Origin of the sequence: Thalassotalea psychrophila, assembly GCF_031583595.1 — a bacterium.
GTDB classification, from domain to species: Bacteria; Pseudomonadota; Gammaproteobacteria; order Enterobacterales; family Alteromonadaceae; genus Thalassotalea_A; species Thalassotalea_A psychrophila.
Map to the genome: position 1 here is coordinate 576,714 of NZ_CP134145.1, position 57,671 is coordinate 634,384.

General features: G+C 37.7%; 62 protein-coding genes (2 of these 62 cut by a window edge). 38 read left to right on the forward strand and 24 right to left on the reverse strand.

Features of this window, described 5'->3' with window-relative positions:
- Together RGQ13_RS02425 and RGQ13_RS02430 are read left to right on the forward strand one after the other, a co-directional pair.
- A protein-coding gene (locus RGQ13_RS02425; RefSeq protein ID WP_348391966.1) for a TonB-dependent receptor crosses the window boundary here: on the forward strand, positions 1 to 1,694 show its 3' portion. It extends 1,279 nt beyond the left edge of the window; 1,694 of the gene's 2,973 nt are visible here — the last part of the coding sequence; its start codon lies off the left edge, out of view; its stop codon occupies positions 1,692 to 1,694.
- A 103-nt stretch (positions 1,695 to 1,797) separates the two neighbouring features.
- Entirely contained in the window at positions 1,798 to 3,000 is a 1,203-nt protein-coding gene (locus RGQ13_RS02430; RefSeq protein WP_348391967.1) for a glycoside hydrolase family 117 protein, read from the forward strand.
- A 6-nt stretch (positions 3,001 to 3,006) separates the two neighbouring features.
- On the opposite strand, the gene RGQ13_RS02435 is transcribed toward RGQ13_RS02430, so the two are convergent.
- Entirely contained in the window at positions 3,007 to 3,945 is a 939-nt protein-coding gene (locus RGQ13_RS02435) for a sugar kinase (RefSeq protein WP_348391968.1), read from the reverse strand.
- Between the two features lie 481 nt (positions 3,946 to 4,426).
- Here RGQ13_RS02435 and RGQ13_RS02440 point away from each other — a divergent pair, with 481 nt between their 5' ends.
- The 5 genes from RGQ13_RS02440 (at position 4,427) to RGQ13_RS02460 (ending at position 9,539) form a co-directional block, all read left to right on the forward strand.
- Positions 4,427 to 5,533: a mandelate racemase/muconate lactonizing enzyme family protein gene (locus RGQ13_RS02440; protein WP_348391969.1), complete on the forward strand. Its 1,107-nt coding sequence runs from the start codon at positions 4,427 to 4,429 to the stop codon at positions 5,531 to 5,533.
- Between the two features lie 40 nt (positions 5,534 to 5,573).
- Positions 5,574 to 6,605, forward strand: a complete 1,032-nt coding sequence (locus RGQ13_RS02445) for a zinc-dependent alcohol dehydrogenase (RefSeq protein ID WP_348393369.1) — start codon at positions 5,574 to 5,576, stop codon at positions 6,603 to 6,605.
- A gap of 21 nt (positions 6,606 to 6,626) precedes the next feature.
- On the forward strand, positions 6,627 to 7,388 hold the full coding sequence (locus tag RGQ13_RS02450; protein WP_348393370.1) for an SDR family oxidoreductase: 762 nt from the start codon (positions 6,627 to 6,629) through the stop codon (positions 7,386 to 7,388).
- 2 nt (positions 7,389 to 7,390) lie between these two features.
- On the forward strand, positions 7,391 to 8,842 hold the full coding sequence (aldA, locus tag RGQ13_RS02455; RefSeq protein ID WP_348391970.1) for an aldehyde dehydrogenase: 1,452 nt from the start codon (positions 7,391 to 7,393) through the stop codon (positions 8,840 to 8,842).
- A gap of 88 nt (positions 8,843 to 8,930) precedes the next feature.
- Entirely contained in the window at positions 8,931 to 9,539 is a 609-nt protein-coding gene (locus tag RGQ13_RS02460) for a GntR family transcriptional regulator (RefSeq protein ID WP_348391971.1), read from the forward strand.
- A gap of 307 nt (positions 9,540 to 9,846) precedes the next feature.
- On the opposite strand, the gene RGQ13_RS02465 is transcribed toward RGQ13_RS02460, so the two are convergent.
- From RGQ13_RS02465 to RGQ13_RS02540, 16 genes are all read right to left on the reverse strand, one after another.
- On the reverse strand, positions 9,847 to 10,053 hold the full coding sequence (locus tag RGQ13_RS02465) for a DUF3565 domain-containing protein (protein ID WP_348391972.1): 207 nt from the start codon (positions 10,051 to 10,053) through the stop codon (positions 9,847 to 9,849).
- Between the two features lie 24 nt (positions 10,054 to 10,077).
- A complete protein-coding gene (locus tag RGQ13_RS02470) occupies positions 10,078 to 10,443 on the reverse strand; it encodes a cupin domain-containing protein (RefSeq protein ID WP_348391973.1) in 366 nt (121 codons plus the stop codon).
- Positions 10,444 to 10,503: 60 nt separating this feature from the next.
- Positions 10,504 to 10,989: a GNAT family N-acetyltransferase gene (locus RGQ13_RS02475; RefSeq protein ID WP_348391974.1), complete on the reverse strand. Its 486-nt coding sequence runs from the start codon at positions 10,987 to 10,989 to the stop codon at positions 10,504 to 10,506.
- A 71-nt stretch (positions 10,990 to 11,060) separates the two neighbouring features.
- On the reverse strand, positions 11,061 to 11,618 hold the full coding sequence (locus RGQ13_RS02480; RefSeq protein ID WP_348391975.1) for a hypothetical protein: 558 nt from the start codon (positions 11,616 to 11,618) through the stop codon (positions 11,061 to 11,063).
- Positions 11,605 to 12,156, reverse strand: coding sequence for a dienelactone hydrolase family protein (locus RGQ13_RS02485; protein WP_348391976.1), 552 nt, complete (start codon positions 12,154 to 12,156; stop codon positions 11,605 to 11,607). The genes RGQ13_RS02480 and RGQ13_RS02485 overlap by 14 nt, the downstream gene beginning before the upstream one ends.
- A gap of 36 nt (positions 12,157 to 12,192) precedes the next feature.
- Entirely contained in the window at positions 12,193 to 12,678 is a 486-nt protein-coding gene (locus RGQ13_RS02490) for a hypothetical protein (protein WP_348391977.1), read from the reverse strand.
- 77 nt (positions 12,679 to 12,755) lie between these two features.
- A complete protein-coding gene (locus tag RGQ13_RS02495; RefSeq protein WP_348391978.1) occupies positions 12,756 to 13,247 on the reverse strand; it encodes a gamma-glutamylcyclotransferase family protein in 492 nt (163 codons plus the stop codon).
- Positions 13,248 to 13,509: 262 nt separating this feature from the next.
- On the reverse strand, positions 13,510 to 14,124 hold the full coding sequence (locus RGQ13_RS02500; protein WP_348391979.1) for an FMN-binding negative transcriptional regulator: 615 nt from the start codon (positions 14,122 to 14,124) through the stop codon (positions 13,510 to 13,512).
- Between the two features lie 125 nt (positions 14,125 to 14,249).
- On the reverse strand, positions 14,250 to 14,708 hold the full coding sequence (locus RGQ13_RS02505; protein ID WP_348391980.1) for a DUF3291 domain-containing protein: 459 nt from the start codon (positions 14,706 to 14,708) through the stop codon (positions 14,250 to 14,252).
- A gap of 128 nt (positions 14,709 to 14,836) precedes the next feature.
- On the reverse strand, positions 14,837 to 15,124 hold the full coding sequence (locus RGQ13_RS02510) for a hypothetical protein (protein WP_348391981.1): 288 nt from the start codon (positions 15,122 to 15,124) through the stop codon (positions 14,837 to 14,839).
- Between the two features lie 30 nt (positions 15,125 to 15,154).
- The gene (locus tag RGQ13_RS02515; RefSeq protein ID WP_348391982.1) at positions 15,155 to 15,571 is read right to left on the reverse strand and encodes a nuclear transport factor 2 family protein; all 417 of its coding nucleotides are present in this window, start codon (positions 15,569 to 15,571) and stop codon (positions 15,155 to 15,157) included.
- Positions 15,572 to 15,642: 71 nt separating this feature from the next.
- Positions 15,643 to 15,828, reverse strand: a complete 186-nt coding sequence (locus RGQ13_RS02520; protein WP_348391983.1) for a hypothetical protein — start codon at positions 15,826 to 15,828, stop codon at positions 15,643 to 15,645.
- 251 nt (positions 15,829 to 16,079) lie between these two features.
- Entirely contained in the window at positions 16,080 to 17,360 is a 1,281-nt protein-coding gene (gene hemL, locus RGQ13_RS02525; protein WP_348391984.1) for a glutamate-1-semialdehyde 2,1-aminomutase, read from the reverse strand.
- A gap of 32 nt (positions 17,361 to 17,392) precedes the next feature.
- Positions 17,393 to 18,397 (reverse strand): aspartate carbamoyltransferase, encoded by a 1,005-nt coding sequence (locus RGQ13_RS02530; RefSeq protein WP_348391985.1) that lies wholly within the window; start codon positions 18,395 to 18,397, stop codon positions 17,393 to 17,395.
- Positions 18,398 to 18,524: 127 nt separating this feature from the next.
- Entirely contained in the window at positions 18,525 to 18,962 is a 438-nt protein-coding gene (gene hemJ / locus RGQ13_RS02535; protein ID WP_348391986.1) for a protoporphyrinogen oxidase HemJ, read from the reverse strand.
- Position 18,963: 1 nt separating this feature from the next.
- A complete protein-coding gene (locus tag RGQ13_RS02540; RefSeq protein WP_348391987.1) occupies positions 18,964 to 20,649 on the reverse strand; it encodes a chloride channel protein in 1,686 nt (561 codons plus the stop codon).
- Between the two features lie 85 nt (positions 20,650 to 20,734).
- On the opposite strand from RGQ13_RS02540, the gene RGQ13_RS02545 reads away from it, so the two are divergent.
- From RGQ13_RS02545 to RGQ13_RS02570, 6 genes are all read left to right on the forward strand, one after another.
- The gene (locus tag RGQ13_RS02545; protein ID WP_348391988.1) at positions 20,735 to 21,460 is read left to right on the forward strand and encodes a DUF6776 family protein; all 726 of its coding nucleotides are present in this window, start codon (positions 20,735 to 20,737) and stop codon (positions 21,458 to 21,460) included.
- Positions 21,461 to 21,566: 106 nt separating this feature from the next.
- Positions 21,567 to 21,908: an iron-sulfur cluster insertion protein ErpA gene (gene erpA / locus RGQ13_RS02550; protein WP_348391989.1), complete on the forward strand. Its 342-nt coding sequence runs from the start codon at positions 21,567 to 21,569 to the stop codon at positions 21,906 to 21,908.
- Between the two features lie 117 nt (positions 21,909 to 22,025).
- Complete coding sequence (locus RGQ13_RS02555) at positions 22,026 to 23,102, forward strand: efflux RND transporter periplasmic adaptor subunit (protein WP_348391990.1); 1,077 nt, start codon at positions 22,026 to 22,028, stop codon at positions 23,100 to 23,102.
- A 6-nt stretch (positions 23,103 to 23,108) separates the two neighbouring features.
- Positions 23,109 to 26,237, forward strand: coding sequence for an efflux RND transporter permease subunit (locus RGQ13_RS02560; RefSeq protein WP_348391991.1), 3,129 nt, complete (start codon positions 23,109 to 23,111; stop codon positions 26,235 to 26,237).
- Between the two features lie 110 nt (positions 26,238 to 26,347).
- Positions 26,348 to 27,745 (forward strand): M20/M25/M40 family metallo-hydrolase, encoded by a 1,398-nt coding sequence (locus tag RGQ13_RS02565; protein ID WP_348391992.1) that lies wholly within the window; start codon positions 26,348 to 26,350, stop codon positions 27,743 to 27,745.
- 377 nt (positions 27,746 to 28,122) lie between these two features.
- Positions 28,123 to 28,989 carry a TraB/GumN family protein gene (locus tag RGQ13_RS02570; RefSeq protein WP_348391993.1) on the forward strand — a complete coding sequence of 289 codons (867 nt, stop codon included), beginning with the start codon at positions 28,123 to 28,125 and terminating at the stop codon, positions 28,987 to 28,989.
- Positions 28,990 to 29,039: 50 nt separating this feature from the next.
- Here the strand turns inward: RGQ13_RS02570 and RGQ13_RS02575 are convergent, their stop codons facing one another.
- Positions 29,040 to 29,708 carry a cytochrome b/b6 domain-containing protein gene (locus tag RGQ13_RS02575; protein WP_348391994.1) on the reverse strand — a complete coding sequence of 223 codons (669 nt, stop codon included), beginning with the start codon at positions 29,706 to 29,708 and terminating at the stop codon, positions 29,040 to 29,042.
- Positions 29,709 to 29,713: 5 nt separating this feature from the next.
- Complete coding sequence (locus RGQ13_RS02580; RefSeq protein WP_348391995.1) at positions 29,714 to 30,142, reverse strand: cytochrome b562; 429 nt, start codon at positions 30,140 to 30,142, stop codon at positions 29,714 to 29,716.
- Between the two features lie 176 nt (positions 30,143 to 30,318).
- On the opposite strand from RGQ13_RS02580, the gene rnr reads away from it, so the two are divergent.
- Positions 30,319 to 32,703 carry a ribonuclease R gene (gene rnr, locus RGQ13_RS02585; RefSeq protein WP_348393371.1) on the forward strand — a complete coding sequence of 795 codons (2,385 nt, stop codon included), beginning with the start codon at positions 30,319 to 30,321 and terminating at the stop codon, positions 32,701 to 32,703.
- 182 nt (positions 32,704 to 32,885) lie between these two features.
- Positions 32,886 to 33,644, forward strand: coding sequence for a 23S rRNA (guanosine(2251)-2'-O)-methyltransferase RlmB (gene rlmB, locus RGQ13_RS02590; RefSeq protein WP_348391996.1), 759 nt, complete (start codon positions 32,886 to 32,888; stop codon positions 33,642 to 33,644).
- A 16-nt stretch (positions 33,645 to 33,660) separates the two neighbouring features.
- Here the strand turns inward: rlmB and RGQ13_RS02595 are convergent, their stop codons facing one another.
- Both RGQ13_RS02595 and gspD read right to left on the reverse strand, forming a co-directional pair.
- A complete protein-coding gene (locus RGQ13_RS02595) occupies positions 33,661 to 34,251 on the reverse strand; it encodes a hypothetical protein (RefSeq protein WP_348391997.1) in 591 nt (196 codons plus the stop codon).
- A 69-nt stretch (positions 34,252 to 34,320) separates the two neighbouring features.
- The gene (gene gspD / locus RGQ13_RS02600) at positions 34,321 to 36,177 is read right to left on the reverse strand and encodes a type II secretion system secretin GspD (protein WP_348391998.1); all 1,857 of its coding nucleotides are present in this window, start codon (positions 36,175 to 36,177) and stop codon (positions 34,321 to 34,323) included.
- A 324-nt stretch (positions 36,178 to 36,501) separates the two neighbouring features.
- Between gspD and rpsF the strand changes: the two genes are divergently transcribed.
- The 4 genes from rpsF to rplI all read left to right on the forward strand — a co-directional run bounded on the left by rpsF (position 36,502) and on the right by rplI (position 37,997).
- Entirely contained in the window at positions 36,502 to 36,918 is a 417-nt protein-coding gene (gene rpsF / locus RGQ13_RS02605) for a 30S ribosomal protein S6 (protein ID WP_348391999.1), read from the forward strand.
- A gap of 8 nt (positions 36,919 to 36,926) precedes the next feature.
- The gene (priB, locus tag RGQ13_RS02610; RefSeq protein WP_348392000.1) at positions 36,927 to 37,235 is read left to right on the forward strand and encodes a primosomal replication protein N; all 309 of its coding nucleotides are present in this window, start codon (positions 36,927 to 36,929) and stop codon (positions 37,233 to 37,235) included.
- A 63-nt stretch (positions 37,236 to 37,298) separates the two neighbouring features.
- Entirely contained in the window at positions 37,299 to 37,526 is a 228-nt protein-coding gene (rpsR, locus tag RGQ13_RS02615) for a 30S ribosomal protein S18 (protein WP_348392001.1), read from the forward strand.
- An 18-nt stretch (positions 37,527 to 37,544) separates the two neighbouring features.
- On the forward strand, positions 37,545 to 37,997 hold the full coding sequence (gene rplI, locus RGQ13_RS02620) for a 50S ribosomal protein L9 (RefSeq protein ID WP_348392002.1): 453 nt from the start codon (positions 37,545 to 37,547) through the stop codon (positions 37,995 to 37,997).
- A gap of 186 nt (positions 37,998 to 38,183) precedes the next feature.
- Here rplI and dapA read toward each other — a convergent pair whose 3' ends face one another.
- Positions 38,184 to 39,092 (reverse strand): 4-hydroxy-tetrahydrodipicolinate synthase, encoded by a 909-nt coding sequence (gene dapA / locus RGQ13_RS02625; protein ID WP_348392003.1) that lies wholly within the window; start codon positions 39,090 to 39,092, stop codon positions 38,184 to 38,186.
- A gap of 211 nt (positions 39,093 to 39,303) precedes the next feature.
- On the opposite strand from dapA, the gene RGQ13_RS02630 reads away from it, so the two are divergent.
- Both RGQ13_RS02630 and RGQ13_RS02635 read left to right on the forward strand, forming a co-directional pair.
- Positions 39,304 to 40,035 carry a complement resistance protein TraT gene (locus RGQ13_RS02630; protein ID WP_348392004.1) on the forward strand — a complete coding sequence of 244 codons (732 nt, stop codon included), beginning with the start codon at positions 39,304 to 39,306 and terminating at the stop codon, positions 40,033 to 40,035.
- A 34-nt stretch (positions 40,036 to 40,069) separates the two neighbouring features.
- Positions 40,070 to 40,798 (forward strand): complement resistance protein TraT, encoded by a 729-nt coding sequence (locus RGQ13_RS02635; protein ID WP_348392005.1) that lies wholly within the window; start codon positions 40,070 to 40,072, stop codon positions 40,796 to 40,798.
- Between the two features lie 183 nt (positions 40,799 to 40,981).
- On the opposite strand, the gene RGQ13_RS02640 is transcribed toward RGQ13_RS02635, so the two are convergent.
- Complete coding sequence (locus tag RGQ13_RS02640; RefSeq protein ID WP_348392006.1) at positions 40,982 to 41,929, reverse strand: 1-aminocyclopropane-1-carboxylate deaminase/D-cysteine desulfhydrase; 948 nt, start codon at positions 41,927 to 41,929, stop codon at positions 40,982 to 40,984.
- 162 nt (positions 41,930 to 42,091) lie between these two features.
- Here RGQ13_RS02640 and RGQ13_RS02645 point away from each other — a divergent pair, with 162 nt between their 5' ends.
- From RGQ13_RS02645 to RGQ13_RS02700, 12 genes are all read left to right on the forward strand, one after another.
- The gene (locus RGQ13_RS02645; RefSeq protein WP_348392007.1) at positions 42,092 to 43,003 is read left to right on the forward strand and encodes a hypothetical protein; all 912 of its coding nucleotides are present in this window, start codon (positions 42,092 to 42,094) and stop codon (positions 43,001 to 43,003) included.
- Complete coding sequence (locus tag RGQ13_RS02650) at positions 42,996 to 43,601, forward strand: hypothetical protein (RefSeq protein ID WP_348392008.1); 606 nt, start codon at positions 42,996 to 42,998, stop codon at positions 43,599 to 43,601. The genes RGQ13_RS02645 and RGQ13_RS02650 overlap by 8 nt, the downstream gene beginning before the upstream one ends.
- Positions 43,601 to 44,278: a hypothetical protein gene (locus RGQ13_RS02655; RefSeq protein ID WP_348392009.1), complete on the forward strand. Its 678-nt coding sequence runs from the start codon at positions 43,601 to 43,603 to the stop codon at positions 44,276 to 44,278. Before RGQ13_RS02650 ends, RGQ13_RS02655 begins: the two co-directional genes overlap by 1 nt.
- Positions 44,271 to 44,579, forward strand: coding sequence for an MSHA biogenesis protein MshK (locus RGQ13_RS02660; protein ID WP_348392010.1), 309 nt, complete (start codon positions 44,271 to 44,273; stop codon positions 44,577 to 44,579). Before RGQ13_RS02655 ends, RGQ13_RS02660 begins: the two co-directional genes overlap by 8 nt.
- An 11-nt stretch (positions 44,580 to 44,590) precedes the next feature.
- The gene (gene mshL, locus RGQ13_RS02665) at positions 44,591 to 46,279 is read left to right on the forward strand and encodes a pilus (MSHA type) biogenesis protein MshL (protein WP_348392011.1); all 1,689 of its coding nucleotides are present in this window, start codon (positions 44,591 to 44,593) and stop codon (positions 46,277 to 46,279) included.
- A gap of 3 nt (positions 46,280 to 46,282) precedes the next feature.
- Positions 46,283 to 47,182, forward strand: a complete 900-nt coding sequence (locus tag RGQ13_RS02670; RefSeq protein WP_348392012.1) for an ExeA family protein — start codon at positions 46,283 to 46,285, stop codon at positions 47,180 to 47,182.
- A complete protein-coding gene (locus RGQ13_RS02675) occupies positions 47,179 to 48,297 on the forward strand; it encodes a tetratricopeptide repeat protein (protein WP_348392013.1) in 1,119 nt (372 codons plus the stop codon). Before RGQ13_RS02670 ends, RGQ13_RS02675 begins: the two co-directional genes overlap by 4 nt.
- 2 nt (positions 48,298 to 48,299) lie before the next feature.
- Entirely contained in the window at positions 48,300 to 50,003 is a 1,704-nt protein-coding gene (locus RGQ13_RS02680) for a GspE/PulE family protein (protein ID WP_348392014.1), read from the forward strand.
- 31 nt (positions 50,004 to 50,034) lie between these two features.
- Positions 50,035 to 51,261 (forward strand): type II secretion system F family protein, encoded by a 1,227-nt coding sequence (locus RGQ13_RS02685; protein WP_348392015.1) that lies wholly within the window; start codon positions 50,035 to 50,037, stop codon positions 51,259 to 51,261.
- A gap of 2 nt (positions 51,262 to 51,263) precedes the next feature.
- On the forward strand, positions 51,264 to 51,749 hold the full coding sequence (locus RGQ13_RS02690) for a hypothetical protein (RefSeq protein ID WP_348392016.1): 486 nt from the start codon (positions 51,264 to 51,266) through the stop codon (positions 51,747 to 51,749).
- A gap of 76 nt (positions 51,750 to 51,825) precedes the next feature.
- A complete protein-coding gene (locus tag RGQ13_RS02695) occupies positions 51,826 to 52,440 on the forward strand; it encodes a prepilin-type N-terminal cleavage/methylation domain-containing protein (protein ID WP_348392017.1) in 615 nt (204 codons plus the stop codon).
- A gap of 131 nt (positions 52,441 to 52,571) precedes the next feature.
- Entirely contained in the window at positions 52,572 to 53,021 is a 450-nt protein-coding gene (locus tag RGQ13_RS02700) for a type II secretion system protein (protein WP_348392018.1), read from the forward strand.
- Between the two features lie 29 nt (positions 53,022 to 53,050).
- On the opposite strand, the gene RGQ13_RS02705 is transcribed toward RGQ13_RS02700, so the two are convergent.
- On the reverse strand, positions 53,051 to 54,784 hold the full coding sequence (locus RGQ13_RS02705; protein ID WP_348392019.1) for a PglL family O-oligosaccharyltransferase: 1,734 nt from the start codon (positions 54,782 to 54,784) through the stop codon (positions 53,051 to 53,053).
- 153 nt (positions 54,785 to 54,937) lie between these two features.
- Between RGQ13_RS02705 and RGQ13_RS02710 the strand changes: the two genes are divergently transcribed.
- The 5 genes in view from RGQ13_RS02710 to RGQ13_RS02730 are tightly spaced (each overlapping or abutting the next) and all read left to right on the forward strand, a layout consistent with a single transcriptional unit that may run on beyond the window.
- Positions 54,938 to 55,405, forward strand: a complete 468-nt coding sequence (locus tag RGQ13_RS02710; RefSeq protein WP_348392020.1) for a type II secretion system protein — start codon at positions 54,938 to 54,940, stop codon at positions 55,403 to 55,405.
- Complete coding sequence (locus tag RGQ13_RS02715; RefSeq protein WP_348392021.1) at positions 55,395 to 55,958, forward strand: prepilin-type N-terminal cleavage/methylation domain-containing protein; 564 nt, start codon at positions 55,395 to 55,397, stop codon at positions 55,956 to 55,958. The genes RGQ13_RS02710 and RGQ13_RS02715 overlap by 11 nt, the downstream gene beginning before the upstream one ends.
- Positions 55,955 to 56,755, forward strand: coding sequence for a type II secretion system protein (locus tag RGQ13_RS02720; protein ID WP_348392022.1), 801 nt, complete (start codon positions 55,955 to 55,957; stop codon positions 56,753 to 56,755). Before RGQ13_RS02715 ends, RGQ13_RS02720 begins: the two co-directional genes overlap by 4 nt.
- Complete coding sequence (locus RGQ13_RS02725) at positions 56,745 to 57,167, forward strand: MSHA biogenesis protein MshP (protein ID WP_348392023.1); 423 nt, start codon at positions 56,745 to 56,747, stop codon at positions 57,165 to 57,167. The genes RGQ13_RS02720 and RGQ13_RS02725 overlap by 11 nt, the downstream gene beginning before the upstream one ends.
- Positions 57,168 to 57,671, forward strand: the start of a protein-coding gene (locus RGQ13_RS02730; protein ID WP_348392024.1) for a DUF6701 domain-containing protein. Its footprint extends 4,860 nt past the window's final position; the window shows 504 of its 5,364 coding nt (coding positions 1-504); it begins with the start codon at positions 57,168 to 57,170; the stop codon falls past the right edge of the window.

The window sequence follows — 57,671 nt, forward strand, 5'->3', positions numbered from 1 at the left end:
TAGTTGATTTTAACCTTAACCGTTTGAACCAAGGGCCAATTATGCGTTTACCGGTAGAAAATACCGATGAAGACATCTCATTTAAAGTAGACGCTGAATATCAATTAGATAGCAGTGAACTGTTTAGTTCTCTTGAAGTAGGTGCTCGTTGGAATAAACGCACTAAAGAAACTTTAGAAGCATCTCAACATTTAGGTCCTTGGGAAATCGCATTTGAAGATTATAATGGTGGCTGGAGCTTATGGGGCGCTGAACCTTTATTTCATGATGCGAATGCTGAGCGATTTGACCCGAAAAACTTTATGGGCGGAAATGCAAACTCTGGAGTGCCTACAGGCTGGAATTCTATCCATAATTTTGATACGGCTATCACTAGCTATACAGCTCATATGAATAAGCTTTTTGGCTTCACCGACGATGGTTCAACTCCTTATTTTACTGACTTTGATAGCGTCTTTGATACTATGGGGATGACACCTGATCGACGTGGCTCGGCAGATAATGAAGAAGAAACCATGGCATTATATCTACAAGCCAATATCGATATGATGGATGGTGACTTAACAGGTAATGTAGGTGTACGTTATGTGCAAACAGACCTTACTAGTAAAGCCTTAACTGGCGGCTACTATGAAGCAACACATGGCATGGAATTAGAACAAATTTCTTTAGAACATGATTATGACAACGTCTTGCCTAGTCTTAATTTAAGTTACAAACTTAATAGTGAAATGGTACTTAGGTTTGCAGCTGCTAAAGTGATGGCGAGACCTAACTTTAATCAAGCAAAAGCTGGGGCAAGTACCACAACTGATGGTTGGTACGATATCGACGGCATTAATGATCCAGATTGGACTGTTGCTGATGAAGATTCATTCGTTGGCGGTAATGTGAAGTTAGACCCTTATGAAGCGAATCAATTCGATCTTTCTTATGAATATTACTTCAGCGAAACAGGTATGTTTTCTGCTGGGGTATATTACAAAGATATTGAAAGCTATATTTTTAATTATGTTGAATTAGGCAAAGTACAAGTTGAAGGGTATGAAACTGAAATAGGTACCCGCGAACCATTCTATACTGAAGAAGACTTTTTAGCAGGTGAAGTTGCTTTACCTTCACCACAAGAATTTCCATTATTCTTTGAATCAGTGTCTATGCCTATTAATGGCGAAGGTGGTAAAATCAGTGGTTTAGAACTTGGTTTCCTCACTAATTTTGACTTTATCAAAGGATTCGAAAACTTTGGTATTCAAGCGAACTATACCTATGCTGATAGTGAAGCTGATTACTTTAAAGAGTCTTTTGGTGATGAGTCGGTTGATCTACCGTATCAATATCAATCTGAAGATACTTATAACATTATGGGTTTCTATGAAGATGATAACTTAATGGTTCGTATTGCTTATAATTGGCGCTCAGAATCATTAGAGAATCCAATAAATAATTTAGACGGTATGGCCATTTGGCGCGATGATTATGGTCAGTTAGATACATCTTTTAGTTATAAAATCACAGAAAATTTTGAAGTAATTGGTAGCGTAAGTAATGTGTTAGAAGAAAGTACTGAATTTTTCTCCGCTGCACGTACCGATGGTAATTTAATTAAAGGTGATGATGTACCTACAGATAGAAATTATAACCAAACATATAATGGCCGTACGCTACGCTTAGGTGTAAGAGCGGTCTTTTAATAAATAAGTTTAATTTTTATTTATACTAAACAGGCTCTCTTTATTTTTTAATGAAGAGAGCCTTATTTTTGTGCTTAGAATACTAAAGTTAAGGTTAACAAAAATGCTAGGAAAACTTCCTAAAGATAAACCTCAAGGTCTTAGTCATGCAATGCAGCGACTTTATGACGTTTGGCCTGAGCCTGATGATAGAGATAATGAATTTTTTACCAACTTTAAATACTCGTATATCTCGGGAATTGGTAAGGATGAGTTAGTTTCACGCCGTGACCCTAGTAAAGTTATTTTGGTCGGTGACACCTATTACGTTTGGTATACTCGTCGCGCCACTAAAAGTAGCCCTGTTGGCATGGATCGTTGTACTGATGAGCTTCCTGCTGTTGACTGGGATCTAGCTGATATTTGGTATGCGACCAGTAAAGACGGCTTTGATTGGCAAGAGCAAGGGGTTGCTGTATCAAGAACTGCAGCAGGACAATATGGTGATAGATCAGCTACTACACCAGATATCCTTGTTTTTGAAAATAAGTATTACTTATTTTTTCAAACCTTCACTGGAACTTTTCAGAGTGAAAAAGGTGATCATTGTGACGTGAGTATGGCTTGGGCTGATTCGGTCAACGGCCCTTGGACTCGTTGTGAGCATAGCATTCTTGATTTAGGTAGCGATGACGAGTGGGACGGTGGAGCAATCCATGATCCCTATCCACTAGTTTATCAGGGACGAATTTGGTTATTCTATAAAGGACAGCCAATTTCTAAAGAAAAAGATTGGCTTGTTAGAGCACAAGGTGTTGCTATTGCAGAAAATCCACATGGACCTTATGTCAAACCTGACATTAATCCACTATTAAATTCAGGTCATGAAACCTTTCTTTTCCCATATAAAGAAGGTATTGCAGCCATGCTGTGTGTTGATGGGCCCGAAAAAAATACCATTCAGTATGCTGCTGATGGCATTAATTTTAATATTATGGCAACGGTTACTTGCCCACCCGTTGCTGGCGGTCCATTTTGTCCCGATGCCTTCACTGATAGTAATAACGGACAAGGTGTCTCGTGGGGTTTAAGTCATATTAGTGAAAGTACTATTAATCCAAATGATGCTAGACGGGTAGTAGAAAGTAATTCATTTTTGGTGAGGTTTGATTGTGACTTGCAACAAGGTTCAAAGAATGCGTATTTTAGAAACCCAAGGGATCAAGTCGGTCGATATGATGAAGCAACATTTTTCCAGCCGACCATGGCACTAGAACCGCATGTAAAAGCAGATCTTATTACCAAAGGTCAAGCAAAGAAAAAGTAATAGCGCTTACATCAAAGGAGTTATTGCTTTGTCAAAACAAGTTTTTGGCACAATGGCGCCTTTGTGCTGAATAACACAACCTGCGACGCTAGCGGCATAAGTAACCGCGTCGGTTACCGACTTACCGCTTTGTCTGGCGCTTAAATAGCCACCATTAAAGGCATCTCCAGCTGAGGTGGTATCTACGACTTCAGTTACCGGAATAATGTCTATTTTAGTTCTCTTGCCTTCGACACTAATAAGCAGCTCCAGATCGCCATTTTTTATAATTATTTCACCTATGCCTTTCGCTTCTAGATGGCTGGCAATTTCAGCTGCACTTTCGTGATTGTATAAGCTTTTATGATCATCTACGCCAGGTAATACTACGTCTGATAAAGAGTAAGCAATTTCAAATGCATCCTTTGCATGTTTAGGTGAAGGCCATAGGGTCGGACGGTAATTAGGATCAAAAACGATTTGGCAACCATTAGAGCGACAGCGCTCAATAAATTTCCAAAAGTCCTTTAAATCATCAGGGGATAAAATCGCTATTGAAATACCGGAAAAAAATAAAGTAGTGACAGAACTGAAATCCATGTTGCCATTGTCTTGTTTAATAAGTGTCATCAGTTGTTTAGCCGCAGAATTTTCTCGCCAATAATCAAAAGTTCGTTCGCCATATTGATCGATATTAATGATATACAGGCCCATTTTATTTGATTTACAGCGATATAAATAACGACTGTCAATTTGCTCAATAGCCATTAAATTCAAAAATTGTGTGCTCATTTTATCTTCACCAATAACCGATAGAAAACTCACTTGCGCGCTGTCTTTTAAACAGCGTTTAATATAGACCCCGGTATTAAATACATCACCAGCAAAACTTTGTTTATATTCACCGAGTTCATTATTTTGAGATAACTCGATCATACACTCACCTATCATTAACAAGTGGGGCATCAGCCTATTCCTTTCATTTGGTTGTTATTGAATTCACTCTTCATTTTTCCACATTTCATATCTAGTAGGTTAGCTTTATACCAAGTCCATTAATTATCTGCTCATTTTTAATGGTTAAAATGAATAACTACTGCGTTATAAAACCTTTAAGTACGTAAGCATGGATGCTGCAGGTAGAGCGACGCAGGATGCCAAAGCCGAGAATAACTACTTATAAAATTTTATGCCTTGTATTTATCCATTTTCCCTCAGTAAAAAGTAGATCACATAATTAATGGAATTGGTATTAATAGCAATCAATGACATAACTAATATAAAGATGAAAAACTTAACTAATAAATTTTTTAGCTTTTACTTTTAGCCAGTTAATAAAAATAGAAAATTGATTATTTCTCTATATTTTTCAGGCTATGTATTGACCTTATCAGATAATTAAGTACACTGTATAGTATATTGTTAACAATTTACGATTGTCAAAGTTATGAAAAATAGTAATAGTAAAATAACAAATGTTGAAGTTGAATATTATCAAGTTCCTTTAGATGAGGTGCTCAATGATGCGATGCATGGCGACCATACTCATTTTGAATTAATTCTCTGCCGGATAACTTGTCAAGATGGTAACCAAGGTGTTGGTTATACCTATACGGGCGGAAAAGGTGGTAAAGCTATTTATTCATTACTTGAAGATGAACTGAAACCGTTTTTAATGAATGAAAATGCCAATCGTGTTGAATACCTTAATGACCAAATGGGCTGGCATTTACATTATGTTGGACGAGGTGGTTTAGTTTCATTTGCTATTTCTGCTGTTGATATTGCTTTATGGGACATTCGTTGCAAACGTTTGAATCAACCCTTGTGGTGTGTTGCTGGTGGTGCCAGCAATAAAACTAAAGCTTATGCTGGCGGCATAGATTTGAATTTTTCTAAGGAAAAATTACTTAACAATATCGGTAATTATTTAGATAAAGGCTTTAATGCTGTAAAAATAAAAGTAGGCCTACCCGATTATCGTACTGATGTAGCTCGAATTGCAGCCGTAAGGGAGTTACTCGGGAAAGATAGAAAGTTTATGATAGATGCAAATTATTCATTGTCAGTTGATCAAGCTATAAAGTTAGCGAATGCCGTAGAGAAATATGATATCACTTGGTTTGAGGAGCCTACCATACCTGACGATTATCAAGGCTACGGTCGAATTTCTGATTGTATAAATATTCCTACCGCGATGGGAGAAAATTTACATACTATTTATGAGTTTGGTTATGCCATTGCCCAGGCTAAGCTCAGTTATTTACAACCCGATGCTTCGAATATTGGCGGCATCACCGGTTGGTTAAAGGTTGCTGCTTTAGCACAAGCGAATAATTTAACGCTATGCAGTCATGGCATGCACGAATTACATGTCTCTTTGATGGCCTCTCAACCTCATGCAGGTTACCTAGAAGTACACTCTTTTCCTATTGATCAATACACTAAAAATCCATTAAAGCTAGTAGATGGATTGGCTATTGCACCACAAGATGCTGGTCATGGCGTGATTTTCGATATGGATTTATTAGCCCCTCATCGAATCAAGATATAAGAAGGTTATTTGAATGAAAACTACAAGTCAAAAAAGCACCGTGCAAGCAGCACTATATATAGGTAATAAAAATTTTGAGATTGCTGAAGCAGAAACCGTAGTACCAAAAGCCGACGAAGTACGTTTGGCTGTTGGTTATGTCGGCATTTGTGGCACTGACATGCATATTTATCATGGCGTGATGGACGAGCGCGTTGCTCCTCCGAAAGTTATTGGTCATGAAATGTCTGGAACAATCGTCGAAATGGGGAAAGATGTAAATGGCTTTTCCCTTGGCGAGGAAGTCGTCGTTAGACCTTTAGATTATTGCGGCGACTGCCCTGCATGCCATTCAGGTCATAGCCATATTTGTCACAACCTTAAATTTATGGGGATAGATAGCCCTGGTGCTTTTCAACAATATTGGACAGTAAAAGCAAGAACATTACATAAATTACCTAAGGCAGTATCACTAAAACAAGGCGCCTTAATAGAGCCGCTAGCGGTTGCTTGCCATGACGTGGCGAGATCGCGGTTAGTTGCTGGCGAAAAAGCAGTGATTATTGGCGGTGGTCCTATCGGTCAATTGGTTGCACAGGTTGCTAAAAGTACTGGTGCAGAAGTGCTTATTTCAGAAGTGAATAAATCACGATTAGATTTTGCCAAAGCTAACGGTATTCTTACGGTTAATCCAATAGAGCAAGACCTTGCAGAGTATGTATCAAGCTGGACTGAAGGCAAAGGTGCTGATGTCGTGTTTGAAGTTTCAGGCGTTAAGCAAGCCATAGAAGCCATGACAGAGATTGCAGCTGTGCGAGCTCGTATCTGTATGGTAGCAATCCACAGTGAAAAACCGGAGATAGATCTATTTCAATTTTTTTGGAAAGAGTTAGAACTATTAGGTGCACGGGTTTACGAACATCAAGACTTTGAAAAAGCGATAGAGCTAATTGCTAAAAAAGTAATTGATATTGAGCCTTATATAACATCGGTATCTGAATTGGCTGATATTACGCAAGCGTTCGCGCAAATGTCAGGTAATCCACAAGGGCTAAAAGCATTAGTCTCTTGCCAAGCAAATATTAATAATTAGCAGTAGGACATTTAAATAATGATATTAAACAAATTTAATTTAGCGGGTAAAGTTGCTCTAGTTACTGGCTGCAAACGGGGCATAGGAAAAGCTATGGCCTTAGCATTAGCAGAGGCAGGCGCTGACATTATTGGTGTCTCGGCTACATTAGAAGAAGGCTCTGAAATTTCGGCATTAGTGACTGAACTTGGCAGAAAATTTCACCCCTATAAATGTGATTTTAGTCAACGTGATGATCTTTATCATTTCATTAATAAAGTAAAAGAAAATCATCCGGTAATTGATATATTGGTAAATAATGCTGGCACTATATTAAGAGCGCCAGCGGCAGAACATAATGACGAATTGTTTGATACCGTAATGGAAGTTAACCTTAATGCTCAGTTTATTTTGAGTAGGGAAATTGGCAAAGGGATGTTGAGCCGACAAGCAGGTAAAATTATTTTTACCGCCTCTCTACTGACATATCAGGGCGGAATAACTGTCCCTGGGTATGCGGCAAGTAAAGGTGCAATTGGTCAATTAGTAATGGCTTTATCTAATGAGTGGGCATCGCAAGGAATCAATGTTAACGCGATTGCGCCTGGTTATATTGCTACCGATAATACCGAAGCTTTAAGAAATGATAGCGAACGTAGTACGTCAATATTAAGCCGTATTCCTCAAGGACGTTGGGGGAAACCAGAAGACTTTATGGGGCCAGTAGTATTTTTAGCCTCGGATGCATCAACATACATGAATGGAAGTACTGTCCTTGTGGACGGTGGCTGGATGGGAAGATAAAAATGACTCAAATAAAGAATAACCAACATTTTATTAATGGCGAATATATTGCTTCTAAGTCGGATGGAGAAATTCCAGTATACAACCCAAGTACAGGTGAGCAACTAGGGAGCATTCCTGAAGGTTGCATTGATGATGCTCAATACGCATTAGACACTGCCAATAAAGCGCAAAAGTCATGGAAAAAAGTTACTGCCCGTAATAGAGCTAAAATATTACGAAAATTTGCTGCTGGTATTCGGGCCCAAGCAAATGATCTTGCTCGACTATTAGTACAAGAACAAGGGAAACTACTTTCCGTTGCAGAAGGTGAAGTAGAAGCTACCGCGACATTTATAGAGTACGCTTGCGATAATGCCTTAACGATGGAAGGTGATATTTTAGCGTCCGATAATGAAGGTGAGAAGCTCTATATTCATAAATACCCTAAAGGAGTCGTTGTTGGTATTACCGCATGGAATTTTCCATTAGCATTGGCTGGTAGAAAAATTGGTCCTGCTTTGATCACCGGGAATAGCATTGTCATAAAACCAACTGCTGAAACACCATTAGCCACTTTAGAGCTAGGTAGAATAGCCAATGAAGCCGGCATTCCCGCAGGAGTGCTAAATATAGTAAATGGTAATGGCTCTGTTATCGGCAAGTATCTTTGTGAAAGCCCTATCACGAAAATGATCACCATGACTGGTAGTACTAAAGCAGGTCAATCAATTTATCACAGCAGTGCTGAGCATCTAACCCATGTAATGCTTGAACTGGGTGGTAAAGCCCCCTTTGTTGTGATGAATGATGTGAATATTGACAATGCTGTTGAAGATTTATTTTGGGCTAGATTTGCTAATTGCGGCCAAGTTTGCACGTGTGCCGAACGACTCTATCTTCATGAAGATATTTATGATGAATTTATGCAAAAATTTATCAATCGAGTCAGTCAATTAAAAGTAGGAGATCCACTATCTCCTGACTCAGAGATGGGGCCAAAAGTTAATCAGCGAGAAGTCGACTTCATCGACGGACAAGTAAAACAAGCTGTTGAAGAAGGTGCAACGATAGCTTTTGGTGGTGCTAGAGCTGCAGTAGAAGGGTTTGAAAATGGCGCATGGTATCAACCAACAGTATTAGAAAATGTTACTCAAGAAATGACCATTATTCATGAAGAAAGCTTTGGCCCAATTTTACCTGTGGTGAAAATTAATTCGATAGAGCAAGCGATAGCTTTCAGTAATGATTGTGAGTTTGGCTTGTCTGCGTACCTTTACACTAATAATTTAGCATGGATAGAAAAATGCACAGATGAATTAGAAGTAGGTGAAATCTATGTTAACCGGAGTATTGGTGAACAACATCAAGGTTTTCATTATGGTTTAAAAATGAGTGGTTGTGGTGGTGAAGATGGTAAATATGGCTTGGAGCAATACCTTGATAAAAAGACTGTTTATCTAAATCATTGTTAACAATTTATTGTAACCTTGTTATGATGGGCATTATAACTAATAACTAGTGCCCCATAACTTTCTGTTTTTTTGGAGGATGGAATAAGTCATGCTTGACTCAACTGCAATTGTCTCTGTACGCGAACAAATAGCGCGTCAATTACGTGCCGATATCATTAACGGTGTGTTAACTGAAAAAACGAAACTAAAAGAGCAAGAACTCGCTGCCCGTTTTAATGTTTCTCGCGGCCCTGTACGCGATGTATTACTTCAGTTAACGAAAGAAGGCCTACTTATTTCCAAAAATAATTGTGGTGTAATCGTCAACAGTGCACCAAAACCAGAGTTACAACCTTTAATGGTAAATTTACGTGTGAAAATTGAATCTCATGCGATAAAGATAACTATTAATGAATTAACAGAAGAAGATTTTACTCAGCTTGATAAAATTTTGGCGACTATGATCAAAGCTTTTGAAGAAGAAAATTATTCACTCGTTACCGAAAGTGATATGGCATTTCATCGATATATCGTACACAAAGCTGGTGGTGATGACTTAGTTAATTTATGGCAACCTGTTATTTATCGTATGCGCATGAACTACAAACGTATCAGTACACCGAAAGAATGTTTTGAAGAGCATAATCAGCTACTCACTTATTTAAAAAATAAAGAATTAAAGTTGGCTTTAGCGTCGCTTAAAGAAAACGTGAAATAAACGTTTGATTTATGTTCTCATGAGAGAACATTGAGATATATTAATCGTTATCATAAGAAGTTCTTTATTGATTCAGAACATTATATTAATTTTCTATCTCGCTTTGGGGGCGCAATCGCCATAGGAAAATGCTACTAATGTCAGCTTCCTTGAAGATAGTTTACATAGAATTACTTTCCATTGTTCTATACATTTGGTCATTAAAGTCGCAAAAGTGATCATCAACTTGGGTTTATAAGAGAGCTTCCGCCATTTCTGCTTTGTGGTATTAGCTGACTAGAACACCAATTAACGCTGATAGGGCTGATTAAGATGCATCTTTAGGTACACCTAAGTCACATTTTTTGCACTTGAGCTTATAACCTAACATAGAATTTCTACCAAGCTGATTAGTTACCCATAGCCTCGCCATAAATGGTGGGTTATGCCGTACATGTTGAAAATGGCCACATTGTAGTTGGGCAACCCAGTGGTCTTCTTTATCTTGGTGATAACCAATAATGGCTTGTTCCATAATGCATATCCATCGATACTAATTTTAAATCCACACATCATTTTGGGCGGTAAGTTCGCTATCTGTAGTGCCTGTATTTACAACACCTTGTGGTTCAATAAGCATAATTTTACATTCTGATTTAGCGAAAGGCTTATGTTCAACTCCTTTTGGAATCACAAACATTTCTCCAGACTCTAATGTGACCGTGCCATCACGAAATTCAATGTGAAGTAATCCTTCAATGACAATAAATACTTCATCAGTGTCATTATGCTTATGCCAAACAAACTCACCTTCAACTTTTGCCAACTTGAATTGGTAATCGTTCATTTGGGCAATAACACGCGGCGACCAATGTTCAGTGAACTTTGTGAATTTATCTTTGAAATTAATTACTTTAGACATCATATAAATACTCTATAAAAAACACTTTCTATATAAATCGAAACTATCACAATAACCTTGAAACTAATCTATTTTTAACCCTTGTAGAGAAACAATTTTATTTTCATTGTGTGTTAATAATTCAAGCTCTGTAAACCCAAATTTTTGGTGAAATAATAAAGACGGTTCATTTGGCGGCATAACATCTATTTCAGCAAACATACTCACAGCGTTTTTCTTTGAAGCCCAATCTAAAGCATATCGATAAAGCATAGAGCCAATACCTTTGGCTCTAAATTTTTTTGAAATTACTATCCTGTCGATATATAAAAATGATGCATAATTCTGATTAAACCACTCATAATTGATACTTTCATACTGAGCACCTTGGCTAAAAGCTAATAGAAACCCTGCAATTTGATTTTCATCTTCGACAACAACAGACAATACAGACATGTTGATTAATCTGATTAACTTACTTTTATCCAATGGACTTAGAACTTTTACTGATTTTTCATTCAGCTCAAGGATCGTTTCCATATCTTTAGCTAAGATTTCCCTAATAATCATTTTTACCTCTGTAATGCAAAATGTTGTTATGTATGTAATGCGGCTTGTTTTTCAATTTTTATTGATAAATATTAAAAATGATACTTATAGCTAATTTCAACTATAGATGCATGAATAGTTTTATTGGGGTAAACATATTCAATTTCGATGGCTCCTGTATTGAATTTGTAGCCGAGCCCAACGCCTACCCCTATGTGCGAACTCTCTTCATCGCTATTATTTGTGCTTGCTTTAGGAAAGTCGGTTAGTCCTTGTTTGAACTTCAAATAATAATGCTTTGATGTATAAAGCCTTTGAGCAAAAAACATTGAATAATTTTTCGTGTCATCCGAGCCAGAAATTGAATCAGAATATTGAGCTTCAATTCCTAACGTTAAAGTTTGAAATCGGGATTCTTGAAAGTTTCGATTATAAAAGTTATATCCGGCTATAAAAGAAAGGTTAACTGAATCGGCATTATCTTGCTGTTGGTCGCTAAGACCAATACCGATGAATACATCATTATCAGCAGCGCTTGTTGCGAGGGAAACTGTACAAAGTAATAAAATTGCTATGACAACAGCTTTAACTTTAAAATTAATTATTTTTAACGCTATATTTGTATTGTTATAAACATTATTTACTAGCATTAGTAGATAACCAATTAATCTGTTCTTTATAAGCCGCTTGATTGTAATTACTTGAATGGTAATTCATAAAACCATGCAAGTAATCCACTTTGATAGCTTTTACATTCTGTTTTTTAGCAAGCTCAGCTTGTAGTGAAGCCACGCTAAAGTGTGGTTCACTTTTAGGAAAAATCAATTCGATGTCAAACAAAGGATCTACGCTTGTAAAGTTTCTAATTTGTGAACCATAAAAGCAAACTGCACGTTTGACAATGTGAGATGAAACCATTTCAGATAACCTCCAAATCGTTGAAGATCCAACACTAAATCCAATTAAAGTTATGCCAGTAAAACCAGATTCAATCACATTTATTAACTTTGCCAAATATGCGTCAAGCCCGATTGTTTCGATAAAATAAGAATACGCTTCGGCCTCGCTTTTAAACTTCATATTTGCCCCGTTATAAGGGTCAACAATCGTATTCGCATTCAACTCTTCACTTAGTTTTATTAGTTCTGCAGTTTTTCCGAAAACATCTGAAACAATAATTATACTCATACTTCAATTACCCAAATAAACAATGTTTGGTTATTTTTATCTTAACTCTTTAGTCCATTCTTCCCACGATATTCCTCTTCCAGGAAATGCAACACGAGAAAAAGGCCACTTTTCCAAAAACCAAGTAGAGATCGTTTTGTACAGTTCGCTTTCTAACGCTGTACTATCATTTCTAACCCAAAAGTATAGTTCACAATCATAGTTAGGAGACCGACTCGGATCGATATAAACAGAACCAAGGCATTTGTCTTTTGAAGCATTTAATACGGAATAGGCAAATGCTTGTCGCGATTGAAATTCTTGCTTATGAATTTTCAGACTTTCAATATTTTCTTCCAAGGTCATGTTGCTTTTAGGCCATTCAGATTTTGGACCAAAAATAGATCTCAGTCGCTGCTGACTTGACATTACTGCTTCAAAGTCTAGCTCAGCGACACTATCTTCAAGGACAACAAAATAAAATTGATCAGTCTCTAAAAAGGTTGGTGCTATGAATGAATTAGGAATAAATTGTTTATGCATAAGCATTAAAACCTACGAGTGAATAACGCCTTTTTAAAGGCTTTTTGTTGTCGAATAATATACTGGTAAGGTTCATGTTAAAGGTACATTTTTCGTTGCTGATAATCTCGCTTTGAATCTGGATCTTCAATGCATTCGATAGATAAGATTTCAGCGAGATAGTGAGAAGGTACATTTGTTTCTTTTGCACCGATGACAACGTGGTTGTGATACCAATAAAAAGGCTTTAATGATGAATCAATTTTAATGGCGTAATAGGTGAATGCTGAAAATATTTCACCAGAGCAATTTTTTACCTTAACTATTTTTTCATTATAGCCATAACCTAAGCTTTCAGCGTTATCTAAAACACTTTTTTCATCTTTATTAATTTCGAAAAGAGCACCAATGACGATATCTTTTTTGCTGTTAGTTTGAAAAGCATCACATTTTCCTGAGCCGTCTTCACCAGTGTTATGAAATCGTAATTGATGCCCCTCAAGGATGAATAAGCCAAGCTTTTCTGCGCTAGGCACTCTTTCTCTTAGTCTTACAAGTGACATATTTGAACCATAAGCAAAATACTTCACAAGAAACTCGCCAATAAAAGCAAAGCAATGATTACTGCAAACAGAAACATTGTTTTACCTAAAGTTGAATTTGCCTTTATAGTTTTTTGATGTTGTCTTTGTAATTCTATTAGTTCGGATTCATTCAGGTGAGAACAATGGTCACATTGCCCTTCTGCTTTGCTGTAGAAAAGACCGCATCGGTTACATCGTTTTTTCTTCGGTTGCATTGATCTCCATGCCGCACTCATTCCTAATGACATAATAATTCCTTTAACTCTTGTTAGCTGCCGATGCCAACTTGGTTTCGTTGCATATATTGGTGTAACTGTTGATCGTCAATATTCGACGATTTTGCTAATGCTGAGGTAACACCGATTTGATCGTTGCTATTACGATGTTGCCCCAGCTTTTCTTTACCTTGCAGTTTGCTAATAATAATTTTAAAACCAACAATGCCTTTGCTTAGTTTTACTTTATATTCTTCTGGGATAAAACCACCATTTTCGAGCAGTGATGGTTCATATTTTTCTATAGTTTCTTCTAATGTTTTTAAAGTGGTTTCATCATCAGTTAATTGTATGCTACCGACGACATGAACAGCACTATAATTCCAAGTTGGCACTGAAGGTTGTGTTTCATACCATGTTGGAGATATATACGAATGAGGCCCTGAAAATATTGCTAATACCTCAGTATTGTTTAGAGATTTCCAATGAGGGTTAGACCGAGCAAAATGGCCGTAAAGTACACCAAGCTCGCCTTCCTTTTTGGATAGAAGCAATGGAATATGTGAAGCCTCTAAATTATTTGATATCAAAGCTGCAAATCCAAATTCTGTAATGAATTGCTGAATTTTATCGATAGAACCCATGTTCCATTTTTCAGGGGTATGCATAACTTTCCTTATGTGAACGATGAATAACTTTGCCAGCTAAATGTTAGGGAGAAAACCGCCAACTCTTCCATTTACACACTTCCTTTAAACCGACGCATTAATTTGTGTTTTTTTTTAATTGTTTCTTAGGTATCACTTGCCAGAAATTCTGAGGCACTAAAATTACTCTTAAAAGTAAATGCATTGGGCGTATCACCATTATCTCTAAGAAACTCTAATTTTATTACGGCTTCTTCAATTGTAGGGATGTGACCTATAGGAATCCACCACAAAACATAGCTATCTTCTGGAATATTATGAAACCATTCCTTTTTACGACGAAGAAAATCTCGATGGTGAGTTCTGAATATAAAGTTTTTAAGCGCATCAATAGAGGCCCAAACAGACATATTTACAATGACGTTGGGATCAGAGAAAGCTTTGATATTGGTAGCATCTCCACTTTCATCTTTTAAGCGCCATACAAAGCCGTCACTTAGTTCAGCTAAGTTATTCACCGGTTCTAAATTATCAACAAACTCTTTAATTTCTGGGTCTTCTAAAGAGTATTTAGCTTTAGCTATGTTCAATTGTGCAAGATGCATGTAATACCTCCGTGATGTCTAACAACCGAATAAGGCTCCTTTACTGTTGAATAAAATGCCCACCCCCAACGGTTATACCTATTAATATTTAACTACTTTTTATTCGTTTGATGTAAATTGACCAGGGCTCATTCGTAAAGCTTGTCTGTTGCTTTTTTAAGCTCTGCTCTTGGCAAAAACTGATCTGAAATAGTTAAAATTGAATGCAGATTATTTTTTAATTGATCAAGTTCGATGTTTCCTGGCTTCATTGCCGTTTGCAGTAAATGAATAGCCATATCAGCTAATAGAATGCGTTGTTTCTCTAACCATTCATCATCACCTTTGATTGCGAAATTATTAAGGTAGCTACTTTCTACCACACTATGTAAATCCCAGCTGGTTTTAATTAAATTTCTACGTTCAATATCATTCACCGTCGACTTTCCTATCGAGTATTATTTTTATTACCAATACTCTCTAATTAAACTTATCTTGCCATTGTTTATTTCAAATAAACGCATTAAAGGCTTTGCATCTGTTTCAGTGCTGCCATCCATTACCGTTGTTGAGATAAAAGAAACTGTTACAGCTTTATCTCCAACAATTTTATTAGTTATTTTAGATGTTAGGGAATCTGCTACTCCCATGTAATTAGCTAAACCTTGAATAAATTGTTCTTTAGATAGGTCGGCGTTGTAATTTTGGTGTTGATAACGCATATCTTCTGCAAGTAACGCAGCAACTGCATCTATATCTTTTTGGGACGCTCCTTTTACTTTAGTCGCATCACTGAGCTTTATAAATTCTTCAACAAGGGGAGTTTCTGAAGCAAAAGAAAGTATGGGAATTGAAAGTAAAACTACTAGTATGAATTTACGCATGAATCATCCTTAAAAATATAATACTAAGTCCCAACTGCATCTTATGCTGCTCGAACAGTTTGCTATATGAACTATCGCTGCGCTTGGTTTTCAATTGATTCATTAAGTCTTTTTAGATCGGCTCTACATTTTTTGTTTTCTTTTGCTGAGCCACCAGCACATGCAGATTTAGGATCATTACCAATCTCATGAGAAGTGCCATAATAAACACAAGATGATAATAAAAATATACAAAGCAGACTACAAATTAATCTCATAATGTTCTCCATAACATAGATCTATTTAACAGCGTATTAAACGTTCATACCGATACTTTTAATTACCATTATTATTTTTAAGGTATTATCATCTCACTTTATCTTTTTTTATCAATAATTCAAAGAGATGAGTAAGGTTATTTCTGGGAGACTGGTAAAAGTTGTATTTTTTCGGAGAAGTGTAGGTCTAAGTTTAAGGCATAAAAAAGCTCGTGATAAACACGAGCTTTTGGTTTTGAGTAGCTTTTAATTTATAGCTTAGCGAAACAACGTTCAGCAGCTTCAATCGTTGCCTGAATATCGGCTGATGAATGGGCAGTTGATAAGAAGCCAGTTTCAAATGCAGAAGGAGCTAGGTAAATGCCTTCTTCTAACATTAAGTGGAAGAACTTGTTGAATTTAGCTGTATCACATTTCATAACTTGCGCAAACGTATTCACTTGTTCTTGCTCGGTAAAGAAAAAACCAAACATAGCGCCAACATAGTTGATTGCTAATGGAACATTTTGACGATCTGCTGCTGCTTTAAATCCTTCAGCAATTTGCTTCGTTTTTGCTGTTAGCTCTGCGTGGTAATCTTTACTACTTAACTCGTTTAATGCGGCAAGGCCTGCTGCCATTGCAATTGGATTACCAGATAAAGTACCTGCTTGGTAAACTGGGCCAACTGGAGCAATGTAGTCCATAATTTCAGCTTTACCGCCAAATGCGCCAACCGGCATACCGCCACCAATAACTTTACCTAGTGTGGTTAAGTCTGGTTTCACATTGTAATGGGCTTGTGCGCCGCCAAGGGCAACACGGAAACCAGTCATAACTTCATCGATGATAAATACTGACTTGTACTCATCACAAATGCTGCGCAAACCTTCTAAGAAACCTGCAACTGGTGGAATACAATTCATATTACCGGCAACTGGTTCAACGATGATACAGGCAATTTGGTCGCCTAATTCAGCAAAAATATCTTTAACAGATTGAATGTCGTTAAAGTTAACGGTTAGTGTGTGTTTGGCAAAATCAGCTGGAATACCAGGAGAGTTGGGAACACCTAATGTTAATGCGCCAGAACCGGCTTTAACCAAAAGTGAGTCGGCATGGCCATGGTAACAGCCTTCAAACTTTAATATTTTGTCACGGCCAGTGTAACCGCGAGCTAAACGAATCGCACTCATAGTTGCTTCTGTACCTGAGCTAACCATACGAAGTTTTTCCATTGAAGGTACTAACTCACGTACTTTTTCTGCCATAGTAATTTCAAGCTCTGTTGGTGCGCCAAAACTTAAACCTTTTTGTGCTGTTTTTACTACAGCATCTAAAATAGCTGGGTGATTATGACCTAAAATCATTGGTCCCCAAGAGCCTACATAATCGATGTATTGTTTACCATCGGCATCAAAGGTGTATGCACCTTCCGCTCGTTCAATAAAAATAGGTGTTCCACCAACGCCAGTAAATGCACGTACTGGAGAGTTAACCCCGCCTGGAATAGTTTGCTGCGCTTGTTCAAATAATTGCTGTGAATGTGACATCTGTTTGCCTTTTAATCTTTTAAAAACCAGATTTACTTATTGGTAAACCAGGTTACTTCTTTTTCGTATTGGGTAAGTTTCTCATCGACGCCTAATGTTAAGGCAAATAATGCCATACGTACTAATACGCCATTTTGGGCTTGACGGAAAATTGCTAAGTTATTGTTGTCGTTTAAATCAATATCGAGTTCATTCGCTTCTGGGCGAGCGTCTCTTGGTAGCGGGTGCATTATTACTGTGTGCTCTTTACAGTATTGTTCGTACACACTTTTGTTTAAACTAAAGTGGCCACGATACTGCTCAGCTTCAGCAAGGCTAGCAAAACGCTCTTGTTGAATGCGAGTTTGGTATACCACATCACTATTTAGGTTACCTGCCATGGTTTCAGTAACATTAACTTTATGACCTGCATTAGTTAACACATCAACTATGTAGGTTGGCATTTTTAATTCTTTTGGTGACAATAGCGTTACGGTTAAATTTTTATATAAACTTAATAATCTCGACAGTGAATGTACGGTACGACCATGCTTTAAGTCGCCCATTAATACAATATTCAAGCCATCAATGCCTTTACCATAACGGGTCATTTCTGCCTGAATAGTGAATAAATCTAATAGTGCCTGAGTCGGGTGTTCGTTCGCACCATCACCGCCATTAATTACCGGTACGGTACTGCCGGTAGAAAAATCTGCTACTGAATGCATGTCAGGGTGGCGCATAGCGATAACGTCTGAATAACCACTGATCACTCGTGCTGTATCAAATAACGACTCGCCTTTAGATAATGATGAACTTTCTTGGCCAACGGTTTCGTGTACAAAACCACCAAGAAGCTGAAATGCCGTGCCAAAGGAGATACGAGTTCGAGTACTAGGCTCAAAAAATAGATTATTTAAAATTGCTCCTTCAAGCACATGACAACGTTTTTGCCTGCTGGCATAAGGGATCATTGCCTGGGCAACTTCAAGAATACGAGATACCGAATCACGATCAAATTGTGATACCGATAAAATGTGGCTGCCTTGAAAATTCATATTAGTTAACTGCCTGATATTATTATTAAATATATTTGTTGTTTAGCTTGATAAAGAGCAAGTCTACTGCAGCTCGTTTTTACCTACTTTATTATGCGCGCAACTTTAACATAGAATGCTTATTTTGTTAATAAATGACAGGTTTAACAATTGCTAAAATAATCACTGCGAATAAGATAAATACTGGTAATTCGTTAAATATTCGGTAAAACCTGCCCGAGCGAGTGTTGTTGTCTGTTTTAAAATCTCGAAGCAATTTAAAACAATAGCCATGATAAACAAATAATAATGCTACAAGCGCTATTTTTATATGCAGCCAAGTACTGTGAATAAACCAATCACTGCCCATCATGTATATAAGTATTAGGCCAAACACTAAGGTTAAAATGGCAAATGGTGTTACAAAAAACAATAACCGACGCTCCATTATTTTTAACTGTTTATGTACATCTTTGTTGTTTGATTCAGCGTGATAAACAAACAACCGAGGTAAGTAGAAAATACCAGCAAACCAAGCAACCATAAAAGCCACATGTAAGGCTTTAATCCATAATAAACTGCTCATTTTAATCGTTACCTTGAGTTAAAATTTTTCGAATTTTTTCAAATGCTAACACGCCTATAATTTTATCTTTTGATCTGTGATAAATATACACTGCACCTTCACGTTGTTTATATAAAGCAAAATAGGCTTCAGATAATGTTGCCTGGCTGTCTATAGCTGGCATTATTGTTGATTTAATCGCTCGGTCTTCACCATCTAACGGATGAATGTTCATATCAATTTGCACTAATTTATATGTACTTTCTTCATTGTTAGGTTTAATGATCAATTGTTCACCAGGATTTTGCCCTGCGAGTAACCATTTTATTTGGTTGTTATCTGAAGTATTAAGTACTTTAAAATTGGTATCCATTTGCGACAGCACGCCATGTTTTTGTAATACGCTTTCTACTGGTGAAGTTCGATAGGGTAACTTTTGAAACTCAAGTTGTTGTAAAAATATTGAACGATTTTTTAAAAATTGGGCAGAAGTTAAATAGGCCGAGGTAATAACTACCATGGCAGGTAAGGCTAATTGTAATTGATTCGATAATTCAATTACGGTCAATAACGCGGCAAGAGGTGCATTCAAAGTAGCTGCCAACATGCCCGCCATTCCCATTAACGCATAATCACCTGCAAAGTTTACTTCTGGGTACAGCAAACTCACAAAAAAGGCCATTAATGCACCGGCAATAGCACCAATAACTAACGTTGGGCCAATTATCCCGCCGGGCACGCCTAAACCAAGCACAGCAACTGTTGCAATAAATTTTGCGACTAAAATTGATATGATGATCAGTAAGTGAAAATTTTGTTCAAGCATTGAGCCGATAACGCTTAAACTAGCCCCCATACTTTGCGGTACTAGCAAGCCGACAACGCCCATTATTAATGCCGCTAACACTAAACGGTTTGCCATGTGATACTTTGCTGAAAATTTCAATGTGGCAATTAAACTGGTATTGAATAATTTAGCTAAACAACCTAAACCAATACCAAAAATAATTAATAGAGGGTAATGCCAAAATTCGATTTTGATGTAAGCGAAAAACTCAAATTCGTGATATGGACCAAACACCGCATGGGTGATCATTGAACCAATGATAGAGGCCAGTATTACTGGAATGAATATGTGTAATTTGTATTCTCGTAAGATCACTTCCATCACAAAAATAACAGCGGCAAGAGGTGTGTTGAAACTTGCAGAAATGCCAGCAGCCACCCCACAGGCACACAAGGTTCTTATAGAGTTTTGTGGTAGTGCTAATTTACTACCTAAAAAGCTACTTGAAGCAGCGCCAATGTGTACTGCTGGCCCTTCACGACCCACTGAAAACCCACCAGCTAAAGCAAAAATACCACCAAAAAATTGGGTCAGGGTATTTTTGAATGGGATAAAACCATAATTGGCTTTCAAGCGGTGTATAACAAATGGAATGCCCATTCTTGTATACTTAAATTTTGATATCCAAGCTAAGGCTAAAATAAATAGAACGGCAATAATAGGGGTTATAAATCGATAAAAACCTGATAAAGTGGTGTAGTCATCGATATTTTCCAGATACAATAATTGTAAAGACTCAATACTTAAACGAAATAATACAATACACAGTGACGCTAAAATGCCGCCAATTAGGCCTATTAGGCATAATTGCCAGGAAGGCTCCGGCTTGGCTAGCTTGGTTCTAAACGACACTAAAGACATGTGTTACCTTTGTTACTATTATTTTTGTTAGCTTACAATTTTGTTGAACAAGTTTAACATACTTAAATTAGATAATACCTTAAAAATGAATTGGTTAAAAAAAATAACAATATTAGACCTGCATCAACGATATGGCGCATTTAAATTACTAATAACCACTGGATTAGTACTGTTTGTGGTTATCGTACTTGCTTATAAAGCCGGAAATTTTTATCAAAAACATCAGAATCGACTTATTGCCGAGCAAACTGAACGACTTGATAAGCTTTATCAAAAAAATGAGCAAGTACAAAGTGAATTAAATACTTTGCAAGTAGAACTAGAGATAGAACGTCTTGCTAATCAAAAAGCACAACAAGCGTTGAGAAGTATAGAAGATGATCACTTTTCTTTGAAAAAAGAACTCGCTTTTTATGAGAAAATAATGGCGCCTGAAAAACAGGCAAATGGCATTATTATTGATGAGGTTGAAATCACTCCAAGTGCCAGTGATAACCATTATCGAATTCGTGTTGTTTTAGTACAACAACAAAAAAGCAAGCGTTATGCTAAAGGTCGAGTTGATATAACTTTTGCCGGTAGTTTGGTTAATCGTCCGGCTACAATCAACATTACCAAAATGACCGAGCTTGATAAAAACTCATTAGCGTTTAGCTTTCAATATTTTCAAGTAATTGAAGCTGAGTTTACTTTACCGAAAGATTTTGTTCCTGAAAAAATAGATGTATCGGCAATTTTGCCTGCAGGTAAGTGGCAAAAGTACCATCGTTTAGATGAAAGCTACCCTTGGAAAACAGCTAAAACTGGTTAATAGTTCCCTGTTTAGCAATAATACTTGATTAAATTGCTCAGGTTTAAGATAATCCGCAAATACTAATCTATTCAAGATTTATTGCCGTAATTTTAAGAAGTAAACTATGTCAGATACCCAGTTACCAATTCAATTCAGTGATGCTGCTGCTAAAAAAGTAAAAGTGCTAATTAGCGAAGAAGAGAATCCGGAGTTAAAACTTCGAGTTTATGTTACTGGTGGTGGCTGTTCTGGTTTTCAATACGGTTTCACTTTCGATGAAAAAGTGAATGATGGCGATATGACTATAGTAAAAGAAGGCGTAACTATGGTGGTTGATCCGATGAGTTTGCAATACCTTGTTGGTGGTACAGTTGACTATATCGAAGGCTTAGAAGGTAGTCGCTTCTTGGTAGATAACCCAAATGCTGAAACAACTTGTGGTTGTGGCTCTTCTTTTTCTATCTAAAAAAACTGCGTACAGCATAAAAAAGTAGCAATTATGTAAATTAATTGCTGCTAAAATCCCTCACTTCGTTTTATACTAACTTCATAACATAAAAAGATTTTTTATTTTGGGGAAGGTATGCGTTTAAACAGCCAATGGCTGGCACAGCGTCCATATATTATTGCTATTGCGATTTCTTTGTTGCTGCTTATTTGGTTAGCAACCGGTATAGGCAATGGTAAAGTAAACCCTGATTTAGTCGCTGAAAAAACAGCCCCTATTGCAAAAGTGCAAGTGGAAACATTCCATGCGGTACAAGTTGCTAATACAGTATCGTTGTATGGTCGCACTGAACCCGACCGATTCGTTACGCTTCAAGCCCAGGTAAAAGGCGCTATTACCAAAGTGCATGCCCAGCGCGGTAGCTTTGTAAAAAGAGGCGATGTGATAGCAACTATTGCATTAAACGATTTACCAGCAAAATTAGAACACTTCCAACAATTACTTCGACAAAGACGTGTAGATTATTACGGCGCCAAAAAACTATTACAAGGTGGTTATCAAGGTGAGTCAGCGCTCGCACAACGATTATCTGATGTTACTGACGCGAAAGCTGAGCTTGCCCGTATAGAAACTGATATCGCTAATACCACATTGGTTGCCCCTTTTGATGGGGTATTAAACGAGCGATTTGTAGAAGTAGGTGACTACGTGGGTATTGGTGACGATATAGCCATTGTTGCCGATTTAGATCCGTTAGTAATTAGGGCCCATGTAACAGAAAATCAAGTGAGTTTAATAAAAGAAGGCCAAATTGCTGCGATTACGTTATTAGGTGAGCGTGAAATAAAAGGAAAATTACGTTATATCGCCAGTGTCGCTAATGAAAAAACCAATACCTTTAAAGCTGAAATTGCTATCGAAAATCATGATTACCGTTACTTTGCCGGTATTAGCTCTGAAGTAGAGTTACCGTTAGCTATGGTTTCAGCGATTAAAATTTCTCCGGCGTTATTAGCACTGGATGAAAAAGGCAATATTGGTGTTAAGTCTGTTGTTGACAATAAAGTGGTTTTTACCAAAATTAACATCGTAAAAAGCGATGAATCTGGTGTTTGGTTAAAAGGCCTTTCAGAACAAGAGCAAATTATTACCCTTGGACAAGGCTTTGTGCGCCCAGGTGATACTGTAAATCCTATTACAGTGGAACAATAAGCAAGTATGTTAACGCTTATCGACTCAGCCTTATACCGAACTCGTTCGGTTATGATGATATTTATTTTATTGCTAATTGCTGGCGGTATTACCTACAACAATATCCCTAAAGAGTCGAATCCTGACGTAACTATTCCGCAAATATATGTTTCTATTGTTCATGACGGTATTTCCCCTGAAGATGCAGAGCGCATGTTGGTTCGTCCAATGGAAAACGAGCTTAAATCGATTGAAGGTATAAAAGAAATGCATGCCTCGGCGAGTGAAGGTTATGCCAATATTCGCATGGAGTTTATCGCGGGTTTTGATGCCAAAGAAGCGCTGTCTTCGGTGCGCGATAAAGTCACTTTAGCAAAAGCTAAGCTTCCTGATGAATCAGAAGAGCCGGTAGTTAAACAAGTGACTATGGCAAGCGTGGAACCCGCAGTAACGGTATTTTTATCTGGACCGGTTAGTGAGCGTGGCTTAGTTACCATCGCCCGAGACTTAGAAGATAAAATTGCCAGCATGACGCAAGTACTTGAAGTGGAAATTGGCGGCGATCGTGAAGATATGGTTGAGATAATTGTCGACCCATTATTGATGGAAAGCTACGGCCTTGATCAAAACGATATTTATAACTTAGTTGAGCGTAACAACCGCTTAGTTCCTGCCGGTACAATGGATAATGGTAAAGGGCGTTTTGCCATTAAAGTACCTTCAGTATTTGAAACTGTAAAAGACTTACTTGAGTTGCCAATTAAAGTTGATGGCGACAGAGTTGTTACTTTCCAAGATGTATCTATAGTGCGTAGAGCTTACAAAGATCCTACAAGTTATGCTCGCCTTAACGGTGAACGTGCAATTTCAATTGAAGTGAAAAAACGCCCAGGACAAAACATTATTGAAACTGTTGATAATGTAAAAGCCTTGATAGAACGTGAACGCAAATTTTGGCCTGATCATATTTTGGTAAATTATACCGGTGACCAATCTAGGCATGTAAAAGATATGCTGAGTGATTTACAAAACAATGTAATCTCAGCTGTATTGCTTGTGGTAATAGTCATTGTTGCAGCCTTAGGTGCCAGAACCGCAATGTTAGTTGGCTTATCTATTCCGGGGTCATTTCTTACCGGCATTTTAGTACTTGCCATTTTTGGCTTAACAGTAAATATTGTTGTGCTGTTTGCCTTAATAATGGCGGTAGGAATGTTAGTCGATGGCGCCATAGTGGTCACTGAATTTGCCGATAGGCAAATGAGCGAAGGTATTCCAAAGCAGCAGGCTTATGCATTAGCCGCAAAACGTATGGCATGGCCAATTATTGCATCGACAGCGACAACTTTGGCAGCATTTGCGCCATTGTTATTCTGGCCTGGCATAATGGGTGAGTTTATGAAATTTATGCCTATTACCTTGATTGCCGTGCTTAGCGCATCTTTGTTCATGGCACTCATTTTTGTACCAACTATGGGCACATTATGGGGTAAAAGTAGGGTAATTACAGAGCAAGAAAAGCAACAACTTATTCAAGCAGAAGAAGGCGATATAACGAAACTGAAAGGGTTTCTAGGTAAATATATTTCAGTACTTACTGTAGCAATCACTCATCCATTGAAAGTGTTGCTGGTGACTTTAGTATTCGCTGCTGCGGTGATGGGAAATTACATTGGTTCAGGGTTAGGCAGCGAATTTTTTCCTGAGATCGAACCCGAGGGTATTAACTTAACCGTGCGCTCATATGGTGATTTGTCGATTGATGAAAAAGATTTGATCATGAAAGAAATTGAACACAGAATATTAGATTTACAAGCCATTAAATCACTTTATTCTATAACTGGCGGAAATGACTTGGTTGGCAACCTGCGCATTAATTTAACCAATTGGCAATTTAGGCCGCCTGCTAATGAGCTTGTTGCAGAGTTGCATCGTCGTTTAGACAGCTATGCCGGAGTTGAGGTAGAAGTTAGAAAAGACAAAATGGGGCCACAGCAAGGTAAAGATTTGATTTTGGAACTCTCATCAAGGTATCCAGATAAATTACAAGACGCTGTTCGCAAAGTGAGAGCAGCATTACAACTTAACCCTAAATTTACCAATGTTGAAGATGGTGGCTCAAAGCCTGGGATAGAATGGCAACTTAAAGTTAACCGAGCATTAGCGGCAACTTTCAGTGCCGATGCCACTTTAGTGGGTACCTCGGTGCAAATGGTAACTAATGGTTTAAAACTAGGTGAGTATCGCCCAGATGATGTAGACGATGAATTGGATATTCGGGTACGTTTTCCTGCTGAAAAGCGCAGTATTAGTCGTTTAGATGAATTACGCTTAAAAACTAAAGATGGTCTGGTGCCAATGACCAATTTTGTTAATAAAAATGCTGCTCAAAAAATTGATGCCATTAAACGGGTTGACTCTAAGCGAGTGATAACTATCCGGGCTGATTTGATCCCTGGTGCCCAATTATCTACAGAGTTACCTTTGTTACAAACACAAATGACAACCCTTGATATTGATTGGTTAACCGTGGCTGTAGCTGTGAAAGGGCAAAATGAAGACCAACAAGAGTCGGAAGATTTTTTAGGTAACGCCTTTGCGGTGGCACTGTTTGTTATGGCAATTATTTTAGTTACGCAATTCAATAGTTTTTATCAGGCTATGCTAATACTTTCAGCTGTACTGTTTTCAACTGTTGGCGTATTTTTAGCATTGTTGGTGGTTGGTAAACCTTTTGGTATTGTTATGTCAGGCCTAGGTGTAATTGCTTTAGCTGGTATAGTGGTAAATAATAATATCGTATTAATAGATACTTATAACGTGCTTAAAGCATCAGGATTAAATGCTAAGGAAGCGATTTTAAGAACGGGTGCGCAGCGTTTAAGACCTGTTTTGTTAACTACCATCACAACAATATTAGGTTTAATGCCGATGGTAATGCAAATGAATATTGATTTTGTTAGCAGAGAGATAAGTTTTGGCTCACCTTCCACACAATGGTGGGCACAGCTTGCAACGGCCGTAGCTGGCGGCTTGGCTTTTGCCACTGTACTTACCTTGGTACTTACCCCATGTTTATTGGCATTAAGAGACTATAAACAAGAGAAAAAATCGAAACAGCAATGGGCTGTAGCACCTGCTTACGAAGAAGTTTGATAGCAACACTCACTGAGTGTGAAAAAATTAATTAGATTTGTTATAGTCCCCTCCATCATAATACCAATCTGCGATTGCGATAACCACATTTCAAGTTTTAGGGAACCATTTTGAAAATAACATTAAAAAGTGCTTTGCTTTGCATAGCAGCTCTTTTGACATTTACTGTTCAAGCCAAGTATTTAAATGAAACAGAGCAACAACATATAAACGACCTAAAGCAAACAGCGCTACAGTCAGATCTTGCTTATCAAATAGAAGAGTCGTTAACAACTGAAGTTGGCGCAAGAATGATTGGCACAGAAGGTGATAAACGAGCCATCGCTTGGGCCGTTGATAAAATGAACACGTTAGGTTTTGACAAAGTTTGGACTGAAGAGGTTGGTCATTATCAATGGATACGTGGTGATGTTGAAGCGAAAGTCTTAGCTCCTTTTCCACAACCAATTAAAGCGATTGCTTTAGGTGAAAGTGTTGGTACAGGTGAAAAAGGTATTCAAGCTGAAGTGGTACATTTTAACACGTTGGCTGATTTACAAGCAGCTGAAATAGGAAGCTTAACCAATAAAATAGCTTTTGTTTCTTACCGTATGAAGCGTTTTAAAACCGGTAAAGGATATGGCAAAGCTGTTGGCGCACGAGTAAAGGGAGCTGCCGTTGCTGCTGAAAAAGGCGCTATTGGCTTTATTATGCGTTCAGTTGGTACCGACAATAATCGCACTCCGCACACTGGTATCACCCGTTATAAAAATGGTGTAACAAGAATACCTGCTGTTGCGCTTGCCAATCCTGATGCTGATTTATTGGTAAACCAGTTTAAACGTGAAAAGAAAGTGGAGTTTTACCTAAAAGTTACCGCCATGCGTAACGAAGTGGTAGCTGTTCGTGGAGCTAACGTTATTGGTGAAATTACTGGTAGTGAATTTCCGGAGCAAATCGTTGCTTTAGGCGCCCACCTTGATAGTTGGGATGTTGGCACCGGCGCTATTGATGATGGATTAGGTGTGTCTATGGTTATGGCGGCTACTGCCCATATTGCTAAATTACCAGAGCGTCCAAAGCGTACTATTCGAGTGATTCTATTTGCCGGCGAAGAAGTAGGTTTATTAGGCGCTAAGCAATACATAATTGATCATAAAGATAACTTGAAAAATCATTCTATCGCTGCCGAGTGGGATTTCGGTTTAGGTAAAATTTATTCAATGCAATCTGGTGTTGGTGAAAAAGCTGTGCCAGCCATAGCTGAATTAGCAACCTACCTTGAGTCTTTAGGTGTTGCTTATAACAAAGGTAATAAAGGTCGCGGTCAATCAGATATGGGCGCTGTAACAGATAAAGGTGTGCCAGCAATGAACTTTTCGCCAGATGGCACGACTTATTTTGATATTCACCATACAGAGAATGACACTTTAGATAAAGTTGATGCTAAAGACCTACAGCAAAATACCGCTGTTTATACAGTGTTTGCTTATTTCGCCGCGCAAGTAGGTGTTGATTTTAGAAAGTAAAACAATAGCTTATAGTGTATAAGATAAAGGTTAGCATTTGGCTAACCTTTTTTTTTGATTCAAGGATGAATCAATGCAAATCGCCATGGATGGCATTAGATTTGTAAAAGGATGAATCAATGCAAATCGCCATGGATGGCAATAGATTTGTAAAGGATGAATCAATGCAAATCGCCATGGACCATTCTTACGCATCCTCGGCAATTGCTCCCTGCATTGCTCTAATATACAACGTCCATGTTGAAAATGCGTTCACGGCATACGCAACTTCCATGTTGCAAACGGCAATAGATTTGTAAAGGTTGAATCAATGCAATTTTTCATTCAGTAGTCTAAGATGGTAAAAGTCAGTTGTTTAGTTTAATTAAGGAATATGCATGTCGAATTTATGGAAAATAATATCAGCGTTAACTCTGCTCTCAATTAGTTTTATTAGTGTTGCCGATGCACCTGTCTGGCAGGTCAGTAAAAATGGCGAAACTGTTTATTTTGGCGGTACTGTTCATGTACTAAGTGAAAGCGATTACCCTCTACCTAAAGAATTTGATACCGCATATGAGAAATCATCCATATTAGTTTTTGAAATGGATATGAGTCTAACCCAAACAATGGAGTTTCAGCAGAAGATGCTGCAACAAATGACCTATCAGGATGGTAGGACGTATGCTGACGATCTAAAACCTGAAACGGTTAAAAAATTAAATGCCTATATGGAAAGCAAAGGTATTCCAGTGGCTAATTTGCAAATGTTCAAACCCTCTATGCTTTCAGTTACATTAACTATGGTAGAGCTGCAGCGTTTGGGATTAGGTGGCACTGGCGTTGACGCATTTTTTAATACAAAAGGTGTTACAGATAAAAAGTCATTTAAATATTTAGAGCTACCTGAACAGCAAATTTCTTATTTGGCTAATATGGGCAAGGGCTACGAAGATGAATTAATTAACTACACCCTTGATGACATGAATAAGCTAGCAACTGTAATGCAACAAATGAAGGATGCATGGCGAGTAGGTGATAATGAAGAGCTTTATAACGTTGCCGGTAAAGAATGGCAGGAAAAATTTCCTAAGTCGTATAATCAGCTCCTTGTTGAACGCAATAATAACTGGATGCCAGCGGTTGAAGGGTATTTCAACACTAAGGAAATTGAATTTGTTTTAGTCGGTGCAATGCATTTAGTCGGCAAAGAAGGTGTATTAAGTCAACTCGAAGCAAAGGGTTATACGGTTAAGCAGCTTTAAGGCTTTAGGGCTATAAGGCTATTAGGCATGCAGCCTTGCAGCTTACAGCTTTAAGCCCCCATGCCCCAATAGTACAAACTATAAGAAATCAGTCCCCAAACTATTAACGGCATAACTGCCGATTTAAATAGTAATGACTCGCTGCTTTGCTGAGTTGTATTTTTACCCATAAGCTTTTTACCGGTAATTATGGCAGCAATTACGTTATCACCCCTGAACATATGTAAAATTCCAGCAAGAGCGTGCAGCCCAATCAATACCAACAACACATCAAATGTTTGATGATGCAGCGAGTCCATAGATTCTGTAAAGGGTTCGCTAACCATCATATACAGAGGGCCTTCTGTGAATACATCATCACTAGCAAACAAACCGGTGAAAAGTTGTAGACCAAGACAAAGTAATAATAACATCACCATATAGCCACCAACAGGGTTGTGACCGTTATGAGGCTGGGAGATGCTATTAGATTTCCATGCTTTTAATACGTCAAATGGTGTGCGAATAAAGTGACTGAATTTTGATGTGTCACTGCCGATAAAACCCCAAATAAGACGGGTAATCCATAATCCAGCGAGGGTAAAACCACAGATGAAATGCCATTCAAACTCGGCGTTTTCACCGGTATACCATAATAAAATCAGCAATATTAACTGACTAAAATGATAAACTCGGGTGAAATTATCCCAGACTCTAGTGTTTAGCGAAATGCTTGGCATTAATGCTACTCGTCACAATCCATTTTAAATGCTTTGTGACCTTTTTTGGCCGCTTTGCCTATTTTCCCTAACGCTGCTTTTTGCTCTGCGGTATTCGTGGCATTTGTTAATGAAGTAACTGCTTTTTCTAAGTTAGCAATGCCATTTTTGTAATCATTAAATTTTTGCTGTTGTTCAGCACTTAACTCTTTCTGATCGGTAATAGCAAGAGGAACGTATTGGTCGGCTTTTTGAACACTAATTAATAACTCTTTAGCTATTGAATTTATTTTTTCAAAGTCGTCAGATTTAGCTGCGCCTTTAATAGCTTTCATGCTGTCTTTCATATTGCCCATGATATTGGCAAGTTCAGTTTCACCACATTGTGGGTGAGCAGCAAATGCAGATGAAATGAAGCTGATCGATAAAATAGCGCTTAGTAATATTTTTGTCATAATTGTTCTTTATTATTAAAAGGGGATTCAGCATTGTAATGATTATTATTTGCATTTCAAGTAATACAATGTCGATATGTTAGGCGTTAGGTTAATAACTAAGATATACTCAACTTTATTAGTACTATTAATGAAACTCAGTACGCTATGATTAAATTTAGCAAGGAATAAACAGCATCAGTAAGCATAAAGATCCCCACCATCAACGTGAATCAGCCAAATACGACAACCCTGTGGCCAGTCGTGAATTTCTTTTATCTCTTATAGAGCAAAAAGGTCATCCGATGACGTTTGTACAGGTTTGTAAAGAGCTTGGTTATAAAGATGAAGATCAAAAGATTGGTGTTAAACGCCGTTTACGGGCAATGGAAAATGCCGGTCAATTGGTGTTTACCAAATTCAAACAGTATGCAATCGCCAGTAAATCGTCGGTTATTACTGGTGTTGTTATTGGTCATCGTGATGGTTTTGGTTTTTTAAAGCCTGATGAGGGCGATAAAGATTTATATATTCCTTATCATGAAATGCGCAAACTTTTTCATGGCGATGTTGTCGAAGCAAGGGTAACAGAAAGCTCTGATGCTAAAGGCCGACAAGAAGTTCGTATTTTAGATGTTCTACAACCACGTAATGATAAAATTATCGGCCGAATTTTTGTTGAAAAATCTATAATAACGGTTATTCCTGAAGATGCCCGCATTAGCCATGAAATTATTATTCCAAGTGATAAGCGCTTAGGTGCACGCCAAGGACAAATGGTTATTGTTGACATCATTCAACGACCAACAAAACGAACAACCCCGTTAGGAAAGATAACTGAAGTGCTAGGTGAGCACATGGCTCCAGGTATGGAAATACAGGTTGCCTTGCATCAACACGATTTACCCCATTCATGGTCTGAAGAATTGTTGAAAGAAATCAGTTCACTCACTCCTGAAGTCGATGAGGACGCCAAAAAAGGCCGAATAGATTTACGCGAATTACCTCTTGTTACCATTGATGGTGAGGACGCCCGTGATTTTGATGACGCAGTGTATTGTCGTCCTGAAAAAGATGGTGGTTGGCGTTTGTGGGTTGCCATAGCTGATGTTAGTTATTATGTGCGCCCAGGTACGGCTTTAGATGGTGAAGCAATAAAACGTGGTAATTCTGTTTATTTCCCTAATCAAGTAATTCCTATGCTGCCGGAAGTTTTATCAAACGGGTTATGTTCTCTTAATCCTGACGTTGACCGTTTGTGTATGGTCTCTGAGATGAGCATAAGTGCTAATGGAAAACTGCAGGATGCTAAGTTTTATCCAGCAGTAATGAACTCTCATGCACGATTTACCTACACTAAAGTGGCTGCAATTTTAGAAGGTGATGTTGAGCTTAGAGAGCAATATAAAGAACGAGTTGGCGACCTTGAAGAGTTACACCGTTTATATCATAGCTTAGTAGTAGCAAGACGTGGCCGAGGTGCTATCGAGTTTGAAACTGAAGAAGTACGCTTTATATTTAATGCCGACCGAAAAATTGATTCAGTTGAACCAGTGGTTCGTAATGATGCACACAAAATCATTGAAGAATGCATGATTTTAGCCAATGTTGCGACGGCAGAATTTGTTACTAAACATGAAAAACCAGGTTTGTATCGTGTTCACGATAAGCCTAATGAAGAAAAATATAATAATTTAGTGAAGTACCTTGCTGAGCTTGGTATCGAGCTCACGAAGAAAGATGAACCAACGTCAGCTGACTTTGGTGAAATAATATCGAAAGTTGCCGATAGACCCGATCATGAGTTGATTCAAACTATGCTGTTGCGTTCGATGAAACAAGCGGTATATCAATGTGAAAACTTGGGGCATTTCGGTTTAGCTTTACCTGCTTATTCGCACTTTACTTCGCCAATAAGACGTTACCCTGATTTAGTCATTCATCGGGTGATTAAAGCGATATTAGAAAACCAAGAAAATAATACTGTTAATGCCGGCTTCTATGAATATGACCAACAAGAAGCGTCTGAATTAGGCGAACATTGTTCAATGACTGAGCGTCGAGCTGATGATGCAACACGAGAAGTATCAGATTGGCTTAAATGTGAATTTATGCAAGACCATGTTGGTGATACGTTCACCGGTGTAATTGCTACAGTTACCAACTTTGGCTTCTTTGTACGCTTGCAAGATTTTCATATTGAAGGGTTAGTACATATTAGCTCATTAGGTAAAGATTATTACTCTCACGATGAAGTTCGTATGTGTTTGGTCGGTGAAAACTCTAAGAAAAAGTACCATGTTGGCGATCTTCTCGAAGTGCAAGTTGCTGCTGTTAATCTTGAAGAAAAGAAAATTGATCTTATTCTTGGTGGCGAAAACGCAGTTACTGACCTAAACAAGAAGCAAAAGAAGAAAGTTAAAAGTACCCAACATAAAGCAGACAATAAGACTGCTGAACGTAAGCCGTTTGAGCCAGGTAAAAGCAAAAAAAGTACGAAAGATAAAGGCAAACCTAAGGCCTGTAAAAGGCAAAAATCCAAAGGTCGCCCAGGTAAAAATGCTCGTAAAAAAGCACAATAGTAATACTTTGCCGCCTAAAGCATATAACTTGACGCCTAAGACCTGAGGTATCATTTCCTGAATTTATTTCAGGATCTCAGTCAATTTAATACTAGATCCTGAAATAAATTCAGGAAGACGAAAATGTTAAATCCAGAAATATGAGAAATTCTGGAATATATAACACCCAAAGAAGAGAACACATGGCAAAGCACGACGAATTAGTTTTTGGTATCCACGCAGTAACGGCTTTAATTAATAAAAGCCCTGAACGCTTTATTGAACTTTGGTGTTTAAAAGGGCGGGAAGACGAACGGTTGTTACCGATCATAAACTTAGCTCGTAAATACGGTGTATCTGTGCAATTAATGCATCGTAAAGCCTTGGATGACAAAAGTGAAGGCGAACAACATCAAGGCGTTATTGCTAAAGTAAAACCGGGTAAAGTGTTTACTGAACATGACTTAGAAGACATTGTTGAGAAAACAATAGCTAAAAAAGAACAACCATTCTTGTTGATTTTAGATGGCGTTACTGATCCACATAACCTTGGTGCTTGTTTACGTAATGCTGATGCAGCTGGTGTTCAGGCTATTGTGGTTCCTAAAGATAATGCCGCACGTATAACATCAACTGTACGTAAAGTAGCCGTAGGTGCCGCTGAAAGCATTCCATTAGTGCAAGTCACTAACCTCGCTCGTTCAATGAAGGCACTGCAAGAAATGGGTATTTGGATTATTGGCACTGCTGGCGAAGCAACGCAGTCATTATATGACTGTAAATTAACCGGTCCAATGGCACTTGTTATGGGCGCCGAAGGCAAAGGTATGCGCCGCTTAACTCGTGAAACGTGTGATGATTTGGTAAAGCTGCCTATGGCGGGCGAAGTTTCAAGCTTAAATGTATCGGTAGCGTCGGGTATTTGCTTGTTTGAAATTGTTCGTCAGCGACTTGTCTCCTAAACTTTAAATTAGCGTTCTATAGGGATAAGTTTATTCCTATAGAGAACTGTTGTTGTTCGTCACCTGCGATAACTTGGGCAAAGAAGTTTGACTTTTTATAGGCAATAATTGCAGATAATTCATCTTGAACTAGCTGCGTGCTCTCAATGTCTGTAGAAGCTAGAAACCCGACGCCAACATGTTGCATTTGATACTGATATTTTAGCTTTGTAAACAACCCCCATTCAGCATTAGTCAGCGCTTGTCGATGTATACCATCGATAACAGGTTGGGTGAAAAAGTACTTTTCTTCAGCGTCTATAGAGTGTAAATAAATGGCTAGCTGATGGTTCTGATGGAAAGACCTAAGCATACCTAATTTGTATTGTTGGCTTTCACGCTTATCAGATGTAGTAAATTCTGCCCCGATCATAATTGCATACTTAGCTATGGTTACATAAGCAGTTGTCGACAACCCAACTTCACTATTATTTTCACTAAAGTAAACATCCTCTCCTACTGTTGTTCCTTCAGTAAGAGTTAAAGCCATATCAAACGAATGCGCATAACTAACGCTAGAATATAGTGCTACTGTAATTAGTAATGTCGACTTAAAAGTTCTTAACATACTCTAACAATTTTTTTAGATAGTTCTATATCAGTTTAGTCGTTAAAATTGTATTTGATAACTTTACTATTAATCACTTACTTCGATTTGTGGCAATACAGGTATGTTTTCTTCTGGCATTAAGTTTAGACCTTTATCTCTTCGTTCCAGGCTCTTGTTTCTGATACTGTGATATTTCAGCTGGCTCATATAATCAGCATCACTGGCTAGACGTAAAATTGTCGGTTTGATAAACACCATTAAATTACGCTTCCTTACTGTTGTACTGGTTGAGCTGAATAGTCGACCCAAATAAGGAATATCACCTAAAAAAGGTACCTTTTGCTCTACCTCTTGCACGTCTTCATCGATTAAACCTCCAAGTACTATGGTGTCGCCATCTTCGGCTAACACTGTAGTGTTGATAGTGCGTTTATTTAAACTTACATCGACTCCTGATGTACCACTAACCGATGACACTTCTTGGGCAATAATTAACTGTACTGCTGTACCTTCGTTAATTTGTGGAGTTACCGTGAGTTTAATACCTACCTCTTGGCGTTCAACAGTTTGAAAAGGGTTAGAGTTGTTATCTCCTGCAGTCGAGCCGGTAATAATTGGGATCTCTTGACCAACTAAGAACGATGCTTCTTCATTGTCTACGGTGGTAATACTTGGCGTGGCTAAAATATTAGAATTAGTATTTACCGCTACTGCTTGTAATAGCGCGCCCCAATCATCGTTACCGATACCAACTATGGCACCTTTCGCGCCACTTAACATTTGCGTTAGAGCGTCATCTTCTGTTGTGTGTGATACTTCATCTTGATCGCTGTTTTTTGCTTGCAGTAATGAACCGATTGGGATTTGGGCATTATTAAATTGTACTAATCCTGCATTCTCGCCATACCATTGCACCCCTAAGTCCATGCCATCGGTTTCCAAAATTTCAACTATTATTGCTTCTACCAACACTTGCGCCCGACGAATATCTAATTTACGAATTACCGTTTCAAGCGCCGGAAATAACGACTGTTTGGCGGTGATAATTAAGGCATTAGTATCAGGGTGAGCATCAATATTTATGTTAGCTTTGGCTAGCTTGTCGCTGGTTGTTTGGGTGCTTGAGTTACTAACACCTTGTAAAATTTCCACAAGTTCTTCAGCGTTTGCATATTTTAGATAATAAATTCTGGTATTTCCTGCCAGTTTGAGCTTTGTATCTAACTGATTTATCAGTTTTGTAATTGCGACTCTGTTTTTCTCTGGTCCCGAAACAACGATTGCGTTACTGCGATTATCAGCGACAATCTTGGTGTTTAGCAGTGCATTGTTGCCTTTTTTACTTTGGCTCATCAATGTGGTTTCAATAATTACTACTAACTCACTAGCCGATGCGTGTGCCAACTGGATTATTTCTGTTCCAGTAACACCAAATTTATCGATGTTTTCAATTAACTTTGTTAACTGTTGAACTGAACTGGCACTACCGGTTAACACCACGACGTTTGCCGGATCATAACTTACGACATTACCGTTACCTGATTGATCGTTTAATTGTCGCAGTAACGGCGCTAACTCTCGTACTGTAATGTTTTCTACTTTTACAATTCTATGAACAATTTCATCGCCTATACCTGGACTACTGTTGTCACTGATACTAACGTTAGTTTTTTTAGCAGAATTATTCGGTAATACTTTAATAACGTCGCCTTCTGAAACCGCGGCATAGCCATAGACATTAAGCACGTTTAGAAAAAACTGATAGTACTGCTCTTTGTTTAGGCTTTGATAGCTGCGCACATTTATTAAGCCTTTCACTTTTGGGTCAATGATCATCGTTTTTTGCAAGTTTTTACCTACAACATCGATAAACTCATCGATTTCTGTACCATTAAAATTCGGCTGATAAGTGACTTCGGCATAAGCGGCAAAATTGCTGAACAATAGAATGCTGAATAGGAAGAAATTTTTAGGCGCAGCAGTGTTGCATATAAATGTAAACATAGAAAACGAAATTAGACTTTTATTGTCTATTAATCATAAGGTTATATGGTTTGTGAAGTTGTGATTATTGTCACCATGTTTGTAATTAATTGTATTTAGCAGCGGCTTTTCAGCTAAATTAAGGCTAACCAGCGAAGATGCTTGCTTTAATTGCTTATTTTCCCTACAATACGCGTCCTTAATTCAGCCTGAACTTTTTTGTTCCTTGCCTCAACTGGTGTTGGCTGAGCCAGATTATGAGGCTACAACCGTAAGGAGCTCGTAATGCGTCATTACGAAATCGTATTTATGGTTCACCCTGATCAGAGTGAACAAGTAACTGGTATGATCCAACGTTACTCAGACATGATCACTACTGCTGAAGGCAAAATCCACCGTCTAGAAGACTGGGGCCGTCGCCAATTAGCATACCCAATCAACAAACTGCACAAAGCACACTATGTTCTTTTGAACATTGAAGCGCCTCAGTCAGTTATTGATGAGTTAGAAACTTCTTTCCGTTATAACGATGTTGTTATTCGTAACATGATCATGCGCACTAAAGGCGCGGTAACTGAAGCATCACCTATGGCTGCTGCTAAAGATGACCGTCGCGATGACCGCCGCGAGAAAAGAGAAGTTACTAAAGAAGCTCCAGCTGCACCAGCACCAGTTGCTGAAGAAGCTGCAAGCGCAGAATAGTAATTTTAGTGACTGAAAATTGCCTTGAATTGGTAGGTTCGGTAGTTAAGGCTCCGGATGTATCAGTTAGCCCCGCGGGGATTGCCCATATTAAGTTTTCATTAGAGCATCGCTCTGTGCAAGCTGAAGATGGACTAAACCGCCAAGTATTCGTAAGAATGCAAGTAGTGGCAACAGGACAATGGTCACAAAAAATATCTCGTGAATTAATAGCGGGCAGTAACGTAAAAGTGAGTGGTTTTATTAACCGTCACGAAACTAGAAATGGTAATCCAATTTTAGTGTTACATGCATCGCAAATTGAAATGATTAAATAGGTGAATACATATATTAGCGCGTTTTTGTGCTAAAAAAGTAACACCATATATTAGGAGAAATCCATGTCACGTTTTTTTAGACGTCGTAAATTCTGCCGTTTTACTGCAGAGGGCGTTGCTGAGATCGATTACAAAGATATCGCAACGTTAAAAAACTATATCACTGAAAGTGGTAAAATCGTTCCTAGCCGTATCACTGGTACATCAGCTAAGTATCAACGTCAACTTGGTCGTGCGATCAAGCGTGCTCGTTACTTATCTTTGTTACCATATACTGATCTACACAAGTAACCTAAAGGGGCTATTAAAATGCAAGTAATTCTTCTTGATAAAATTGCCAAGTTAGGCGGCCTGGGTGATCAGGTAACAGTTAAGTCTGGTTATGCTCGTAACTACTTATTACCTCAAGGTAAAGCAGTTATAGCATCAAAAGCAAATGTTGAACACTTCGAAACTCGTCGTGCTGAACTAGAAGCTAAATTAGCTGGAGTTCTAGCTACTGCTGAAGCTCGTGCTGCTAAATTAGTAGAACTAGCTGAAGTTACTATTGCTTCTAAAGCTGGTGACGAAGGTAAATTGTTTGGTTCTATCGGTACTAACGATATTGCTGCTGCAATTACTGAAGCTGGTGTTGAAGTTGCTAAAGCAGAAGTTCGTCTTCCTTTAGGTTCAATCCGTGAAACTGGTACTAACGAAATCGTTATTCACCTTCACGCAGACGTAGACACAACTATCAACGTTGTTGTTATCGCTGAAGCTTAATTGTAATTTATTACAATGATCAAAAAAGCACCGCTTGCGGTGCTTTTTTTTTGATTCATGGATGAATCAATGCAAACCACCATGGATGGTTTTAGGTTTGTAAAGACATGGATGAATCAATGCAAACCACTATGGATGGTTTTAGGTTTGTAAAGACATGGATGAATCAATGCAAACCACATTTAGCTATATTTTATAAATAAAGTCACTGTCATCGAGCAAAGACACACTATCACCAACAATATCGTTGATATCTAATTTAGACATTAGCTCATAGCCTTGTTGACGTTGTTCTAAATTTAATGCGTGATATGGAACGCGGAAAATCTTATCAACTGCATTGGTCATCATTAATGCTGTGTTTATAGCTATCGGATTTGGCTCACAGAATAACCATTTCATCAAATCTTGCAATTCATTATTAAGCGCAGCATCGTTCTTATCCATTAAGGTGCGCATTAGCCCTGGAATAATATTAGAAGTCACTGAAATTACACCGTGCGAGCCAAATTGATGACGTCCATCAAAGCATTCATCATCATTACCTGACCAACAAGCAATACCTTGCTTTTCATAGAAGCTAATACGCTCATTACCGCCACACTCTTTAACGCCAATGAAGTTTTCATGGCTAGCTAAAGGTTCGATAATATCAGGCGTTAGGTCTTGGCCTGTTCTGCCGGGGACGTTATAGATAAATGCAGGACCAACGGCAAGAACACGAGTAAAGTGGTCAATAACGCCTGCTTTTGAAGTTCGGCCATAGTATGGATTGATTTGCAAAGCAGCATCCATTCCCAAAGCAAAGCCTTTCTCTGTGGCATTAACTGCTTCGCGGGTATTATTACTACCAGTGTTACCAACAATAATTAATCTGTCACTAAACTTGTTGGCACTGTGACCAATTAGCATTAGGTGCTCTTCCCAGTTAAGTAGATGACCTTCACCTGTGGTACCACCAACAACTATGCCGTCTACACCTGCTGATATTTGTTGTTCTACTAATTTATCATAAGTAGCAATATCAATATTACCGTCTTGGTTATAAGGTGTTTTTATCGCGGTAATTAAACTGGCCGACTTCAATCGTTTCATGTTATTTCTCAAATACTGATTTATTACGCTAATAGTATATAAATGTGCCTCTTTGGTCATCTTAAATTGCATAAATGGGCACTTAATAATTAAATTAATTCATTATTAATACTGCTTTGCCATTATTGTTTACAATTTATTTTATAAAAAACAGACACTTTCTTTCTCATATACTTTATTATTTAAATATTAAACATTGTCGGGAGTTTTAGTGGTTCGTTCTAAAGGGCTAATAACTATAATATTTTTATCATTGTTACTTGTTTTGACAGGTTGCAGTGCTTTAAGTACGTCGGTTAAAAAGAAAGACTTGGCGGTTGAAACTAAAATGTCATCAACAATAGTTTTAGATCCTGTAACGAAAGAAAAAAGAACAGTTTTCTTACAGCTGCGCAATACATCAGATAAACAAAGCTTAGATTATCAAACCCCTGTAGCTGAAGCTATTAAAGCTAAGGGCTATACTATTGTAGAAGATCCTGAAAAAGCTCACTTTTGGATACAAGCTAATATATTACAAGTTGGTAAATCTGACTTACGAACGATAAATGGCAAAACTGATCAAGGCTATGGTGCTGCCATTCAAGGTGCCAAAATTGGTTCTTTGTTTGGAGATGGTGATGGCGCGATAGCTGCAACCGTAGTTGGTGGGCTTATAGGTATTATTACCGATGCCATGGTAGATGATATTGTTTATGTGATGATCACCGATTTACAAATATCAGAGAAAGCTAAACTAGGCGTTGATATAACCGAAACCAATGATGCAACCCTTAAACAAGGCGATTCAGGTAAACAAACTCAAGAAAGCGTAGAAATAGTTGATAGAAAAAAATATCAAACCCGTATTACGTCTACTGCGAATCAGGTGAATTTAACGTTTGAAGAAGCTGAACAGCAGTTGCTTGAAGGTTTAATTCAATCGATGTCAGGTATATTATAAAAGAGCGGGCAGTTAGCCCACATAAGGATTGTTTATGAAAAAATTTAACAGATACTTTACCGGCTTATTTGTCGTATTTTTTACCTTGTCGCTTGTCGGCTGTGGTGCTTTACACACCTCAATTAAAAAACGTAATTTAGATGTGCAAACAAAAATGTCCTCTACTGTATGGCTTGATCCTGTTCCGCCAGAAAAACGTACAGTTTTCTTACAGTTAAGAAATACTTCAGATAAACCAGGTTTAACTTATGAAAATGAAGTAAGAGCAGCAATTGCCGCGAAAGGCTATCAAGTTATTGATAATCCAGATATAGCTCATTACTGGTTACAAGTTAATGTATTACAAGTAGGACGAACTGATTTACGCGCAGGAGACTCGTTTGGTAGTTTTGGCTCAGCAATTGCTGGTGCTGCAGCAGGTGCGCAATTTGGTGGCGGTAGTGGTCAAGTTGCCGCAGGTGTTGCCGGCGCAGGTTTAGGTGTTATTTTTGATGCTATGGTTGATGATAATTTATTTACTATGATCACTGACATTCAAATCTCTGAAAAAGTAAAAGATGGAGTCAGAGTCAATCAATCAGAAAAAGCAGTGTTAAAACAAGGTGAGTCAGGATCTAAAACTCAAACCAGTTCTGAAGTGGTTGATCGTAAGAAGTATCAAACACGAATAGTGTCACTTGCTAATAAGGCTAACTTAGAATTTGCAGAAGCAGAGCCACCACTGCGCGTTGGTTTGATTAACTCATTATCTGGAATGTTGTAGTTCAGAAATGAGGTTAATAGAAACTAAAACACTTTCTATGTAAAAGAGCACCGTCATCCCACCGTGCTTTTGGGTGGGATCTCCTAAATTCATAATGAGCCATTAATAAAACCACCTTTAAACTGGAGGAGGTTCCGCACAACAGCATTGCGGAATGACGGTGTAATTTTTCTTGTTTTGTTTTTATCTACTTCTGGTTGGAGCACGTTCTGGTACCGGCCAATCAGCGGGGCTTATTAAACCTCGTTCGGCCATGCCGCCAAGGCCTTGTAATCCTCCAGTGTGTAAAAGCATTATCTTAGCACCGGCCTCGAAATAACCTTGTTCCAATAAATCGAGTAAAGCTAAAATCATTTTACCTGAATAAACAGGCTCAAAGGGCACGCCTGTAGTTTGGCTAAATTGCAAAATTCGTGCGGCATCTTCAGCTTTGTACTTACCGTAACCACCACGATGGAATTGGTTTAATACTTGCCAATTGTTACAGCTCTTAGCTGAGTCTTTGAGTAATGTATTAACTTCTTCAGTTAAATAACCTTGTTGTTTTAAAACGGCTACTCCCAGTATTTTATGTTGGTTGTTATCGGCTTTAACTAATCCTGCAAGAGTGCCGCCACTGCCAACTGGGGTTAATAAATAATCATAAGCAATTTGATCATTTAATTCTGTGATTACTTCGCTCATACCCGCTAGAGCTAATTGATTACTTCCACCTTCAGGAACAATAAATGCATTAGGATATTGATATTGCAGCTCTTCAATAAAATCAGCATTATTGCGCTGTTTATATGTCTGTCGGTCAACAAACTCTAACTCCATCCCCCAGTGCTTTGCCCAACTTAAAGTGAAATTGTGCTGATACTGCTCTTCACCTCGAATAATACCAATGCTTTGTAAGTTATGTTGAGAGCAAGCAAAGGCTAATGCGTGAATATGATTTGAAAAAGCACCGCCAAAACTAAGGATTTGTTGATAACCTAGTTCTTTAGCCGAAAGTAAGTTGTATTTTAGTTTTCGCCATTTATTACCAGATACTATTGGATGAATTAAATCATCACGTTTAATGAAAACTTCAACCTTATGTTCATTAAAGCTCGAGTGAAAAAGTTGATTTACTGGACTTAAATTCATCTAATTGTTCCAAACATGGCAAATTACTGATTTTCTTCATATATTGATAATATAATAAATATCTTGCACCAAAGAGCAAATAGGCGATAATGGTTTAAGGCTTGGGTAGTGGTGCTTTACGCATTATGACTTCTTTGCCCTAGTAAAGGTAATAAAAATAAGATGTTAAATGGATTAAAAACACTTTTTAATAAAAAGTCTGTAGACAGTAAATTTGGTATAGCTCTAAGAAGCCAGGCAGGTTCGTACGCCTTAGATAAAGGCGAAGACACTGATATACAAGCCGGTGAATATTTTACCGAAACCAGCGAAAGTGCTGGTGATTGGCTTGATGATTTGCTTTCTAGCCATAATTTTCAAGGCTCTGGCCACCTAGTTCTTTCAGCTAGTCATTACTACAATGTGCAAATAAATAAACCTGACTTGCCAGATAATGAAATTCCTTCTGCAATAAAATGGCTTGTTAAAGATATTGTTCCAATAGATCCCGATGAAATGATCGCCGACTATTACGATTCTCCGGTAATTGTTTCTGGCACACAAAAAATTAATGTGGTGTGCAGCCATTTAACCAGTTTAAAAAAATATACGGATAGTTTTAAACGCTACCAAGTTGATCTTGAAGGAATTATTACCGATGAATTTGCATTTGCAAATCTACTATCACACAGAAAACACTCTACTTTAATTATATGCCAGCAACCGTTCGAAGAAGTTTTTCTTATTATTGTCAAAGAAGGCCAAATATACTTTTCTAGACGATTAAGAGGTTTTAGTGATGTTGGTGGTTATTCAACTGAACAACTTAGTAAAGGCATTTGCGATTCGTTAAGTTTAGAAGTACAAAAGTCGATGGATTACTTTGAACGTATACTTAAGCAAACTCCGGTTAGTGAAATTAAAGTATTACTGCCAGTGAAACATGAAAATTTTATCATTGAAAATTTAGATAAAAACACTAATGCGCAAGTTTCAAAATTAGATTTACCGTCACCGTTTGAACAAATGCGTAATTGTGCTGCTAGTGTAGGCGGTTTAATCGAGTTTGAAAGAAAAGGAGCCGAAAATGACTAAGGCTCGTATTAATTTATTAAGAGATGAATTAGTTGCAGTTCAAACGTGGTTAACATTAACTAATGTAGTACGAGTATGGGCAGTTTTCTTGCTGATATGCATACTTATAACTGCATACTTTAATGTAAATTACTCAACATTAAATCAGCAACATAGCGCTCTAAAAAAGAAAAATGTGCAATTGTCTAATCAATTGGAACAGTACGAAGACATATTAAGCTCTCGAGTAGTTGACCCTAGAAAAGTAAACCGCTTATCACGACTTAAATTTATTTTTCAAAATAAACAGGTATTACACCGACAACTTACTGACCAAACTCAAATTAGACTAAGTGGCTTTGCCGATATTATGACTGAAATAGCAGAATATCATAACCGCGAGGTTAGCTTGAAGTCAGTAAATATTATCGAAGATAGCATTAGCATGCATGGCCTTGCTCGCAATGCTGATTCAGTTCCTCTTTGGCTATCAGGGTTTAAAGACTCTGTTTTTATGGCCGGCAAACGTTTTTCTGAATTTAATTTAAATGTTAATGAAGATGGTGATACATCCTTTGCAGTCAGCTCTACTCTTGCTCAAGATATGGAGAATAAATAATGCAAAAACAATGGTTTGTATTTTCAGAAAAATTTTCTAAGTTAAGTGTACGCGAGCAATATATTATCTTACTCGCGGGTGTTGTTGTTTTCTTTTTATTATTTAATGCGTTTGCTTTTGAAAGCGCACAAAGTAAAAGCAAACGAACAAGTAACTCAATCGCCCAACTTAAAAGCCAAAATAGTAAAGTAACCCTAGAATCGGCTAAAGCACAAGTTAAATTAGCCAACGATCCTAATAAAGAACTCGATAAAAAAATAGCTCAATATCGTAGTAAATTAGACGATATAGACAATGAACTGCTCTCGTTGACTGATGAACTTATTTCACCAAGCAAAATGCGTAAGGCGTTGCAAGATATGCTTAAATTGTCACCAGGGGTTAAGTTAATTTCATTTAGCGCGATGGCGCCAGAGCCTCTGATAAAAGATGAACTTAGCACGGAAAAAGCATTACCCGAAAGTTCTTCTAAGACAATTGATTTATATCGTCATACTATTCGAATCAGTCTGCAAGGTAACTATTTTCAACTACGCGATTATTTGAAAAATGTAGAGCAACTTTCATGGTCTTTTTATTGGCATGAATTTGATTATATCGTTGACGAATATCCTTCAGCTACATTGAATATAGAAATGTACAGCTTAAGTACAAGGAAGGAGTTTATTGGTGTTTAAAATTTTCCTTTTAACTTTGCTCACTTTGTTCTCTTTAAATATTAATGCTGAACAACTTGATCCAACAAAACCATTTTCAAAATCTATTACAGATAGAGAATCTGTAAAGCAAAACTTGAAATTGTATTCGATTATAAGTTCAGGCAACTCACGCAAAGCCATTATAAACAAAAAAATTATGGTTGTAGGTGATAGCCTTGATGAATTTAAAGTTATTAAAATAGAAAAACAAAAAGTAGTATTACAAAGTTCTTCAGAAACGATAGAGCTAGTCTTGTTTACTAACGCTTTGACCAAATAAGTAGAAATAATATGAAAAAGCATTTGTTGTTAAGTTTAATCTGTACCACGGCAATAACCTTGTCGGGTTGTTCTTCCACTGCCGAACAGCCCAAAGAAAAAGTGAAGCAAGAAGAGCCCAAAGATGTACTTGATGATTCAATAAAAAGTAATAAACCGGCAACAACAAAGCCTCTTTCGCAAGTTCCGTTGGCTGTTCAACAAGATATTATGCAACAGGGGTTGGCTGCTGCTCGTGATTCATTGATGATTGAAAAACGTATGGATATCGCTGCTAATCAAATTCCGGCAAAAGACTTCTTTTCAGCAATAGTTAGTGATAGTGATTACTCAATAGCCATACACCCTGATGTTGAAGGTGAAATAACCTTAAATTTAACTGAAGTAACACTATCTGAGATTTTAGATATTGTTCAAGATATTTATGGTTTTGATATAAAGAAAACTAATAGAATAATTCAAGTATATCCAGCTGGCATGCGCACTCAAACCATTGCCCTCGATTATCTATTTTTAAAACGTTCGGGATTATCTACTACCAGTATTAACTCGGGTGGTGTTTCAAGTAACGATCCAAATTCAGGTAGCAATAGCCAAAACGGAAACAATGGTTCAAATAATAACGGCTCATCTAATAGTAACAGCTCTTCAAATGGCAACAGTCAAGGCAATAGCCAGGGCCAACGCAGCGGCATCAATATTTATACAGAAAACGAATCCGATTACTGGTTAGAGTTAGAAGAAACACTGCAAGCTTTAATCGGTACTGAAGATGGACGTACCGTAATAGTATCGCCACAAGCGGGTTTAATTACGGTAAAAGCCTTGCCTAATGAAATTAAAGCTTTAGAAAGCTTTATTGAACAGTCGCAACAGCACCTGCGCAGACAAGTTATTATTGAAGCGAAAATTTTAGAAGTTACCCTCAATGATGATTACCAACAAGGTATATCTTGGGCTGCAATTGGTGATGTTGATAGTGGTAATGTTGGTTTTACTAGCACCGGCAACATTGCTGGCAATGGTATTTCCTCTGTTATTGGTGGCGGTGGTAGTTTAGCTTTATCGGGCACCGACTTTTCAGGCTTAATAACTTTGTTGTCTACCCAAGGTAAAGTACAGGTACTGTCGAGCCCAAGAGTAACTGCAACTAATAATCAAAAAGCGGTAATCAAAGTCGGCGAAGATGAGTACTTTGTCACTGAGGTATCAAGTACAACTATTACTGGTAACGCCACAACAGTAACTCCTGAAATCGAGTTAACGCCTTTCTTTTCTGGTATTGCTTTGGACGTAACCCCACAAATTAATGAATCAGGTGAAGTGATTTTACATGTTCACCCTTCAGTAACGGTGACTACCGAGCAACTTAAGAGCTTAACCTTTAACCAAGAAGACATTTCACTACCTTTAGCAAAATCTAGGGTAAGAGAGTCTGACACTATCGTTAAGGCTAAATCTGGTGAAGTTATTGTTTTAGGTGGATTAATTGAATCGAGCAAGTCTGAGATTGAATCGAAAACACCTTATTTAGGTGATATTCCATTTTTAGGTGAGTTATTTACCAATCGTAGCGAATCAATTGTCAAAAAAGAGTTAGTGATCCTGTTGAAGCCTGTCGTGATTGGCAAAGAAACATGGCAAGATCAAATCAAAGAAGCGCGTTCATTGTTACAAAAATGGTTTCCTGAAAGCGAGTAAACAATGTATTTGTACCATTATGGCATGTCAGAGTTACCTTTTACTCTGACTCCCAACACCAATTTTTACTTAGGGCTTCAACCACATGATGAAGCCCTTGATGTTTTATTGGTTGCGCTAAAAAATGGTGAAGGTTTTATCAAGGTTATCGGTGAAGTTGGTACCGGGAAAACATTAATTTGTCGTAAATTATTAAATGATATACCTGAACATTTTGTAACTGCTTATATTCCCAATCCATATTTGAAACCGGATGAGTTACGACGTGCTTTAGCAACTGAATTAGGTATTAAGCAAGCTCAACGGATGAACGTAAACTTGTTGAGCGAACGCATTCAAAAAAGGCTATTAGAGCTTCATAGTAGTGGTCATTCGGTTGTGTTAATTCTTGATGAAGCACAAGCGTTACCGGAAGAAAGCTTAGAAGCATTAAGATTATTTACTAACTTAGAAACAGAAACACGTAAATTATTACAAGTAGTATTATTTGCTCAGCCTGAGTTAGACCAACGCTTAAATGAGAATAAATTTAGACAGCTTAAACAACGCATCACTTTTGCATATAAATTAAGAACAATGAGTCGTAATGAAGTACAGCATTACATCGAACATCGACTACGAGTTGCTGGTTATAAAGGACAAAGTTTGTTTTCAGAATCATTATACAAACATATTGCAAAAGTAAGCTGTGGTACGCCAAGGTTAGTGAATGTACTTTGCCATAAAATTTTGATGCTTTGTTATGGCCAAGGTAAATATGTTGCATCGGCAAAAGATGTAGCTTTAGCAATTAAAGATACTGAATCGGTACAAGAATCCCGCCGTTTTGGTTGGCCCTTATTGGTAAGTGGATCGGCAATAATTACAATGATGAGTATGGTTTATTTTGAGGTTTTATTATGAGCGTAATTAATGAAATGCTTAAAGACCTAGATAAGCGTAAGGCAGATGAGCAAGCAATTGCTAATGGGCAATATCAAAGTCGCTCGACAGCAACTGCCACGAACAAAAATTTCAATTCTATTATTATCGCAATATTAATTACTGCGAGTGTCTGTATAGCGGCTATGTATTTCTTATATGCCAATGTAAACAAAGTATCTTCAACTCCTATTTTTGTCGAAAAAACAGCAGCTGCTGAGCCGTTAAAGGTTGAACCACAAACGATTAAACCTAAGGTTGTTGTGTCTGCAACAGATAATGCTGAAATGCTGAGTCAGAAAGAAAATAATACGAGTGAAATTTCTAGCAACGAATATGTAAATGTAAAATCGACTGAGTCTGAGAAAATAGAGCCTGTTGCAAATGTTGTTTTAGCAAAATCAGAGCCTTCAGTAGTAACAGCGTTACCTGTTGATATGACTAGCTTGCCAACAGAAGATTCCTCGGTAAAGCCAGTAAATAATGCAGATAAAAAGTCATCTCTAGTGATCTCTAAAGTTGATTTAACACCAGAACAGCTAGCGATTAAAAAGTTAAATATTGCCAAACGAGCTTTACAAAATGGTCAGTTAAAAAAAGCTGAAGCATTGCTAGAGGAAGCTATTATTTTACAGCCTTACTATATTGAAGCTCGCAAAGAATTAGCCGCGTTATGGTTTGGACGTAAGACGTATAAACCGGCAAAGAACTTATTAGCACAAGGTGTATTGCTATTACCTAAGAATGAAGACTTTCGCTTAATGCTAGCGCGCATTTATTCCTTTGAAGGTAACAATGAAAAAGCATTTAAAGTATTAAGTGAGTTATCTACCAGTAAACTTTTAGAATATCAGCTGGCATTGGCATCTATGGCGTCACAAAGTGATCACCATGTAGCGGCTATTAATGCCTACAATAAACTTTTGGTAATGCGCCCTGAGCAAAGTCGTTGGTGGCTGGCGTTAGCGATATCTTATGACAGTAATGAACAATACCAACCCGCTACATCGGCTTATCAAAAAGCAATTGCTTTAGGCCTGCTTTCAAATAATTCATTACAGTTTGCTAGGCAACGACTTGCCGAGTTGGAGGGTTAATAATGGCAACACCTAAATTAAAATTACGTTTGGGCGACTTATTAGTTGAAGAGAATATCATCTCCGATGATCAACTTTCTCATGCGCTGCAACTACAAAATACCACTCATCGTAAATTGGGTGATTCATTAATTGAATTAGGTTTTATTAGTGAAAGGCAATTATTGCAATTTTTAGCTAAACAAATGAGTTTGCCGTTTATTGATATTACCCAGCGCTTTATTGCTCCTAATGTAGTTGACCTATTGCCTGAAGTGCATGCTCGTCGTCTAAGAACTTTGGTGCTTGAATATGATGACGATACAGTTTTATTAGGAATGAGCGACCCTGCGGATCTCAACGCGCTAGATCAATTAGAAATTTATCTAGCGCCAAGAGAGCTAAAACTTGCCGCTGTTGCAGAATCGCAAATATTTAGTGCCTTTGATAATTTATACAGACGTACTGCTGAAATAGAATCTTTTGCCAGTCAGCTTGAAGAAGAATATGTTGATGCCAAAGAAGTTGATTTTGGCGCAGAGAGTGAAGGCAGTGATGCAACTGTTGATAAACTTTTACAATCGGTTTTTGAAGATGCTGTGCAAATGCGAGCCTCAGACGTTCATATTGAACCAGAGAAAGATCGCTTGCGAATACGACAGCGCGTTGATGGTATTTTACAAGAAAGTATTATTAACCAAGCAAAAATAGCCAATGCTTTAGTGCTGAAGCTAAAGCTGATGGCCAGCCTAGATATTTCTGAAAAACGTTTACCACAAGATGGGCGTTTTCATTTGCGTATTAAGGGTCATGAAATAGACGTGCGTATGTCGACCATGCCGGTGCAATTTGGTGAATCCGTAGTTATGCGTTTGCTTGATCAAACCGGCGGTATTATTAGGCTGGAACAAACTGGTTTACCTGATGATTTGATTAAACGATTAAGGTTACAAATAACCCGTTCAAATGGCATGGTATTAGTTACGGGCCCTACAGGTAGTGGTAAAACCACAACTCTTTATGCAGCACTAGCCGAGTTAAACAAGCCTGAAACCAAAATTATTACCGTAGAAGATCCGGTTGAATATCGTTTGCCACGGATTAATCAGGTGCAAGTAAGCGATAAAATTGATTTGAGCTTTGCCCGAGTATTAAGAACAGCACTTCGCCAAGATCCTGATGTATTAATGGTTGGAGAAATGCGAGACTCTGAAACTGTCGATATTGGTATGCGTGGAGCGTTAACCGGTCATATGGTACTTTCCACCTTACACACTAATGATGCAATTACCTCGGCAATTCGGTTAATTGATATGGGCGCACCAGGATTTTTAGTAAGTAGTGCGCTGCGAGCAATCGTTGCACAAAGACTAGTTCGTAGAATTTGTCCAAGTTGTACCATCGAACATGAATTAGAGCCGCAGGAAAGTATCTGGCTTGAGAATTTAACTGGTAACAAGCCAAGTGTTCAATTTCACAAAGGCAGTGGGTGTCAGTCTTGTAACTATAGTGGTTATCGAGGGCGAGTTGGTGTGTTTGAACTTTTAGAGCTAGACACTCCAATGATGAACGCATTGAAAAATGAAGATACAGTAGAATTTAGCCGCGTAGCAAAACAAAGTAAAGGTTATCGTCCTTTGGCTGTAGCAGCATACGATTATGCCATGCAAGGTGTAACTACAGTAGATGAAGTTTTACGTTTAACTGAAGTGATAGATATTAATTAAACTAACCTCAACTCAGGATAATGAGTAAATAATGGCAGTATTTCATTACATTGGCCGAAGTAGTCACGGCAAGCAGGTTTCGGGCGCAATTGATGCGAGCTCGAGCACCGCTGTGGCTGAACAGTTAAGTAAGCAAAGTATTATTCCCATCACAATTAAAGCGGCAACAAATGAGTCTTCAACAACAAACATTAATTTGTCGAGTTTGTTAGTCTCAAAAAAAGTATCACCTATAGATATGATCATGTTTTGTCGGCAAATGTATGCGTTAATGCGGTCAGGCGTACCAATATTAAGCGCAATGCGGGGATTAGCTGAAACGACTAAATCTAAAGCTTTGCAGGATGTGTTATTTGCCATCCATGAGAAATTAGAAAAAGGTTTTAGTTTATCTTCATCAATGGCGAACTATCCACAGGTGTTTGGTAAGTTAATGGTGTCGGTTGTGCATGTTGGTGAAAATACAGGTCAACTTGATGAGTCATTTGCCAAACTGGCCCAATATTTAGAACGCGAAGAAGAAACCAAAAAAAATATAAAACAAGCAATGCGATATCCTAGCTTTGTTATTATCGCCATAGTTATTGCTATGTTTATTTTAAATATTTGGGTTATTCCAATTTTTGCTGACATGTTCAAGCAATTCCAAACTGAGCTACCAATAACAACACAATGGCTGATTGCCAGTTCGAATTTTTTCACCAATTATTGGTGGCTAATTTTAGCCATTCTGTTTGCAAGTATTTTCTCATTTAAGCGCTATGTGGCAACTGAAGAAGGTTTATATAGTTGGGATAAACGTAAATTAAGTATTCCTCTTGTTGGAGAAATTATTGAACGTTCTTTGCTCGCAAGATTTTCTCATAGCTTTTCAATCGTACTAAAAGCTGGGATCCCAATTACCACAGGGTTAAGCTTAAGCGCAGATGCTATAGGTAACAGCTTTATGACCGATAAGGTTAGGAAAATGCGTCAACGGGTAGAAACCGGCGACACGTTGTTGCGTACAGCTAAAGCCAGTGAGCTTTTTACTCCGTTAGTTTTGCAAATGATCTCAGTGGGTGAAGAAACCGGTAAAATAGATGAACTACTTGAAGAAGTTGCTGAGTACTATGAACGTGAAGTCGATTATGATTTAAAAACTTTAACCGACAGAATAGAACCTATTTTAATCAGTTTTATGGCCGGTTTAGTGTTAATACTTGCTCTTGGTATATTTACGCCTATGTGGGATATGTACTCTGCAGTGCAAGGGTAATTATGGCAATACGTAATGTTAGCCAGATAAAAATATTACTTATCGTGGTTATTATTTTAGTGCTGATGGCGACATTTTTAAGCTATTTTAATAAAAATGAAGAAGACTTATATAAAACCAGTATGGCGGCTTCGGCTGCGGACTTTACCAGTAAAGTACTATTAATTCATTCGCAATGGTTTATGGAAGGTAAACCTGATAGCGTTACGATTAAACAGCGATTACCCAGTTCTGACGAACAGTTTGAATCGAAGGTATTTAATTTAAATGAATTTGGCTGGCCAGATTTAGTTCTTAATCATGACGCTTGTGAACGAATTTGGCAAAGAGTTACTGGTGCTGAAATGAAAGTGTTAAATAAACCGCTATTTGCTGTTGAACTAAAGAACAATACTAAGCAAAAGGCACGTATTTGCCGTTATCAATTAACTGAGCGAATGTATATTGAATACAATAGCTCTAATGGCAAAATAACTAATAAAAATTAGCAAGTTATTGAGATTTCAGTTGATTTAAACTCAATCTCTATTACAGTTAGAATTATAAACACAGTTTGAGGGAATTATGAAAAACAACAAACTAAAATTAAATAAAGGTTTCACCTTAATCGAACTGGTTATCGTTGTGGTATTACTTGGCTTATTAGCCGTAACCGCGATACCTAAATTCATTGACTTAACTGAGCAAGCTCAACAAGCAAACATTGAAGGTATGGCTGGTGGCTTTGCTACTGGTGTGTCGCTCGCGCGTGCACAATGGGAAGCTGAAGGGCGAACCAACGATGGCCAATATAATGTTGTTAACTATGACGGAAGTGATTTAATTCTTACTACTGAAAACCAGAACAATGGCGTTCGTCCAGGTTATCCAATAGGCATTGAAAACGGAAATGACTCATTAGAGTTGGCAGATTGTGTAGATATTTGGAACAATATCTTGCAACAACCTCCATTACTTACTAGTGATCTAGGTGAATTAAATGGTGTTGATACTGATAGCTATAAATATTTCGCGACAATAAGCGGTGCTGGCCCAATGAGCTCTTGCGTATATTTTTTAAAAGGTACTCTAGCAAAAGTTGATGATGCCTATACTGCACCTGCTGATGAAAATGTTGGCAATAATTTCTCTTACCAACCAGCAACAAGCTCAGTGGTAATCAATATAAACCAAAATTAATAGAATCTAGGTAGAAAACGAGCTGTTACTCAATCGTTACAAATGGATACAACTTATTGTTTACTTTTAATTTACAATGCCAGAATCAAATTAATTAACAACGAATTTAAATATTTATCAAGGGGTTCAGAATGAACAACAATAAAGGTTTTACACTAATCGAATTAGTAATCGTAATTGTAATTTTAGGTATTCTAGCCGCAACTGCTGCACCTAAGTTTTTAGACTTGACAGGTGATGCGCGTACATCTGTTATGAAAGGTGTCCAAGGTTCAGTAAACTCTGCTGCAGATATTGTTCATGCTAAAGCTCTCATTACTGGTCAAACTGCCGATAACGACTCTACAACATATCTTGAAGGTACATCTATTTCTATTGATAATGGCTGGCCGACAGCAGATGCCGCAGGTATCGGCTCTGCCATCGACTTAAGTACTGACAGTGGAGTATCTCAATCTGCAGCTGGTTCTACTTGGGTTTTCACACATGAAGATGCTACTGAAACTTGTGAAGTAATCTATGGTGAACCACAGAATGTTCAAGATCGACCTGTTGTGACCTCTGATTTAGATAATTGTTAATTTAACAACTCAGAATATGAATCAAAAGCCTACTTCTGTAGGCTTTTTTGATCTTGTTCAGTTGCAACTTCAACTTTTTTAACTGCATCCAAGCCCCAAACCTTTCTTTCAGGATATATTTTCTCAGCATCTAATATTAATGATATTGATATTTTCTCATCAATAGGCTCTCCAATATTATGTAACGTTTGAATTGCAGTGATCATATTTTGAAAAACCTTCTCCCTTGGTGTTAGTTCTACAGACCTTCTGCCCCATTCGATATAATCAACTAGTGCTTTAGCATCTTGATTAGCAAAACCAACCTCTAATCTATGATTATAAGTCACTCGCTCAGTTAGTGCTTTCCAAGGCAGCGGATTTATTATCCTTTTAATGAAAGCTTCATCATGGGGATCAGACTTAGCGTACTCTTTTAATAAATAACCAGTATGAAATGTGGTCAGCATAAATGGGATGATGATCACTAAGTTTATAATCGCAATAAATTTAACCAAAAATGTCTGCGGTAATGGCTTTATTGAAAATGACGTTAAGCCTTGTTGGGTAAAATTAATTATCAACAGAAACACCACCCAGTGTGGAACTGAGTGATAAAATGGGTACTCGGTTTGAGTATGCAGCAATATTGGTGTGAGCAATGCAATATAAGCAAATGCTTTTCTCGCATTGGTATTGGCAAACAAATAAAAGTACCCCAAGGCGAAAACCAATAATCCTAATATCGGTAAAATTCCACCTTCGACCCCCCATAGTAATATTTCATTGTGGGGATGATCTAAATTATCTAATGGCATTTTTAAATCAGGGTTTATTTGCATAATTGCTAAGTGAAACTCTCTATAGTTTCTTTCAAAATCACCATACCCAAACCCAGTTAAAGGCCGGTCATAAATCATGTGAGTAGATACGCGATACATGTCAGATCGCGCGCCAGCATCTTTATAAACCTCGCTACCTCTGTTAGGCGTTTCAATGAACGCTGTTGATAGAAATGCTGAACTAATGCCACTGATAATAATTAATAGTGCGAGGAATGTTTTTTTCATATTTTGTTTTAATACAAATGGCAGCATTAAAGCCAACGCGATTATTGCTCCTAAAAATCCAACTCGAGACTGTAAAAGCACAAGTAATAAAGCTGCTGAAAACAAGGTGAAAAATAATAGTGGTTTGTGCCATTTTTTATGTTCGTTGTCTTCAACCGTTGTAAATAAATATAATGCTAAAAGTAATCCTGTAGCCAAAAAGCTCGCTATAACATTAGGTTGTAAGAATAAGCCTATAGGCCTAGTCGAACCCGGAGTATAACCAGGCCAAAAGTCGGGCTCACTAACAAAATAGAACTGAAATAAACTAACAGTTGCTGATATTGAGATACCAATTAGTATCAAATAGAGAATGTCATTATTTTGGCTTTTATTTAATTGAAATTGGTTTATGGAAAACAAAAATATCAATCCAGTGAGCAGACCGAGTAAGCGTGGTATTGCATAATCAGTAAAATCACCACCGTACCACATAGGGACAAGCAATAGCGTAAAGCCAATAGCCAGAAACAGATGCAATTTATGAAAATATAATGTTTTAGTTACAGTGATTTGCCAAAGCCCAACGGCAATTATAATAGATACAACTATCCAGCTCATAACATTAAAAGGTAAATATAAGCCAGAGCCACCCGGAGTGATTAAGGTGAAATGCATGGCAAAAATAAAAAATAGCAGTAATACGAATCGAAATTTAGGGTAAAGACTTAACATTTTAAATTATTTTTATTACGAATAAGCTCAGTATAGACAATAAAAAAAGTTTATTCTTTGTTATGCTATATTATTAATAACACTATATTTTTTTATAAAACTTTAAACTTACTCTAGATAGTGATTGTTGTCGTAAACAGTTAAGGTTAATCATTGAAAACAAGTAAATCCTTTGGTAGTGGTTTTACCCTAATTGAATTGGTTGTAGTCATACTGATTATCAGTATTTTGGCTATCACTGTTGTACCTAAAATGATTGGCAGTAGTGGTTTTGATTCGTTTGTTTATCGCGACCAGATGATTTCAAGTTTACGGTTAATACAGCAACAAAGCATGCAACAAACCGATAGTAACTCATGCCATCAAATTGTAATTATGAATGATGGTTATGGCGCGTCATCAAACTGCTCTACGAATACATTAATTCCCAATTGGCAAGATAAAAACACTGGTTTTGCGATCCCTATTGACTCATCGGTGAGGTTATCTGGGCCAAGTACATTAACATTTGATTCTTGGGGGAAAGTTGCTGAGTGTAGTACTGGCTGTACTATAGTACTAACCAGTGATGATAGCGCTTTATTATGTATTGAAAGCCAGGGATATATTCATGGTTGTTAATTTTAAATCATATAAATTTCAGCAGGGCTTCACTCTAATTGAACTTGTGCTTGGTATGACAGTGATAGTGGTCGTCATTGGTTTTATGATGGCAGCCATGCTACCCAAAGAAAAAGAAAGTGCCGATCAAATTCATCTGATCAGAGCCGCAGAACTTGGGCAGTCATTAATGAATGAAATTACCTCGAAAGCATTTGATCAAAATTCAGATCTCAGCGGCGGGTTATTACGTTGTAACGAAACTGGTTTTCAAGCTTGCACAACCTCTGCAAACTTAGGCAGTGAAGGTGAAACCAGAACTTTTTATAATGATGTTGATGACTTTAATGGTCTATCTAGTATTGAAGATGCTCTTGGCTCTGATATATCTGAACTTTATAATAATTTTAGCATTTTTGTCAGTGTAAACTATGACAATAATTATGACGGCATAACTGATATTTATGACGGGACTATTGATAATTCTCAACTCACAAAACGAATAACAATTACCGTAACAACACCTTTAGGTACACCAATTACCTTTGCCGTTTTTAAGGCTAACTTTGAATGAATAAGCCCATGTCTAAAAATAGAAATCTAGGTTTTACTCTTATCGAGTTGGTCTTGGTTATTGCCATTCTAAGCATCATATCTGTTGGCTTTATTGGTTTTATCAACATTGGCTCAAATGTATATCAAAACGTATCTAATCGTGATGCGCTTATATCGGATGCTCGTTTTTCTGTCGAAAGACTGAACCGAGAGTTACGTAATGCCTTGCCAAATTCAATTAGAATTATTGATGACGGAAGCACTCAATGCCTTGAGTTTGTGCCAATAATGGCAAGTAGTATTTATTTGAATATTCCGGTATTTCCAGATACAGCACGAGATACTTTAGATATTATTAAGGCAAGCGTAGATTACCAAACCAATACAAGTGACAGGGTGGTTGTATATCCGATTGATGCCAATGATGCATATGATCCTGCAACCAGTAACAAATCTGTAGATCTACAGAGTGTTGATAAAAGCGCCGGTAATCGTTGGGTGATTACGGTTGAAAGTGATATTAGCTTTGCCGCCGACTCCCCCAATGAGCGACTGTTTATTGTGTCAGAGCCTGTTAGCTATTGTGCAACTGGAAATAGTTTACATCGCCATGACAATTATGGTTTTAATGTTAACCAGGCGATTTTAGTCGGTGGTGTTTTAATGGCAGAAAATATTAATGTGAGTGATGGATTCCCATTTACGTTTGATCCTAAACTGCAAAGTGATGCGATTGTACAAGTTGATTTAAGATTCACTCGCAATAACGAAACGGTGTTCTTCAGTAATGGGGTACATATAACGAATGTGCCATAAAAAATCATTACGAAGTAAACAACGAGGTGCTAGTTTGATTATGGCGGTGTTTATGATCGTGATATTTAGCTTATTTGCAGCGGTATTAGTTAGAATGATAGGAAGTTCCAGCGAGAATATTTCCTATGAAGTTATAGGGACTCGCGCTTACGCTGCTGCCGATACTGGTAATCAGTGGGCTTTGCAGCAACTTTTTCAATTAAATACCTCAACCTCTAGTTGTGTTGATGTAACCACACCACCAGATATTTCCGCGGTTAATGGCTTAATTGGTTGTCGAGTTGCCAATCTACAATGCGATTCATTTGTTGAGTCAGGTGTAACTTACTTTACTTTAACTTCTACAGGCGTTTGTGATTCAGGCGATGTTTCAACAAGTCGTACCTTACAAGTTGATGCAAGGACTTTGTAAATGATGACTTGGTTTAACAATATCAGCAGGACATGTTTATTAAATTGCTTGCTGTTGCTTTATGTTTTGCTTACTCCATTTTCTTTTGCAGGTGAGCAACCTGACGAACCAATAAGTTGTGAAGCAATATTTCCTGGTCCAAACCCCTTCGGCGGCGATGGCACTATAGAAACACCCAACAGTTGTAATGGCGGTAACTGTAACTTTAATGATTACGAACCAGTTCCAGACCTTGAGGCTCCGGAAAATCCAGACTTTAGTGGTAATGTTTTTAATTTAGACACGGTTACAGATCATGTTTATGTGTATCAAACTTGGGACGAAATAGAGAACTATGACTTGTCATTTAGCGGGGAAGGTACAGCAGTAATTTATCTTACCGGCGACGTGTCAGTAATAAATAAAAATTCTCGGATAAATGTTAATGGTGACCCTGCCAACTTACTAATAGTGATGTTAGGCAATGAACTTAAGATAGAAGTTGATAGTAAAGTTACTGCTTTT

Coding starts and splice junctions, on each gene's coding strand:
- RGQ13_RS02680 (WP_348392014.1), top strand. CDS start 48,300: ATGGCAACACCTAAATTAAAATTACGTTTGGGCGACTTATTAGTTGAA.
- RGQ13_RS02430 (WP_348391967.1), top strand. CDS start 1,798: ATGCTAGGAAAACTTCCTAAAGATAAACCTCAAGGTCTTAGTCATGCA.
- RGQ13_RS02505 (WP_348391980.1), bottom strand. CDS start 14,708: ATGCATCTTGCACAATTGAACATAGCTAAAGCTAAATACTCTTTAGAA.
- RGQ13_RS02460 (WP_348391971.1), top strand. CDS start 8,931: ATGCTTGACTCAACTGCAATTGTCTCTGTACGCGAACAAATAGCGCGT.
- RGQ13_RS02440 (WP_348391969.1), top strand. CDS start 4,427: ATGAAAAATAGTAATAGTAAAATAACAAATGTTGAAGTTGAATATTAT.
- mshL (WP_348392011.1), top strand. CDS start 44,591: ATGAAAAAGCATTTGTTGTTAAGTTTAATCTGTACCACGGCAATAACC.
- RGQ13_RS02435 (WP_348391968.1), bottom strand. CDS start 3,945: ATGCCCCACTTGTTAATGATAGGTGAGTGTATGATCGAGTTATCTCAA.
- dapA (WP_348392003.1), bottom strand. CDS start 39,092: ATGAAACGATTGAAGTCGGCCAGTTTAATTACCGCGATAAAAACACCT.
- RGQ13_RS02520 (WP_348391983.1), bottom strand. CDS start 15,828: ATGAGATTAATTTGTAGTCTGCTTTGTATATTTTTATTATCATCTTGT.
- RGQ13_RS02655 (WP_348392009.1), top strand. CDS start 43,601: ATGCAAAAACAATGGTTTGTATTTTCAGAAAAATTTTCTAAGTTAAGT.
- hemL (WP_348391984.1), bottom strand. CDS start 17,360: ATGTCACATTCACAGCAATTATTTGAACAAGCGCAGCAAACTATTCCA.
- RGQ13_RS02650 (WP_348392008.1), top strand. CDS start 42,996: ATGACTAAGGCTCGTATTAATTTATTAAGAGATGAATTAGTTGCAGTT.
- RGQ13_RS02490 (WP_348391977.1), bottom strand. CDS start 12,678: ATGCATAAACAATTTATTCCTAATTCATTCATAGCACCAACCTTTTTA.
- RGQ13_RS02670 (WP_348392012.1), top strand. CDS start 46,283: ATGTATTTGTACCATTATGGCATGTCAGAGTTACCTTTTACTCTGACT.
- RGQ13_RS02645 (WP_348392007.1), top strand. CDS start 42,092: ATGTTAAATGGATTAAAAACACTTTTTAATAAAAAGTCTGTAGACAGT.
- RGQ13_RS02470 (WP_348391973.1), bottom strand. CDS start 10,443: ATGATGTCTAAAGTAATTAATTTCAAAGATAAATTCACAAAGTTCACT.
- RGQ13_RS02720 (WP_348392022.1), top strand. CDS start 55,955: ATGAATAAGCCCATGTCTAAAAATAGAAATCTAGGTTTTACTCTTATC.
- RGQ13_RS02530 (WP_348391985.1), bottom strand. CDS start 18,397: ATGAATTTTCAAGGCAGCCACATTTTATCGGTATCACAATTTGATCGT.
- RGQ13_RS02675 (WP_348392013.1), top strand. CDS start 47,179: ATGAGCGTAATTAATGAAATGCTTAAAGACCTAGATAAGCGTAAGGCA.
- rplI (WP_348392002.1), top strand. CDS start 37,545: ATGCAAGTAATTCTTCTTGATAAAATTGCCAAGTTAGGCGGCCTGGGT.
- RGQ13_RS02475 (WP_348391974.1), bottom strand. CDS start 10,989: ATGATTATTAGGGAAATCTTAGCTAAAGATATGGAAACGATCCTTGAG.
- rpsF (WP_348391999.1), top strand. CDS start 36,502: ATGCGTCATTACGAAATCGTATTTATGGTTCACCCTGATCAGAGTGAA.
- RGQ13_RS02545 (WP_348391988.1), top strand. CDS start 20,735: ATGAATTGGTTAAAAAAAATAACAATATTAGACCTGCATCAACGATAT.
- hemJ (WP_348391986.1), bottom strand. CDS start 18,962: ATGAGCAGTTTATTATGGATTAAAGCCTTACATGTGGCTTTTATGGTT.
- RGQ13_RS02465 (WP_348391972.1), bottom strand. CDS start 10,053: ATGGAACAAGCCATTATTGGTTATCACCAAGATAAAGAAGACCACTGG.
- RGQ13_RS02725 (WP_348392023.1), top strand. CDS start 56,745: ATGTGCCATAAAAAATCATTACGAAGTAAACAACGAGGTGCTAGTTTG.
- rlmB (WP_348391996.1), top strand. CDS start 32,886: ATGGCAAAGCACGACGAATTAGTTTTTGGTATCCACGCAGTAACGGCT.
- RGQ13_RS02685 (WP_348392015.1), top strand. CDS start 50,035: ATGGCAGTATTTCATTACATTGGCCGAAGTAGTCACGGCAAGCAGGTT.
- RGQ13_RS02560 (WP_348391991.1), top strand. CDS start 23,109: ATGTTAACGCTTATCGACTCAGCCTTATACCGAACTCGTTCGGTTATG.
- RGQ13_RS02715 (WP_348392021.1), top strand. CDS start 55,395: ATGGTTGTTAATTTTAAATCATATAAATTTCAGCAGGGCTTCACTCTA.
- RGQ13_RS02580 (WP_348391995.1), bottom strand. CDS start 30,142: ATGACAAAAATATTACTAAGCGCTATTTTATCGATCAGCTTCATTTCA.
- RGQ13_RS02695 (WP_348392017.1), top strand. CDS start 51,826: ATGAAAAACAACAAACTAAAATTAAATAAAGGTTTCACCTTAATCGAA.
- RGQ13_RS02575 (WP_348391994.1), bottom strand. CDS start 29,708: ATGCCAAGCATTTCGCTAAACACTAGAGTCTGGGATAATTTCACCCGA.
- RGQ13_RS02690 (WP_348392016.1), top strand. CDS start 51,264: ATGGCAATACGTAATGTTAGCCAGATAAAAATATTACTTATCGTGGTT.
- aldA (WP_348391970.1), top strand. CDS start 7,391: ATGACTCAAATAAAGAATAACCAACATTTTATTAATGGCGAATATATT.
- RGQ13_RS02515 (WP_348391982.1), bottom strand. CDS start 15,571: ATGCGTAAATTCATACTAGTAGTTTTACTTTCAATTCCCATACTTTCT.
- RGQ13_RS02555 (WP_348391990.1), top strand. CDS start 22,026: ATGCGTTTAAACAGCCAATGGCTGGCACAGCGTCCATATATTATTGCT.
- RGQ13_RS02700 (WP_348392018.1), top strand. CDS start 52,572: ATGAACAACAATAAAGGTTTTACACTAATCGAATTAGTAATCGTAATT.
- RGQ13_RS02500 (WP_348391979.1), bottom strand. CDS start 14,124: ATGCATACCCCTGAAAAATGGAACATGGGTTCTATCGATAAAATTCAG.
- RGQ13_RS02480 (WP_348391975.1), bottom strand. CDS start 11,618: ATGCTAGTAAATAATGTTTATAACAATACAAATATAGCGTTAAAAATA.
- RGQ13_RS02570 (WP_348391993.1), top strand. CDS start 28,123: ATGTCGAATTTATGGAAAATAATATCAGCGTTAACTCTGCTCTCAATT.
- RGQ13_RS02705 (WP_348392019.1), bottom strand. CDS start 54,784: ATGTTAAGTCTTTACCCTAAATTTCGATTCGTATTACTGCTATTTTTT.
- erpA (WP_348391989.1), top strand. CDS start 21,567: ATGTCAGATACCCAGTTACCAATTCAATTCAGTGATGCTGCTGCTAAA.
- RGQ13_RS02485 (WP_348391976.1), bottom strand. CDS start 12,156: ATGAGTATAATTATTGTTTCAGATGTTTTCGGAAAAACTGCAGAACTA.
- RGQ13_RS02540 (WP_348391987.1), bottom strand. CDS start 20,649: ATGTCTTTAGTGTCGTTTAGAACCAAGCTAGCCAAGCCGGAGCCTTCC.
- rpsR (WP_348392001.1), top strand. CDS start 37,299: ATGTCACGTTTTTTTAGACGTCGTAAATTCTGCCGTTTTACTGCAGAG.
- RGQ13_RS02640 (WP_348392006.1), bottom strand. CDS start 41,929: ATGAATTTAAGTCCAGTAAATCAACTTTTTCACTCGAGCTTTAATGAA.
- RGQ13_RS02635 (WP_348392005.1), top strand. CDS start 40,070: ATGAAAAAATTTAACAGATACTTTACCGGCTTATTTGTCGTATTTTTT.
- RGQ13_RS02595 (WP_348391997.1), bottom strand. CDS start 34,251: ATGTTAAGAACTTTTAAGTCGACATTACTAATTACAGTAGCACTATAT.